Here is a 57,671-nt window from a genome sequence, read left to right on the forward strand (position 1 = left end):
TACTGCAGGGGGGACCCTGTGGGAGAGTAGGACGCCGCCGAACAATTATTCCGGGAAAGCCCCGTACCGCAAGGTACGGGGCTTTTCTGCGTTCACCTGCTGTTTTCAGCAGTTCCTTTCTGCTGGGTGCCAGGGAGGGGATAGTGCGGCGGGCTCTAGAGCTGGCCTGCGGCCTTGAGCGCGAGGTAGGCGTCGGCCAGTGCGGGTGCAAGCTTCTCGGGGGTGGCATCGACGACCACCACGCCGTGACGCTTCAGCTGATCCGCCGTGCGGCGCCGCTGAGCCTGCGCCTGGGTGCCGGCTGCCGCCTCGTACACCGCGTCCACTGTGCCCCTTGAACGTGTCATCGAAGCGATCCTGGGATCGGCGACCGAGGCCAACAGAACCGTGTGGCGCTTGGTGAGCTGAGGAAGAACCGGGAGCAGGCCGTCCTCGATGGGGGCGGCGTCCAGACCGGTGAGAAGGACGATCAGGGAACGGCGGGGGGCACTCGCCAGTGCGGCTGTGCTGAGCCCGTGGGCGTCCGTCTCCACGAGCTCCGCCTCCAGCGGAGCCATGGCTCTGACGATCGACGACAGGACGTCGCCCGAGGCTGTGCCGCCCTGAACCTGTGCGCGGACACGCCGGTCGTAGGCGAGGAAGTTGACCCGGTCACCGGCACGTGTCGCAAGGGCGGTGAGGAGCAGGGTGGCGTCCATCGCCGCGTCGAGGCGGGGCACGTCACCGACCCGGCCCGCCGATGTGCGGCCGGTGTCCAGCACGATGAGGATGTGGCGGTCCCGCTCGGGACGCCAGGTGCGAACGGCGACGGCCGACTGGCGAGCGGTGGCCCGCCAGTCGATGGAGCGCGTGTCGTCACCTGGGACGTAGGCACGAAGACTGTCGAACTCGGTGCCTTCGCCGCGGGTCAGCACGCTGGTGCGGCCGTCGAGTTCGCGGAGCCGGGCCAGTCGGGAAGGCAGGTGCTTGCGGCTCGTGAACGGCGGAAGCACCCGGACCGTCCAGGGGACTTGATGGTTCCCCTGACGGGCAGCCAGACCGAGAGGCCCGAATGACCGCACAGTCACCTGCTCGGCCAGGCGGTCCCCGCGTCGGGTGGGCCGCAGGAACGTGGTGAGACGTCGGCGTTCACCCGCCGGTACCGTCACCTCGTGCCTCGACGCCGCTTGGTCGGTGCCGGCCGGCCAGCTGCTGGGGGGCCAGGCGTCGCGCAAGTGGGCCCGAAGGCGCCGACGCGAAGGGTTTGTTACGGTCAGTTGCACTTCTGCCGCGTCACCGAGTCGAACAGACGTGTCACCGGATCGGGTGAACTGGAGCGTCCGCACTGGCGCGGCCAGGGCGTAGTCGCACAGAATCGCTAGTGAGAGCGGGGCGTTCACCGCGAGCATTCCTGTCCAGCTCGGGGCCAGGATGCCTACGGGGAGTGACCCCAGGGCAGCCAGAAGTGCGGTTCGTCCGGTGAGGGCCATGGTCACCGCCTCATCGGGGAACAGGGACGTGGGCGAGCACGGCGGTGATGACGGAGTCAGGGGTGACTCCTTCCATCTCCGCCTCGGGCCGCAGTTGGACGCGATGACGGAGTGTGGGAAGCGCCAGGGCTTTTACGTCGTCCGGTATGACGTAATCCCGGCCGGTCAGCCAGGCCCAGGCGCGTGCGGTCGAAAGCAGAGCTGTGGCGCCTCGGGGGGAGGCACCGAGGGCGAGAGAGGGGGACTCGCGTGTGGCACGACAGATGTCGACGACGTAACCGGCGATCTCCGGAGAGACCTTGGTCTTCGCCACGGCCTGTCGGGCGGCTTCCAGATCGGCGGGTGTGGCGACGGGGCGGATGCCCGCTGCTCGCAGGTCCCGGGGATTGAAGCCGTCCGCGTGGCGGGTCAGGACGCTGATCTCGTCCTCACGTGACGGAAGCGGGACCGTCAGTTTCAGCAGGAAACGGTCCAGTTGGGCTTCTGGGAGGGGGTAGGTGCCCTCGTACTCGACCGGGTTCTGGGTCGCTGCGACCAGGAACGGGTCGGGCAGGGGACGCGGGGTTCCGTCGACGGTGACCTGACGTTCTTCCATCGCTTCAAGGAGGGAGGACTGCGTCTTGGGAGGCGTGCGGTTGATCTCGTCGGCGAGCAGCAGGTTCGTGAAGACCGGGCCGGGCTGAAAGGAGAACTCCGCTGTTCGGGCGTCGTAGACGAGGGAGCCCGTGACATCGCTCGGCATGAGGTCCGGGGTGAACTGGACTCGCTTCGTGTCTAGTTCGAGTGACGCGGCCAGTGCGCGGACCAGAAGGGTCTTGGCCACGCCTGGGACGCCTTCCAGGAGGACGTGGCCCCGGCAGAGCAGTGCGACGACGAGCCCGGTGACTGCCGGGTCCTGGCCGACGACGGCCTTGGCGATCTCCGAGCGCAGGGCTTCCAAGGAGGCGCGAGCGCTGTCGGAGTCCATGGGGGCCGCAGGGGTCCAGGCGGCCGCCTCGGGCTCCGTGGACTCGGGGGTCGGGGCGCTCATGAAGTGCGTACCTCTCTTTCGAGGGCGTCGAGTTGGTCGGTCAGCAGGACAAGGGCCGCGTTGTCGGTCGGGGCGGGTCCGAAGAGGAGCGGGTTGAGGTCGCCGCCCCTGCCGGGGACGCGTGCCGAGATCGCGGGGAGAAGGACTTCCGGGGAGTGCGCGTCGCGGGGGGAGACGCCGGCCAAGGGCGCGAGGCGGATACGGGTGGAGGCACGCAGGGAGTCCGCGGCGCGGTCGCGGGCATTGGTCTTGCGGTACAGGCGGGCGCGGCCCTCAGTGGTCTCGGAGGCCTGGATGGCTACGGGCAGCCGTTCGGTGACGAGGGGGCCCAGGCGCCGTGATCGCCAGATGGCGACCAGAACGGCTGCGAAGGCGAGTTGGAGTGTGCCCCACAGCCAGCCGGAGGGGATCAGGTCCATGAAGCTCGCCGAGTCATCAGCGGCGCTGTCCTCCTCGGTGGCCTCGTCTCCACTTCCCCTCTCGCCCTCGTGGGCGGAGGGATCGGACAGCGAAGGGAGGTACCAGACGAGATGCGGTCGGGAACCGAGGAGTTGCAGGGCCAGCGAGGCGTTGCCCTGCTGGGCGAGGCGGTTGTTGTGGAGAAGGGTGGAAGAGCCGAGCAGCACGGTGTCGCCGGCCCGCTGTTCCTGGATGACGAGGAGGGTGGCGAGGCCGTCGCTCGGGTAGCAGGAGGCGGTGGCGAGTGCCCCGGCCGTGTAGCGGATGCCGCCGATCTCCACCGCGCCTGCGTTCCGGGCGGCGGGGAGGTCGCAGCGTGGGGGCCTCGGCCGGACAGGACTGATGGGCTGGGCCCGTACACCGGGAGCCAGTTGATGGAGGGCCAGGTGGCCGGGGGCGAGGAGGACCGTCCGTCCCGCGGCGTCGGCCGCGGCGGTACTGAGCCGGCGCTGTTGATAGGAGGTGAGCAGATTGGGTGCGGTGACCAGGAGCGTCGTGTCCGGGCCGGCTGCGGTGGTGGCCTCGTCGAGTGTGGTGACGACATCGACGGAGACACCGCTCCGCTTGAGGAGTTCCGCGACGGCGCGGCTGCCCTGCGGGTCTGCGGAACGGGGATCGAGGCGGCCGTGGTGGTCGCCGGAGCGCACGGCGGCGAGGGTGATACCCGCGACGATCAGGATCAGCAGGGCGAGCATGAGCCCGCGGGTGCGGTTCCAGACCTGGAGCGGGGTGGGGGAAGCCGAGGTCGGGGAGGTGGCGAGGGCCTTGGTCATGCGTGGGCTCCCGGGACCGGGCTGGTCAGCAAGGGCTTGGCGTCGGCGAGTTCCAGGTCCAGGGCGAGCAGGGTGGCGTATGCCTGCTCGCTGCCTGTTCGGCCGCCGTATGTGACGTCGTCGAAGGTTCGGGCGGCGGCGCGGAGGCGGCCGGCGTACGGAGGAAGGTGGCGGCCTGCTTCGGCGGCGGCCTCGTCCGCGGTGCGGCCGGGGCGCGGGTCGAGCAGGGCGCGTTCCTCCAGGGCCCGGACCACGGCGCGCATCCGCTCCTGGATCGCCTCGGTCCAGCGGCCTGCGGCCGCGTGCGTCTCGGCGGCCGTGCGGTATGCGTCCGCGGTGTGGGCGCCGCTGCCGAAGAGGGGATCGGCCGAGCGGACGGTGCGCTGGGGAGTGCCCAGCCGCCACCAGAGGGCGACGGCCAGGCCGATGACGATCAGTACGACCAGGACGATTCCGAGCGGTCCGCCGGGTGCGCCGCCCGCGACGGTGTCGAAGAGGTTGCCGAGCCATTCCCAGAAGCTGTCGAGGCCGCGCTGGAGAAGGTTCGGATCGTTCTCGTGGTACATCGGCTTGGACAGTTCGTCCTCCGCCGCCTCACGGGCAGGTACCCGTGAGGTGTCCACAGGTATGCCGTCCGCCCCGATGACTCGCCGTACCGATGTGGTGCCCCCCGCCCCCGACACTGCATCAGCTCCTGGGGTTCTCGTAGCCCGGCACGTTCGCGGCACGCGCCAGGTCGAGGTCGAGGGCTTCGCGGCGGATGCGCTGGTCGATGTAGAGCAGTGCCATCACTCCCGCGGTGAAGGGGTAGGTCAGCATCGAGACGATCACCTCGCCGATGCCGGAGACGATGAGGAAGGGCCAGCCGAACTCGGAGGCGCTGCCGTTCATCAGGTCGCCGATCCCGCCACTGTCCATCGCGAGGGCGATGATGGCGAAGGGGACGCCGATGACCAGTGCCACGACGATGACCAGCAGGTAGGTGAGCGCCAGGATGCCGAAGGTGCGCCACCAAGCACCCCTGACCAGCTTCGCGGAGCGGCGCATCGAGGTCAGGATCGACTGCCGTTCCAGCATCAGCGCCGGGGCGGCGAGGGTGAAGCGGACCATCAGCCAGAGGACGACGACCACAGCGGCGGCGAAGCCGAGCAGGGCCAGCATGACTCCGGCGGTGGAGCCGATCAGCAGGCCGGGGAGAAGTCCGACGGCCATGATCGCGGCGCTCATGAGACTGAGAAGGAGTGTCAGTCCGAGCAGCTGAGGGAGCCTGGGACGGGCCTCGGTCCAGGCGTCGGAGAGCGTCGCGCCGCGACCGAGCACCGAGCGGCTGATCACCACGGTGAGCACCGCTGTGGTGATCAGCGTGGCGATCATCGAGATGAGCGTGGACGGGGCGGTGCTGATCAGGGTGGACTGCATGGAGTCCGCGGCCTGGCGCAGAGCCTCGGCGCCGACGGCGTTCGGGTCGACCGATACGGGATCGGGCAGCAGATAGCGCTGGATGAGAATGATCGCCGTCTGCGCGATCACGGCGACGGTGAGACTGACGCCCAGCACGGTGCGCCAGTGGGCGCGCATCGTGGACACCGCGCCGTCGAGGATCTCGCCGATGCTCAGCGGGCGGAGCGGGATGACACCGGGCTTCGCCGCCATGGGCCGGCTGCCCCATCCGGAACCCTGGGGAGCGCCGCCCCAGCCGGGTGCCGGCGGGGGCGCTCCGGGGCCGGCGCCGGTGTTGCCCGGTGGGGACCACTGCCCGGGGGGCGGCTGCGCGGGAGACCACTGGGGTGCAGGGCTGCCGGCGTCCACGGGCTCGGAGGGGCGGGGGATGCCCGTCTCCTGGCCGTCGGAGGGGGCAGATCCGGGCGAGGCCCAGCCCGGAGAGTCGTTCATTCTCGCTCCTTCATGGTCCTGTCCGCTCATCGGGGCGGCAGGTTGGCAGCCATCGTGCCACGCGCCGCTGCGGTGCGGGCCGGGCGCTCTATCTCCTTTGCGCCTTCATTTGTGGACGCCTCACCGGGCAGACTGGGCGGATGGCTGATCAGGACGCGCAATCACCGATGGGCATCGAGCCTCCCGCGCTCTCCGTACTCCGCTGGGACGAGCCTCCGGAAGGTCCCGTGCTGGTCCTTCTCGACCAGACCCGGCTGCCGGTCGAGGAAGTCGAGCTGGTGTGTACGGACGTACCCGCGCTGGTGCGGGCCATCCGGACCCTGGCGGTCCGGGGGGCTCCACTACTGGGTATCGCCGGGGGGTACGGGGTCGCGCTGGCCGCGGCTCGCGGATACGACGTGGCCGAGGCGGCGGAGCTGCTGGAGGGGGCGCGGCCCACCGCCGTGAACCTCGGGTACGGGGTCCGGCGCGTGGCCCAGGAGTACTGGGCTGCCGTCGAGAAGGGCCTGACCGCGGAGCAGGCGGCCGGGGCGGCGCTCGCCGAGGCGCGGGCACTGCACCGGGAGGACGCGGCGGCCAGCGGGCGTATGGCGCGGTTCGGCATGACGCTCCTGGACGAGCTGCTTCCCGGCGGAGGTCACCGCCTCCTCACCCACTGCAACACGGGCGCCCTCGTGTCGGGTGGTGAGGGCACGGCGTTCGCGGTCGCCCTCCACGCGCATCGGGCGGGCCGGCTGAGGCGGCTGTGGGTGGACGAGACACGTCCACTGCTTCAGGGGGCGCGGCTCACGGCTTATGAGGCGGCGCGGAACGGAATGGCGTACAGCTTGCTGACGGACAACGCGGCGGGTTCGCTGTTTGCCGCCGGTGAGGTGGATGCCGTACTCATCGGTGCGGACCGAATCGCCGCGGACGGCTCGGTGGCGAACAAGGTGGGGAGTTACCCGTTGGCGGTGCTCGCCAAGTACCACCACGTTCCGTTCATCGTCGTCGCGCCGATCACGACCGTCGATCTGGACACCGCGGACGGGGAAGCGATCATGGTGGAACAGCGCCCCGGCCGCGAAGTGACGGAGCTCACATCTCCGCACCTGGTGTCACCGGACGGTGAGGCGGGCGGTCTGTCCGTCGCACCGGTGGGGGCCATGGCGTACAACCCCGCTTTCGACATCACGCCGCCGGAACTGGTCACGGCGATCGTCACTGAGGAGGGCGTAATCTCCCCGGTCACAGGGGTCGGACTGGCAGAGCTGTGTGCCAGGTCATCGCAGATAACGATTAGCTAATGGGATGATGTCGTTTATGAAGGGACGCGTCCTTGTCGTCGACGACGACACCGCACTGGCCGAGATGCTCGGGATTGTGCTGCGTGGAGAAGGTTTCGAGCCGTCGTTCGTAGCGGACGGTGACAAGGCACTTGCTGCATTTCGTGAGGCGAAGCCGGACCTGGTTCTGCTGGATCTCATGCTGCCCGGTAGGGACGGCATCGAGGTCTGCAGGCTGATCAGGGCCGAGTCAGGTGTGCCGATCGTCATGCTCACTGCCAAGAGCGACACGGTCGATGTAGTGGTGGGCCTGGAGTCCGGGGCCGACGACTACATCGTCAAGCCGTTCAAACCGAAGGAGTTGGTTGCCCGGATCAGGGCGCGTTTGCGGAGGTCCGAAGAGCCTGCGCCGGAACAGCTTGCCATCGGTGACCTGGTCATCGACGTGGCCGGCCACTCGGTGAAGCGGGAGGGGCAGTCCATCGCGCTGACCCCGCTGGAGTTCGACCTGCTGGTCGCGCTCGCCCGTAAGCCGTGGCAGGTCTTCACCCGCGAGGTGCTGCTCGAGCAGGTGTGGGGATACCGCCACGCCGCCGACACCCGTCTCGTGAACGTTCATGTCCAGCGGCTCCGCTCCAAGGTCGAGAAGGACCCGGAGCGGCCGGAAATCGTGGTGACCGTCCGAGGTGTCGGTTACAAGGCCGGACCGAGCTGACATGACCCTGGGCAGCACTGCTCCGAAGCCCGGGGAGCCGGGAGTCCGTACGGAGCGGGCTGCCGGCCAGGGACGGAAGTTCTCTCGTATGGGCCGTGTACTGCAGGGCGGCCCTGTACCCCGTCTGCTGATGCGGTGGGTGCGGCGTCCGCTGCTCCCCGCCGTGCGGCTGTGGCGACGCAATCTGCAGCTGCGGGTCGTCGCCGGCACGCTGCTGATGTCCATCGGCGTGGTGCTGCTGCTGGGCTTCGTCGTGATGGGCCAGGTCCGCAACGGCCTGCTCGACGCGAAGAGCGGGGCTGCCCAGACGCAGGCCGCCGGTGGCTTCGCCGCCGCCCAGGAGAAGGCGAACGAGCCGCTCGCCCCGGGCGACCGGGGCCAGGACGGTGCCGACGGCGTCACTGCCAACACGTCCTGGCGCACCGAGCTCGTCGACCAGCTCGCCAGCGGCGGCACCAACGCCTTCAACGTGGTCGCCCTCAGCGCCGAATCCGGCGCGGGAGGCGTGACCAGCCGTGCCCCGCGCGGCTCGGGCAGCGTCGACGCGGCGAGCGTTCCGCAACGGCTGCGGGACGACGTGAACAAGGGGCCCGGCGCCTTCCAGACCTACTCCCTGATCCGCTACTCGTACGGCAAGGAGTCGCAGTCCGGGCTGGTCGTGGGCAAGCGGCTCTACGACATCGACCACAATCCGTACGAGCTGTACTACCTCTTCCCGCTGACGCAGGAGGAGAAGTCCCTGAGCCTGGTCATGACGACCCTGGCGACTGCCGGGCTGTTCGTCGTGGTGCTCCTCGGGGCGATCGCCTGGTTCGTGGTGCGGCAGGTCGTCACGCCCGTACGCATGGCGGCCGGCATCGCCGAGCGGCTCTCCGCCGGCAGACTCCAGGAACGCATGAAGGTCACCGGCGAGGACGACATCGCCAGGCTCGGTGAAGCCTTCAACAAGATGGCTCAGAGCCTCCAGCTGAAGATCCAGCAGCTGGAAGAGCTCTCCCGTATGCAGCGGCGCTTCGTCTCGGACGTCTCGCACGAACTGCGTACCCCGCTCACCACTGTGCGGATGGCAGCCGATGTCATCCATGAGGCGCGCGCCGACTTCGACCCCATCACCGCGCGCTCCGCCGAACTGCTCGGGGACCAGCTCGACCGGTTCGAGTCGCTGCTCTCCGATCTGCTGGAGATCAGCCGGTTCGACGCGGGCGCAGCGGCGCTGGAAGCCGAACCGATAGATCTCCGTGCGGTCGTACGGCGGGTGATCGGCGGTGCCGAGCCGCTGGCCGAGCGCAAGGGCACCCGGATCCGGGTGGTCGGCGACGAGCAGCCGGTGATCGCGGAGGCCGACGCCCGCCGTGTCGAGCGGGTGCTGCGCAACCTCGTGGTCAACGCCGTCGAGCACGGCGAGGGCCGGGATGTCGTCGTACGGCTCGGAGTGGCCCAGGGCGCGGTCGCCGTGGCGGTCCGCGACTACGGCGTGGGGCTCAAGCCCGGCGAGGCGACCCGGGTCTTCAACCGTTTCTGGCGGGCCGACCCGGCTCGCGCCCGTACGACCGGCGGTACCGGTCTCGGTCTCTCGATCGCCGTCGAGGACGCCCGGCTGCACGGCGGCTGGCTCCAGGCATGGGGAGAGCCCGGCGGCGGTTCGCAGTTCCGGCTCACCCTGCCGCGTACGGCGGACGAGCCCCTGCGGGGTTCACCGATACCGCTGGAGCCGGAGGACTCGCGGCGCAACCGGGAGAACCGGGAGCGCGCCGAGGCCAGCCCGGTGACCGTGAGCGATCACCGGTTGATGGCCGTACCGAACCAGCCGGGTTCCACGGACCGTTCGCAGCTGGCCGTACCCGCGCGTGTCCCCATGGCACCGCGCACGGCGCCGGCATCCGTACATCCCGCCGCGCTGCCGGGCAACGGCGCTCGTGTGGTGGCGCGTCAGGCCGGGGAACGGCCTGGCGGCGGTGCCGACTATGAAGCGCAGAACCCGGACCGGGAGGACACGACTCGTGGACATTGACCGTCTGCAGGGCGGCCATGGACGCGCGGTGCGGCTGTCCGCGCTGCTCTCCTGCGGCGTGGTGGTGCTGGCCGGATGCGCCTCCATGCCGGTCACCGGGGATGTGAAGCCGGTCGATGCATCGCAGCCGGGCGACTCCCAGGTGCAGGTGTACGCGGTGCCGCCCCGGGAAGGCGCCACCCCGATCGAGGTGCTCGACGGCTTCCTGGAGTCGATGACCAGCGACGATCCCAACTTCATGACGACCCGTAAGTACCTGACCGAGGAAGCGGCCCGCACCTGGAAGCCGAGCGCGGGCACCACGGTGCTCGCCAAGGCGCCCAACCGGAACGGCCCCATGCTGAGCGGCAAGGACCGCAAGGGCACGGAGGGTGCCTACACGCTGACCGGCAAGCAGGTCGCCGCGGTGGACGCACAGAGTTCCTACCAGCCGCTGGCGCCCACCGACTACTCCCAGACCCTTCACCTGGTGCAGGAGAAGGGTGCCGACGGCAGGCGGGAGTGGCGCATCGACATCGTGCCGGACGGCCTGGTGCTCGGGCAGTCCGACTTCAGGCGGCTCTACCGGTCCGTCAACAAGTACTACTTCGCGACGGGGCGGACCAACGGCCGGTCCGCACTGGTCGCGGACCCCGTGTACGTACGGAACCGGACGGACCCCGTCACCCGGATGGACACCGCCACACAGACGGTCCGGGCCCTGCTCGGGGGACCGACGAACTGGCTGCGGCCCGTGGCCGATTCCCGCTTCCCCAGCGGTACGGCGCTGAAGAAGGGCGTCACCTCCCTGGCGCCCGACGATCAGAACGTCCTGAAGGTGCCGCTCAACGCGAAGGCGGACAAGGTCGGCCGGACGGCCTGCCGGATGATGGCCGCTCAGGTCTTCTTCACCCTGCGGGACCTGACGTCCGCGCGGGTGGAACAGGTGGAGCTGCGGAGCGACCGGGGTCAGCTGTGTTCGCTGGGTTCGGACGAGGCGGTGGAGTTCGCGGCCGACAGCGGTTCCGGCGCACCGGACAGCCAGTACTTCGTCGATGCCAAGGGGCATGTCGAGCGGATACCCGGGAACAGCAAGGGCACCGGCATTCCGGGGCCCGTGACGGGCCCGCTCGGCGGCGGGACGGTGCCGATGAGCGCGGTCGGAGTGAGCCGTGACGAGCAGGTGGCGGCAGGTGTCTCCGCGAACCGTCAGCACCTCTACGTCTCCTCCCTCGTCGCGGACGGCGAGCTCGGCGAGCCCGTGGTGACCAGTGGGGCGGGCAAGCCCCAGGACCGGCTCTCGGCTCCCAGCTGGGACGGGCGGGGTGACCTCTGGGTGGCCGACAGGGACCCGGCCGGCCCAAGGCTGCTGCGTCTGGTCGGCGGCAAGGGCACGCCTCAGGAGGTCAGCGTGCCGGGCCTGGACGGCGGACGGATCGAGGCCCTGCGGATGTCGGCCGACGGGGTGCGGATCGCGCTGCTCCTGTCGAAGGACGGGCACACCACGCTCAAGATCGGGCGGGTGGAGCGTCAGGGTTCGGAGGAGCGGCCGACAGTATCCGTCGAGGACTTGCGTCAGGCCGCGCCCCAGCTCACGGACGTGTCGGCGCTCTCCTGGTCCGGCCGCAGCCGCCTCGTCGTGGTCGGCAAGGAGGAGGGCGGTGTGCAGCAGGTGCGCTACGTGCAGGCGGACGGTTCGACCTCGTCCTCCGGCTCGGGTGTGCTGCCCGGTGTCAACCAGGTGACGGCGGTCGCGGCCGCGGATGACGAGCAGCTTCCCCTCATGGCGGAGACCGAGGACGACGGAATCGTGAAGCTGTCGCCGGGCGACAACTGGCAGACGGTGCTCAAGGCGGGTTCCTCCCTGGTCTACCCGGGCTGAGGCGCCGGAGTTTTCCACAGGGGTGGCCGGGATCCGGCCACCCCTGCAGAGTGTCGGGATGCGGGGATGGTGGCGGGAATTCACCGGACTGGTCCTGCCGGTCGCCTGCGGTGGCTGCGGCAGACCGCGTACCGAAGTCTGCGCCGGGTGCCGGGCCGCGCTGCTCGGTGCGGCGCCGCGCCGGGTGAGACCCGCCCCTGAGCCCGCCGGCCTGCCGGAGGTGCGTGCCGCGGCTCCCTACGAGAACGCGGTGCGAGCGCTTCTGCTGGCCCATAAGGAGCGAGGTGCACTAGGGCTCGTCGGGGTGCTCGGGAGCGCTCTGGCGGGTGCTGTACAGGCCGGGGCGGGGCCCGGGCGCGAGGCGGGCCCTCTTCTGCTCGTCCCGGTGCCCTCCGCACGGCGTTCCACGGCCGCGCGGGGCCACGATCCGGCGCGGCGCGTCGCCCTTGCCGCGGCGGCGGAGCTGCGGCGTACGGGGATGCCCGCAGGCGTGCTCGCGGTGCTGCGGCAGCGGCGCGTGGTGGCGGACCAGTCGGGGCTCGCGGCCGGGCAGCGGCGGGCGAATCTGGCAGGGGCGCTCGAAGTGGTGTGCGGCGCCGGTCGGCTTCTCGCCGGGGCCCGGGTGGTGCTGGTCGACGACCTCATGACGACCGGAGCTTCGTTGGCCGAGGCTGCGCGCGCCGTCAGGGCAGGCGCCCTGGCGGATGCCGGTGCAGGCTGGAAGAACACAGGGGAGCAGACCCTGCGAGCAGCGGTTGTCTCAGCCTCTCCGTCCGCTTTCGAAATAAACCGGAACTGACGCATAACTTGCATCGTTGCAGGTAGTGGGTAAGCAGTTGAACCTGAACGGAGGTACGTGCCGGTAGCGGGTGCCGATACCCGGCCGAGCAGGCTATGTTCGGTTGTGAGGAGTGGTGAATGCCAGACCTCGACGAATGCACCACCAGGTTTCGGGCAGGTAAGTCATCGGTAGTGCAGAAGCGCTGAAGCCGGTGGGGTGAAGACCGTGCCGGCGGGGGAGGAGGGGGTGAAAGCCACCGAGTCCGAGGCTCCGGCCAAGACCGGAGCTTGGTGCAAAAGGGAAATGCTCCGCCGTCGAAGCGGAGCGATCCGGGAACGGAGTTCTGCGTGGACATCGTCGTCAAGGGCCGCAAGACCGAGGTGCCCGAGCGGTTCCGCAAGCACGTGGCCGAGAAGTTGAAGCTGGACAAGATCCAGAATTTCGACGGCAAGGTGATCAGCCTGGACGTCGAGGTGTCCAAGGAGCCGAATCCCCGTCAGGCCGACCGTTCCGACCGGGTGGAGATCACGCTCCGCTCCCGCGGGCCTGTCATCAGGGCGGAAGCGGCCGCGGGTGACCCGTATGCGGCGCTGGACCTGGCCACCGGCAAGCTGGAGGCGCGGCTGCGCAAGCAGCACGACAAGCGCTACAGCCGCCGCGGTGCCGGCCGGACGTCGGCTGCCGAGGTCGGAGAGACGGTGCCGGGCGCCGCGTCGTTCAACGGGAACGGCGAACTGATCGCCGACGAGACGTCGACGAGCGGTGTGCCCACCACCAGGATCGGCTCGCTCGAGGTACAGGGCGAAGGACCGCTGGTGATGCGCGAGAAGACGCACGTCGCGGCACCCATGGCGCTCGACCAGGCGCTGTACGAGATGGAGCTGGTCGGGCACGACTTCTACTTGTTCGTCGACTCGGAGAGCAAGGAACCCAGTGTCGTCTACCGGCGGCATGCCTACGACTACGGTGTCATCCGCCTGGTGACGGACCCGCTCGCCGCTGATGAAGCAGGCGGCGCGGGCGGTGCGCTCGGCGGCTGACGTCACCGACTCGTGGTGCCCCTGGAGCGCCTGTGCGCCCCCAGGGGCACCCGCGTGCGACAACTGGATCACCGCTCCGGCGCCCAGGCATGAAAGCATGGCGTCCCAGGCCAATGGGGGCTCCGTAAGCTGCTGTTGGCGGACAGCTTGTGGACGACAGGCCGTGGCCTTCAGGGGGAGGAACGATGGCGAACACCTTCGGGCCCGTGCGCGACGCGAATGACGCCCACGACGCCACCGGCAGGTATTCCGGTGCGGACGCGGACGACGGCAGCGGTTCCCGCAAGGAGCCCATCCGGGTTCTCGTGGTCGATGATCACGCGCTCTTCCGCAGAGGTCTGGAGATCGTCCTCGCCCAGGAGGAGGACATCCAGGTGGTCGGCGAGGCCGGTGACGGGGCGGAAGCCGTGGACAAGGCCGCCGACCTGCTGCCCGACATCGTGCTGATGGATGTTCGGATGCCCAAGCGCGGTGGAATCGAGGCGTGCACCTCCATCAAGGAGGTGGCCCCCAGCGCGAAGATCATCATGTTGACGATCAGCGACGAGGAGGCCGACCTCTACGACGCGATCAAGGCGGGTGCGACCGGATATCTCCTCAAGGAGATCTCCACCGACGAGGTGGCGACGGCGATTCGCGCGGTGGCCGACGGCCAGTCCCAGATCAGCCCGTCGATGGCGTCGAAACTCCTGACCGAGTTCAAGTCGATGATCCAGCGCACCGATGAGCGCAGGCTCGTCCCCGCGCCACGGCTCACGGAACGCGAGCTGGAGGTCCTCAAACTCGTTGCAACGGGCATGAACAATCGCGATATCGCGAAGGAGCTGTTCATTTCCGAGAACACGGTGAAGAACCACGTCCGCAATATTCTGGAGAAGCTGCAGCTCCACTCCCGGATGGAAGCCGTGGTCTATGCCATGCGGGAGAAGATCCTCGAGATCCGGTAGACCCGGTACGGGGCCAAGGGCTGCCCCGTAGGGAATCGGCTCAGGCGAGAGCGCGGGCGATTTCCGCCATGAGTGGCTCGCGAAGATCCGGGGCCTCGACCCGCTCCAGCCGGACGTTCGTGCAGCCGACCCAGGACGCCGCTTCCACCAGGGCCTCCGCCATGGGTGTCACGGCCTTCCGGCCCAGGAGCGACACCTGCCGGGCGACCAGCGTGGCCCCTTCACGGGCGGGGTCCACGCGGCCCTGGAGCCTGCCCCCGGCCAGCAACGGCATCGCGAAGTACCCATGGACCCGCTTCGGCTTCGGGACGTATGCCTCCAGGCGGTGGGTGAAGCCGAAGATCCGCTCGGTGCGTGCCCGTTCCCAGATCAGTGAGTCGAAGGGCGAGAGCAGCGTCGTACGGTGCCGTCCGCGCGGCTCCGACGCCAGGGCCTCCGGGTCGGCCCATGCCTGTTTGGCCCAGCCCTCCACCGACACCGGCACCAGACCCGAGTCCGCCACCACGGCGTCGAACTGTTCGCCCTTGAGCCGGTGGTAGTCGGCGATGTCGGTCCGGGTGCCGATCCCCAGCGACCGGCCCGCCAGGGCGACCAGCCGGCGGTGGCACTCGGCGTCGTCCAGGTCGTCGTGGAGGACGGCGTCCGGGATGGCACGCTCGGCCAGGTCGTAGACGCGCTTCCAGCCGCGCCGCTCCGTGCAGACCACTTCGCCGTACATCAGCGCACGCTCGACGGCCACCTTCGATGCCGACCAGTCCCACCACTCGCCGCCGTTCTTCGCGCCGCCGAGCTCCGTGGCGGTCAGCGGGCCCTCGGTGCGCAGCTGCTTGATCACCGTCTCGTACGCCCCGTCGGGCAGTGCTTGGGGCCAGTCCGGGCGGGAGCGGTAGGCGCGGCGCCGGAAGGCGAAGTGGGGCCACTCCTCGACCGGCAGGATGCAGGCGGCGTGCGACCAGTACTCGAAGGAGCGCCCGCCCGACCAGTACGCCTCCTCGACGGTGCGACGGTCGACGGGGCCGAGGCGGGCGTACGGAACGAGCTCGTGGGATCTGGCGAGCACCGAGATGGTGTCGAGCTGGACGGCTCCCAGGTGGCGCAGCACGCCCGGCACGCCGGCCCGGCGGTCCGGGGCGCCGAGGAAACCCTGTGCCCGCAGGGCGATGCGGCGGGCCTGGTCGGCGGAGAGTTCCACGGTGGGAAGCGGCACGGGCGTCATGCACTGAACCCTAGAGCGGGGCACTGACAACCGGGCCCGGAGCGTGGAGCCTCCCGTGACCGTCGGTCAGCGGCCCGCGGGCACGTACGGGGCGCTGCCGGGCAGTCCCAGGTCGGAGGGCAGCAGGGCGCCCACCCAGACATCGCGGCGCACTCCCTTGTTGAGCAGCGCCGACCGCTGTTCGCCCTCCATCCGGAAGCCGGCCCGCTGGGCGACCGACCGCGACGGGGTGTTGCCGACCTCCGCGCGCCACTCCAGCCGGTCCGCGCCGAGCGAGGTGAACGACCAGTGGGCGGACGCGAGCACCGCCTCCGTCATGAAGCCGCGGCCCCGGTGCTCCTTGCCGGTCCAGAACCCCACTTCGTACGTGCCGGGCAGGGCGCGGTGGTTGACGCCGAGGGCGCCGACGAGTGCGCCGCCGTCCCGGCGCACCACCGCGAAGTTGTACATCGAGTCGTCCAGCCAGCCCCTGGGGGACAGCGCGGCCGTGAAGATCTCCGCATCGGCCCGCGAGTACGGGGAGGGGACCACGGTCCACCGCTGGATGTCATGGTCCTGGCATGCCGCGTGCACACCGTCCGCGTCGTCCGGTGTGAAGGGGCGCAGGATGAGGCGCTCGGTGGTGAGAGTGATCGGCTCCATGGGGAGATTGTGGTGAGGGAAGGCTTCTCGTGCGAGCACTTTTGCCGCTTCCCGGCACCTTCGAGCCCTTCCGTCCGTTGTCCTGGAAGGGTGCGGCGAGGTCCACGCGGCAGCAGCCCTCCCGACGCGGTGGGGTCCTCGCTTACGATGGCCGTTGCGGTGGGGCCCACCTGCCGTGCCCGCGCCAGAGTCCATTACACGACCCAGTGCCAGGCCCGACCGGCAAGGAGACCAGCCTCAGTGTCCGTCTTCAACAAGCTCATGCGTGCAGGCGAAGGCAAGATCCTGCGCAAACTGCACCGCATCGCGGACCAGGTCAGCTCCATCGAAGAGGACTTCGTCAACCTCTCCGACGCCGAGCTGCGGGCGCTCACCGACGAGTACAAGGAACGGTACGCGGACGGCGAGAGCCTGGACGACCTGCTTCCCGAAGCGTTCGCGACCGTCCGCGAGGCGGCCAAGCGCGTCCTCGGACAGCGCCACTACGACGTTCAGATGATGGGCGGCGCCGCCCTGCACCTCGGGTACGTCGCCGAGATGAAGACCGGTGAGGGCAAGACCCTCGTCGGCACCCTGCCCGCGTATCTCAACGCGCTCTCCGGCAAGGGCGTGCACCTGATCACGGTCAATGACTACCTGGCCGAGCGTGACTCTGAGATGATGGGCCGGGTCCACAAGTTCCTGGGCCTGTCCGTCGGCTGCATCGTCGCCAACATGACTCCGGCCCAGCGCCGTGAGCAGTACGGCTGCGACATCACGTACGGCACCAACAACGAGTTCGGCTTCGACTACCTCCGCGACAACATGGCGTGGAGCCAGGACGAGCTCGTCCAGCGCGGCCACAACTTCGCCATCGTCGACGAGGTCGACTCGATCCTGGTCGACGAGGCCCGTACGCCGCTGATCATCTCCGGCCCGGCCGACCAGGCCACCAAGTGGTACGGCGACTTCGCCAAGCTGGTGACGCGCCTCACCAAGGGTGAGGCGGGCAACCCGCTGAAGGGCATCGAGGAGACCGGCGACTACGAGGTCGACGAGAAGAAGCGCACCGTGGCGATCCATGAGCCCGGTGTCGCGAAGGTCGAGGACTGGCTCGGTATCGACAACCTCTACGAGTCGGTGAACACGCCGCTCGTCGGGTACCTCAACAACGCGATCAAGGCCAAGGAACTCTTCAAGAAGGACAAGGACTACGTCGTCGTCGACGGCGAGGTCATGATCGTCGACGAGCACACCGGCCGTATGCTCGCCGGCCGCCGTTACAACGAGGGCATGCACCAGGCCATCGAGGCGAAGGAAGGGGTGGACATCAAGGACGAGAACCAGACGCTCGCCACGATCACCCTCCAGAACTTCTTCCGCCTCTACGGCAAGCTCTCCGGCATGACCGGTACGGCGATGACCGAGGCCGCCGAGTTCCACCAGATCTACAAGCTCGGCGTCGTGCCGATCCCGACGAACCGGCCGATGGTCCGGGCCGACCAGTCGGACCTGATCTACCGCACCGAGGTCGCCAAGTTCGCCGCCGTCGTCGACGACATCGCCGAGAAGCACGAGAAGGGCCAGCCGATCCTGGTCGGCACCACCTCGGTCGAGAAGTCCGAGTACCTCTCGCAGCAGCTCTCCAAGCGCGGGGTCCAGCACGAGGTGCTCAACGCCAAGCAGCACGACCGTGAGGCGTCGATCGTCGCCCAGGCCGGCCGCAAGGGCGCGGTCACGGTCGCGACGAACATGGCCGGCCGAGGCACCGACATCAAGCTCGGCGGCAACCCGGACGACCTCGCCGAGGCGGAGCTGCGTCAGCGCGGGCTCGACCCGGTCGAGCACGTCGAGGAGTGGGCGGCGGCGCTGCCCGCCGCGCTGGAGAAGGCCGAGCTCGCGGTGAAGGCCGAGTTCGAAGAGGTCAAGGACCTCGGCGGGCTGTACGTGCTCGGTACGGAGCGGCACGAGTCGCGGCGTATCGACAACCAGCTGCGCGGTCGTTCCGGCCGTCAGGGCGACCCGGGCGAGTCCCGTTTCTACCTGTCGCTCGGCGACGACCTGATGCGGCTGTTCAAGGCGCAGATGGTCGAGCGTGTGATGTCGATGGCCAACGTGCCGGACGACGTGCCGATCGAGAACAAGATGGTGACGCGCGCGATCGCGTCGGCCCAGTCGCAGGTCGAGCAGCAGAACTTCGAGACGCGTAAGAACGTCCTGAAGTACGACGAGGTGCTCAACCGGCAGCGTGAGGTCATCTACGGCGAGCGCCGCCGCGTCCTGGAGGGTGAGGACCTGCAGGAGCAGATCCGTCACTTCACCGACGACACGATCGACGACTACATCCGCCAGGAGACCGCGGAGGGCTTCGCCGAGGAGTGGGACCTGGACCGGCTGTGGGGCGCTTTCAAGCAGCTCTACCCCGTGAAGGTCACGGTCGAGGAGCTCGAGGAGGCCGCCGGCGATCTGGCCGGGGTCACCGCGGAGTTCATCGCCCAGTCCGTCAAGGACGACATCCACGAGCAGTACGAGGAGCGGGAGAAGTCCCTCGGCTCCGACATCATGCGCGAGCTCGAGCGTCGCGTGGTGCTGTCCGTCCTGGACCGCAAGTGGCGTGAGCACCTCTACGAGATGGACTATCTCCAGGAGGGCATCGGCCTGCGGGCCATGGCGCAGAAGGACCCGCTGGTCGAGTACCAGCGCGAGGGTTTCGACATGTTCAACGCCATGATGGAGGGCATCAAGGAGGAGTCCGTCGGCTACCTGTTCAACCTGGAGGTCCAGGTCGAGCAGCAGGTCGAGGAGGTCCCGGTGCGGGACGCTGCCGAGCGGCCCTCGCTCGCCAAGGAGGGCGCGCCCGCCGCGGCGGTCTCCCGTCCGGAGATCCGTGCCAAGGGCCTGGACGCGCCGCAGCGGCCCGACCGTCTGCACTTCTCCGCCCCCACGGTGGACGGGGAGGGCGGTGTCGTCGAGGGCGACTTCACCAATGGCGACAGTGCTCGCTCGGAGTCGGACGGTATGACGCGTGCCGAGCGCCGCAAGGCGCAGAAGGGCGGCAGCACCAGTGGTGGTGGTGGCGGCCGTCGTCGCAAGAAGTAGTACGTGGCGTTGAGGGCGCGGCGGTACTGACGTATCGCCGCCGCCCGCCGGACGGCCGGGGACGGGCACCTTCTGGGTGTCCGGCCCCGGCCGTTCGCGTGTGGCCGTGTTCCCGCTCATGGGCGTCCAGTTCCGGTTCAGCGGCCGTGGGGAGCGGGCCTCGCGTGCGGGACGTGCTCGCCGCCCAGTTCCACCGCCGCGCACCGCCAGCGGAGGTCGGTGCCGCGTTCCAGGCGGAAGGCCATGGCGCGGACCCGGTCGCCCGCGGTGATGCTCGCGAAGGCCTCGACGACCCCGGTGGCCGGCTGGGCTCCGTGGCAGTGCCGCAGTACGGGCCGGACGCCCTCCGCGCCGAACGGGCTGCTGGGCGCGAGTTCGGCGAGCTGGTCGTAGGCCTCGCCGATGGTGTGCCCGAGCATCCAGTGCACCGGGCGCCGGCCGCTGAGGACGGCGAGCAGACGCTCGGCGAACCACTGGTGCGGGCGGGGATGCCGTGCGGTCCGTTGCCGGATCTGTTGCGGGGGTACGGTGCCGGGCCTCCGCTGGTCGCGTCGTGCGGCGGGCCTGGTCTTGTCCATGCTCATGCTCATCGCCCCCGTGCTGTTCCGTGCCCGGAGGAATACCGGGCAGTAACTTCTGCTGCGGATCTTCTACGGGGGAGTCGGGGGGTGCCGCAAGCCGGGAAAAGGGCCTCTCCGGGGTGCCCGGAGATCACCTATCCGGGTGTCGGAGCCTGTGCCGTAAGGGCGCGGCGGGGGTGAGGGGCCGCTGCGGGGTGGACGAACGGGGACTGTTCAAGGACCCCAACGAGGGACCTCGCACGTATCCTGAGGACGTTTCCGACTACGAAAGCGGCCAGCCATGCGCGTGTACGTCCCCCTGACCCTCTCCGGTCTCGCCGCGGCGCACGGGGCGGGCGAAGTGGGCCCCGGACCGCTGACCGCCTATGCGGTGACGCCCGCGCTGCGCGAGTGGTACGTCTCGGACGACATCGAGGAGCTGGAGTACGCGGCGCTCAACCGGGCCGCGTCCGCCTCGCTGCGCATGATCGCCGGGAACCCCGTCGAGCCCCGGCGCAGGGTCGTCGTCGCGGTCGACGTACCGGACGGGGCGGCGGTCGCCGACCCCGATCACAGTCTGGACGGGGCGTCGCTCGGCGAGGTCCGGATCGAGGCCGCCGTGGCGCTGTCGAAGGCCGCGGCCGTGCATGTGGACGCCGACGACGCGGAGAAGGACGTGGCGGCCGCCGCGGCGGCGCTGGGAGCGGCTGACCTCGGCGACGACGACGCGCAGTTCACGGTGGACGGGGCCGAGGACCACGAGCTCCTGTGGTTCGGCGTCCAGGAGATCCCGAACCTGATCGGCTGACTGTCGGACCCGACGGGTACGTTCTCCGCATGGGGACGCGAGGGAATCACCGAACGCATCTGGTCTGGGACTGGAACGGCACACTGCTCGACGACATCGAGGCCATCATCGGTGCGACGAACGCGGCGTTCGCCGAGGTCGACCTCGCGCCGCTCACGCTGGAGCAGTACCGCGAGATGTACTGCGTGCCGATTCCCCTCTTCTACGAGAGGCTGCTCGGGCGGCTGCCCACCGACGCGGAGTGGGAGCGGATGGACGGCATCTTCCACCGCCACTACACCGAGCGGCGGGTCGGCTGCGGACTCACCCAGGGCGTCGAGGAACTGCTCTCGCAGTGGAGCCTGGCGGGGCGTAGTCAGTCCCTGCTGAGCATGTACGGGCACGAGGATCTGGTTCCCGTGGTCCGGGGGTACGGCATCGAGCGGCACTTCGTGCGGGTCGACGGGCGTACGGGACCGTCGGGCGGCAGCAAGGCGCTGCACATGGAGCGGCACTTCGCGGCGCTGGACGGGATCTCCCCGCTGCGGTCGGTGATCATCGGGGACGCGGTGGACGACGCGGTGGCGGCGGCGCACGTGGGAGCGCGGGCGGTGCTCTACACCGGCGGGTCGCACAGCAGGGCCAGCCTGGAGGCGGCCGGCGTGCCGGTGGTGGACAGCCTGGCCGAGGCGGTGTCGCTCGCCGAGCGCATGGCGGGCTGAACGGGGACGGTGCGGGGGTTGGGCGGCTGCGCGGCCTGCGGCCTCGCTTTGTCCTCAAACGCCGGACGGGCTTGATGCGGCCCGGTGTGCTGTCGGCCGACGGTTTGGTTCTGGGCAGGCGGATCTGGCGCCTTGCAGGTGGGTGCTGAGCGCGGGTGACGTGGCCTTTGGCCTTGCCCGCTTGTGCTTGCCCTCAAGCGCCGGACGGCTTGGTTTTGGTCCGGGGTGTTGTCGGCCGACGGTTTGGCTGTGGGTGGGGCGGACTTGCGGGCCGGGCGGGATAGCGGCTGAGTGCGGCCGCAGGCGGCTGGGCGGCCTGCGGCCTTGCTTTGTCCTCAAGCGCCGGACGGGCTCGGGTTGGGTTTTGGTCCTGTCTTCGGCCGCCGTTTGACGGTGCGCGGGCGGATCTGCCGACTTGTGGGTGGGTGCTGAGAGTGCGGCCTTGCACGCCCTGTGCTCGTCCTCAAGCGCAGGGTGGGCCTGGTTTGGCCCGGGGTGGTGTCTGCGTGTGGTGTGGCTGTGGGCGGGGCGGATCTGTGCCGGGTGGGACGGCGGCTGAGTGGGGCGGGGCGGCCGCAGGCGGCTGCGCGGCCTGCGGCCTTGCCTTGTTCTCGGGCGCCCGGACGTGCTCGCTGTGTCAGGGGAGCGGCGCCGCCGTGCGGAGTACCTTCAGGAACTCGCGCATCCAGGCCGGGTGGTCCGGCCAGGCACGGGAGGAGATCAGGGTGCCGTCCACGACCGCTTCGACGTCGTGGAAGACCGCGCCGACCGTCCGCATGTCCGGTTCGAGCGCCGGGTAGGCGGTGACCCTGCGGCCGGACAGGGCGCCGGTGGCCGCGGTGATCAGCGGGCCGTGGCAGATCTGGGCGACGGGCCGGTCGGAGTCGAAGAACGCCTGGACGATCTTGCGGAGCTCGGCGTTGTTGCGCAGGTACTCCGGGGCCCGGCCGCCGGGGATCACCAGCGCCACGTAGGAGCCCGGGTCGACGTCCGCGAAGGCGAGGTCGGCGGGCCAGGTGTAGCCGGGCTTCTCGGTGTACGTATCGAAGCCGGGTTCGAAATCGTGGACCACGAAGCGGAGCGTCTTGCGCTCGGGGGCGGCGATGTCGACCTCGTAGCCCTCCTCCAGCAGCCGTTGGTACGGGTAGAGGACTTCGAGGGACTCGGCCGCATCACCGGTGATGATCAGGATCTTCGCTGCCATGACTGGGCTCCCCACACGTCGAAGGGTGTCGAAGACCGGCCCGGACACGGGGTTCGGACGCCGGCTGACGCAGGGCGGGTGCCGTAAGGCGGATGCCGTGCGACCCGGACAGCCTGCCGGTCCTGGCGCGGTTCGCCAAGACGACGCGGCGCACTGTCCAAAGTGTCAAAGTTAGGACCCATCTTTTGTACACATACAGCTCATGACGGTGACGGGGGCAAGGGCGATAGCCTGGTGCCGTGATCAGCGCGATACGCCTCGGGGGCAGCGAAGCCCCCGTCCTGCGCCCGGAGTGCCTCAGTGCCCGGGCGATCCGCGCTCTCCGTATCCCGGACCGCCTGCCAAAAATGGCCAATATGGTCCTGGGTATCTCTCATTGCGGCATAGCGTCGACTCAGACCGGATACCCCGTGTCGTGGCGGTACGTCGTCTTTTTCACCTACGTCACGCAACGGCGCGCGACAGGAGCCAGAGGACATGCAGACCAAGCTGGACGAAGCCAAGGCCGAGCTGCTCGCACGGGCCGCCGAGGTAGCTGACAACAGCCCGGGCGGTGGTATCGGCGGGCCGGGGCACACGCCCCGGGTGCACGTTGCCGGGACGGGTGCCGGGACCGGACAGGGGGAGCGCCCGGGCCAGGGCGCTCTGCTCGCCTACCTCCAGCGCTACTACCTGCACACCGCTCCGGAGGACGTCAGCGGCCGGGACCCGGTCGACGTCTTCGGTGCTGCTTCCTCCCACTACCGGCTCGCCGAGAACCGGCCCCAGGGCACGGCGAACGTCCGGGTGCACACCCCGACCGTCGAGGAGAACGGCTGGACTTCCAGCCACTCCGTGGTCGAGGTCGTCACGGACGACATGCCGTTCCTCGTCGACTCCGTCACCAATGAGCTGTCACGGCAGGGTCGTGGCATCCACGTCGTGATCCACCCCCAGATCATCGTCCGCCGCGATGTCACCGGAAAGCTCATCGAGGTCCTCACCGACGTCAACGGCACCGGCCCGGCCCCCAAGGGCCGCAAGAACGCCAAGGGCGCCAAGGACGACAAGGCCGAGCTGCCGCACGACGCGCTCGTCGAGTCCTGGATCCACGTCGAGATCGACCGCGAGACCGACCGCGCCGACCTGAAGCAGATCACCGCCGACCTGCTGCGGGTCCTGTCCGACGTACGGGAGACCGTCGAGGACTGGGAGAAGATGCGCGACGCCGCTCTGCGCATCGCCGACGACCTGCCTGGCGAGCCGCTGGACGACCTGGCCGACGAGGAGGTCGACGAGGCCCGCGAGCTGCTGCGCTGGCTCGCCGCCGACCACTTCACCTTCCTCGGCTACCGGGAGTACGAGCTCCAGGACAGCGACGCACTCACCGCTGTCCCCGGTACCGGTCTCGGCATTCTGCGCGCCGACCCGCACCACACCGGCGAGGAGGCCCACCCGGTCTCCCCGTCCTTCGACCGGCTGCCCGCCGACGTCCGCGCCAAGGCCCGCGAGCACAAGCTGCTCATCCTGACGAAGGCCAACAGCCGGGCGACCGTGCACCGGCCCAGCTACCTCGACTACGTCGGAGTGAAGAAGTTCGACGCCGACGGCAACGTCATCGGCGAGCGCCGATTCCTCGGGCTGTTCTCCTCCGCCGCCTACACCGAGTCCGTGCGCCGGGTGCCCGTCGTCCGCCGCAAGGTCGCCGAGGTGCTCGAGGGCGCGGGCTTCTCGTACAACAGCCACGACGGCCGCGACCTGCTCCAGATCCTGGAGACGTACCCGCGCGACGAGCTGTTCCAGACGCCGCCCGACCAGCTCCGCTCCATCGTCACCTCCGTGCTCTACCTCCAGGAGCGCCGCCGGCTGCGGCTGTACCTGCGCCAGGACGAGTACGGGCGCTACTACTCCGCGATCGTCTACCTGCCGCGCGACCGCTACACCACCGGTGTGCGCCTGCGGCTCATCGACATCCTCAAGGAGGAACTGGGCGGCACCAGCGTCGACTTCACCGCCTGGAACACCGAGTCGATCCTCTCCCGGCTGCACTTCGTCATCCGGGTCCCGCCGGGCACGGAGCTGCCGCACCTCACGGACGCCGACACCGACCGCATCGAGGGACGGCTCGTCGAGGCCGCCCGCTCCTGGGCCGACGGCTTCCAGGAGGCGCTGAACGCCGAGTGCGGCGAGGAGCGCGCCGCCGAGCTGATGCGCCGCTACGGCCACTCCTTCCCCGAGGGTTACAAGGCCGACCACTCGCCGCGCGCGGCCGTCGCCGACCTGGGACACCTCGAGGCGCTCCAGCGGGGCGAGAAGGACTTCGCGCTCAGCCTGTACGAGCCCATCGGCGCCGTGTCCCGCGAGCGCCGCTTCAAGATCTACCGGACCGGCGAGCAGGTCTCCCTGTCGGCGGTCCTCCCGGTCCTCCAGCGACTCGGCGTCGAGGTCGTCGACGAGCGCCCGTACGAGCTGCGCTGCGCTGACCGTACGAGCGCGTGGGTCTACGACTTCGGACTGCGTCTGCCGCAGACCGACGGCGGCGACTACCTCGCCGACGACGCCCGGGACCGCTTCCAGGAAGCCTTCTCGGCCTCATGGACGGGCCTGGCCGAGAACGACGGCTTCAACTCCCTCGTGCTGGGCGCCGGACTCAACTGGCGCCAGGCCATGGTGCTGCGCGCGTACGCGAAGTACCTGCGCCAGGCTGGCTCGACCTTCAGCCAGGACTACATGGAGGACACCCTCCGCAACAACGTCCACACCACCCGGCTGCTGGTCTCCCTCTTCGAGGCGCGGATGTCGCCCGAGCGGCAGCGGGCCGGCACGGAGCTGACCGACGGGCTCCTGGAGGAGCTCGACGGTGCGCTCGACCAGGTCGCCTCGCTCGACGAGGACCGCATCCTGCGGTCCTTCCTCACCGTCATCAAGGCCACGCTGCGCACCAACTTCTTCCAGAAGGCGGAGGACGGCAAGCCGCACGGCTACGTGTCGATGAAGTTCGACCCGCAGGCCATCCCGGACCTTCCCGCGCCGCGGCCGGCGTTCGAGATCTGGGTGTACTCGCCGCGCGTCGAGGGTGTCCACCTGCGCTTCGGCAAGGTCGCCCGCGGCGGTCTGCGCTGGTCGGACCGGCGGGAGGACTTCCGTACGGAGATCCTCGGACTGGTCAAGGCGCAGATGGTGAAGAACACCGTCATCGTGCCGGTCGGCGCCAAGGGCGGCTTCGTCGCCAAGCAGCTCCCGGACCCGGCCGTCGACCGTGACGCCTGGCTGGCCGAGGGCATCGCCGCGTACAAGATGTTCATCTCGGCGCTGCTCGACATCACCGACAACATGGTGACCGGCGAAGTCGTGCCGCCCGCCGACGTCGTCCGCCACGACGAGGACGACACGTACCTGGTCGTCGCCGCCGACAAGGGAACCGCGAGCTTCTCCGACATCGCCAACGAGGTCGCCGTCGCCTACGGCTTCTGGCTCGGCGACGCGTTCGCCTCCGGCGGCTCCGCCGGTTACGACCACAAGGGCATGGGCATCACGGCCCGCGGCGCGTGGGAGTCCGTCAAGCGTCACTTCCGCGAGCTCGGCCACGACACCCAGACGCAGGACTTCACCGTCGTCGGTGTCGGCGACATGTCCGGTGACGTGTTCGGCAACGGCATGCTGCTCTCCGAGCACATCCGTCTCGTCGCGGCCTTCGACCACCGGCACATCTTCATCGACCCGAAGCCGGACGCCGCCACCTCGTACGCCGAGCGGCGCCGCCTCTTCGACCTGCCGCGCAGCTCCTGGGCCGACTACAACAAGGAACTGCTCTCCACGGGCGGCGGCATCCACCCGCGCAGCGCCAAGTCGATCCCGATCAACGCGCATGTCCGTGAGGCGCTCGGCATCGAGTCGGGGGTCACGAAGATGACTCCCGCCGACCTGATGCAGAACATCCTCAAGGCCGACGTCGACCTCCTGTGGAACGGCGGCATCGGTACGTACATCAAGTCGTCGCACGAGTCGAACGCGGACGTCGGCGACAAGGCCAACGACGCGATCCGCGTCGACGGCGAGGTCCTGCGGGCCAAGGTCGTGGGCGAGGGCGGCAACCTCGGCGCGACCCAGCTCGGCCGCATCGAATTCGCCCGCAGCGGTGGCCGTATCAACACCGACGCGATCGACAACAGCGCCGGTGTGGACACCTCCGACCACGAGGTGAACATCAAGATCCTGCTCAACGGGCTCGTCCGCGACGGTGACATGACCGTCAAGCAGCGCAACAAGCTGCTCGCCGAGATGACCGACGAGGTCGGCCGGCTGGTGCTGCGCAACAACTACGCGCAGAACACCGCGCTCGCCAACGCCTGCGCCCAGGCACCGTCGCTGCTCCACGCCCACCAGCGCTTCATGCGCCGGCTGGGTCGTGACGGGCACCTGGACCGGGCGCTGGAGTTCCTGCCCAACGACCGGCAGATCCGCGAACTGCTGAACGCCGGGAAGGGGCTCAGCCAGCCCGAACTGGCCGTGCTGCTCGCGTACACGAAGATCACGGTGGCCGACGAGCTGATCTCCACGAGCCTGCCGGACGACCCGCATCTGCAGAAGCTGGTGCACGCGTACTTCCCCAAGCAGCTGTGGGAACGCTTCCCCGAGGCCGTCGACGGGCACGCGCTGCGGCGCGAGATCATCACGACCGTGCTGGTCAACGACACGGTGAACACCGGTGGTTCGACCTTCCTGCACCGTCTGCGGGAAGAGACCGGGGCGTCGATCGAGGAGATCGTGCGGGCGCAGGCAGCGGCCCGCGAGATCTTCGGCCTGGCCCAGGTGTGGGACGCCGTCGAGGCGCTCGACAACCAGGTCGACGCGGACGTCCTCACCCGGGTGCGGCTGCACTCGCGCCGCCTCGTCGAGCGCGGCTCGCGCTGGCTGCTGGGCAACCGGCCGCAGCCCGTCCAGATCGCCGAGACGATCGAGTTCTTCCGGGACGGGGTGGAGCAGGTCTGGGGCCAGCTGCCCAAGATGCTCATGGGTGCGGACCAGGAGTGGTACCAGTCGATCCGGGACGAGCTCACCTCGGTGGGTGTCCCGGACGAGCTGGCGACGCGGGTCGCCGGATTCTCCTCCGCGTTCCCGGCGCTGGACATCGTGGCGATCGCGGAGCGCACGAGCAAGGACCCGCTGGCGGTCGCGGAGGTCTACTACGACCTGGCCGACCGGCTGCGGATCACTCAGCTGATGGACCGGATCATCGAGCTGCCGCGGGCCGACCGCTGGCAGTCCATGGCCCGTGCGTCCATCCGCGAGGACCTGTACGCGGCGCACGCCGCGCTCACGGCGGATGTGCTGGCCGTGGGGAACGGGTCGTCGACGCCGCAGGAGCGCTTCGCGGCGTGGGAGGAGAAGAACGCGGCGATCCTGGCGCGGTCGAGGTCCACGTTGGATGAGATCCAGAGCTCGGACGCGTTCGATCTGGCGAATCTGTCGGTGGCCATGCGGACAATGCGGACGTTGCTGCGGACGCGCACGTAGTCGGTGGGCGGTGGTGGACGCCCTGGTCCACCTTGTCCTCAAGCGCCGGACGGGCTTGGTTTTGCCGTCCGGCGGTTGGGGGCGCGGGTTGGTGATGTCCTCAAGCGCCGGACGGGCTGGGGGGTGCTGGGCGGTGTGGTTTGCCGTCCGGCGGTGAAGGGGCTCGGGTTGCTTGTCCTCGAGCGCCGGACGGACGGGCTGTGGCTGGGGCGCTGGTGCGGGGGTCAGCGTTTCTTGGGGGGCTTCGTGAAGCGTTCGTAGGCCGCTACCACTTCCTGGGCCGGGCCGTCCATGCGTAGCGTGCCTGATTCCAGCCACAGTGCCCGGTCGCACGTCTCGGTGATCGACTTGTTGCTGTGGCTGACCAGGAACACCGTGCCCGCCTCCTGGCGCAGTTCCTTGATCCGGTCCTTGCTGCGGCGCTGGAATCTGGCGTCGCCCGTGGACAGGGCCTCGTCGATCAGCAGGACGTCATGGCTCTTCGCGGCGGCGATGGAGAAGCGCAGTCTGGCTCCCATGCCGGACGAGTACGTCCGCATCGGCAGCGTGATGAAGTCGCCCTTCTCGTTGATGCCGGAGAAGTCGACGATGTCCTGGTAGCGCTCGCGGATCTGCCGGCGCGTCATGCCCATCGCGAGTCCGCCCAGGACGACGTTGCGCTCGCCGGTCAGATCGCTCATCAGCGCGGCGTTCACACCGAGCAGCGAGGGCTGGCCCTGGGTGTGGACCCGGCCGCGGGTCGGTGGGAGCAGGCCCGCGACGGCCTTCAGGAGCGTCGACTTCCCGGAGCCGTTGGAGCCGATCAGGCCGATGGCCTCGCCCCGGTACGCGGCGAAGCTGACGCCCTTCACGGCGTGCACCTCCCGCGCTCCCGGGCTCTTCCCGCGCGACACGAGCCGGCTCAGCGCCGAGGTGGCGCTGCCCCTGCCGGTACGGGCGCCGTGCACGGTGTACGTGATGTGGACGTCGTCCACGACCACGGTCGGAACTCGCATGTCGGGTGTCTCAGCCACGTCCGTACCGCTCCTCGGCCTTCCAGAAGTACACGAAACCGCCGACCGCGCAGACGAGCGCCCAGCCCGTCGCGATCGCCCACACGTGGTCGGGCAGCTGACCGGCGGTGAAACTGTCGATGAGGGCGAACCGCATCAGGTCGATGTAGACGGCCGCCGGATTGCACTCCAGCGCCACCACCACCGCGTGCGGGACCCGGTCGCTCGACAGGTGCGTGTCCAGGCTCCACATCACGCCCGACGCGTACATCCACGTGCGCAGGACGAACGGCATGAGCTGGGCGATGTCCGGGGTCTGGGCGGCGAGCCGCGCCACGACCATGGAGACCCCCGTGTTGAACAGGGCCTGGAGGGTCAGTGCCGGGACGGCCAGCAGCCAGGACGGCTGGGGGAACTGGCCGAACGCGAGCAGGATGAGGAACAGGACCCCGAGGGAGTACAGGAGCTGCTGGAGCTGCTGCAGGGCGAGCGCGATCGGCAGCGAGGCCCTCGGGAAGTGCAGGGCCCGTACGAGACCGGTGTTGCCGCTGATCGCCCGGGTGCCCGCGGTGATCGTGCTGCTGGTGAAGGTCCAGATGAAGACGCCGGTGACCAGGAACGGTACGAAGTCGGCGACCCCGTTCCTGGTGTCCATCAGGACGCCGAAGATGAAGTAGTAGACCGTCGCGTTGAGCAGCGGCGTCATGATCTGCCAGATCTGGCCGAGCTTCGCCTGGCTGTACTGGGCGCTGAGCTTGGCCCCGGCGAACGCGGTGATGAAGTGCCGGCGCCCCCACAGTTGCCCGATGTACGACCTCAGCGAGGGCCTGGCCCCGCTGACGGTCAGCCCGTGCCGGGCCGCGAGTGCGGCCAGCTCGCCCGGTGCGTGGGCCGGGGGTGGGGTGGGGGCGGCTGATTCCACGGGCGCCGGAGGCGCTGCTGTCTGGCTCACCACGATCGCTTTCGATGGGGGGCTGTGACGGGCTGGCGACGGGACGGAACCGTATCGTCGCAACGCTGACAGTAGGACGCTTCTACGTCGCAACGCAACCGTTTCGTCGTTACGGACTATCATTTCGCCCATGGCCACCGATCCAGGAACCCGACGCCGCACCCCGGCGGGCGCAGCCGTGCTGCGCGAGGACGTGACCGACGCGATCCGCGCCGCGGTCTTCGAGGAGCTGGCCTCGGTCGGATTCGCCCGGATGTCGATCGAGGGCATCGCCCGGCGCGCGGGCGTCGGCAAGGCGGCCGTCTACCGACGCTGGAAGTCCAAGCTCTCGCTCGTCCTGGACCTGGTCTCGGCGGTCGCCTCGCAGGGGATGCCCGCACCGGCCACCGGCTCGCTGTACGGGGATGTCCGCGCCGTACTGGAACTGGCCGCGTACGCGCTGCGCCACCCGGTCGCCTCGCAGGTCATCCCCGATCTGCTGGTCGAGGCGGCACGCAATCCGGAGATCTCCGACGCGATCAAGGCCGCCCTGCTCGACCAGCAGCAGGGCGTGGCCGCCGTCGTCGTACGCGAGGCCGTGGCCCGGGGAGAGCTCCCCGAGGGCAGCGATCCGGACCGCGCCCTCGACCTCATCGTCGGCCCGCTGTACTGGCGCCTGGCCGTGGTCCGCGGCGACCTGCCCAAGGGTTACCTGGACGACCTCGCGGCCTCCGCGGTCGCCGCGCTGCGCGCGAGCTGACCGCGGAGCGCCCGGTTCCGGCGCCCGGGTGTCACGACTCCCGCGCCAGCAGCCGGTCGGCGACCCGGGCAGCCGCGCCGCCGTCGTCCAGGTCGCAGTAGTCCGTGCGGAAGCTCTCGTACGCGTCCGCGTGCCGTGCCGCCACCTCGTCCGTGGTGTGCAGCGCCTGCGCCACCTCGCCGGTCGTGACGAGCAGCGGGCCCGGCGCCCGAGTCTCGAAGTCCAGGCAGAAACCGCGCACGGTGTCCCGGTAGTGCTCCAGGTCGTAGGTGTGGAAGAGCATCGGGCGGCCGGTGTGCGCGTAGTCGAACACCAGGCCCGCATAGTCCGTGACCAGGACATCGGCGATCAGGAGCAGCTCGGCGGTGTCCGGGTGCCCCGACACGTCGAGCACGCCGGGACCGGTCGGCACGCTGCCCGTGACCAGGGGGTGGCGTCGCACCAGGACCGTGTGGCCCGCGCCGAGCGACCGCGCCAGGGAGGCCGTGTCGAGCGCCGGGTCCCAGCGGTACGGCCCGGGGCGGTGTCCTGAGGAAGCCGTGCGGTCATGGGCCAGGTGGTCGCGGTACGTCGGTGCGTGGAGCACGACCCGGACGCCGTCCGGGACGCCCAGGCGGCGCCTGACCAGCTCGGCCGTCTTCTCCCGGTCGGGCGCGAACAGCAGGTCGGCGGCGGGTGAGCCCGCTTCCAGGACCTCGCCCCCGTACGCGAGCGCGCGGCGCAGGTGCGCGGTGGCGAACCGGCTCGGGGAGACGAGCACCGACCACTGGGCCGAGCGGTGGGGCAGGGAGGCGAGGACGTGGTGGTCGGCGTACAGGCTGCCGTCGAGGTCCGTGCCGAAGCGGCCGAGCGGGGTGCCGTGCCAGGTCTGCACGACCGTCTGGCCGGGGCGGCGCTCGAACCACTCGGGCAACTGGTCGTCGGTCACGATGCGCCGGGCCCGCGCCAGCGCCTCGTACCAGGCGGCGCTGTACTCGACGACGGGGACCGCCGTGGCCGGTACGTGCGCGGCCCTCCCCGCCCGCCCCGCCGTGACCCAGAGGTGCTCGACGTCGGTGCCGCGCCGCACCAGTTCCGCGTGGACGGCGCGGGGGGAGTCGCCGCCCGTGTACAGGACGGCGTCGCGCAGGGGGAGGGCGCGTCTCTCCTGGTAGGCGGTGCGCAGCAGACGCCGGCGGTACGCGCCCCGCTCGGCTACCGGCAGGGCAGGGCCTGCGTGCAGGGTCAGCCGGTCGCCGTGGCGTCGTTCCAGGGTCGGCCCGCCCTCGTCACCGGGGCGGTGAAGAGGGAGGCGGGCGGTGAGTGATGCCGTGGCCCGTGCGGGGAAGCCGTCCAGGCGCAGGTCCCAGTGGCCCTCCTGGAGTGCGGCGGCGACGAGTTCGCGGGGCACGGTCGCGGTGAAGCGGCCGTCCTGCCGCGTCACCGGGACGGTCGCCGTCTCACGAAGGGCCTCGTGGCGCAGGACCAGCTCGGCGCCCGTCCCCCGGCCCTCGATGTGCAGGGCGCCGTCGGACGTCCACCGTGCGCCGTCGATGACCGGCAGCCCGCTCACGTCCACCACCAGCTCACCCGCCGGGCAGGCCGTGGCGGGCGGTGGCAGATCGGGCGCGGCGGCGAGCGGGACCCGGCTGCCGTCGGAGAGCAGCAGCAGGGCCCGCCACCGGGCGCCGGCCTCCGGTTCCACTTCCGGGGGAGCCAGGTGGCGCGGCGGAGGTACGGCGGCGAGTTCCGTGAGCGGAATCCGCACGGTGAATCGCCCGTCGTCCCCGTACTCCACCGGGCAGGTCCGCTCCTCCGCGGTGCCTTCCAGGGCGAGCAGTAGCGTCTCCGGACGCGCACCGCCGTACCGCTGTCCCGTCAGCCTCAGAGTTCCGCTTCCACTGTCGTGCGTCTGTGCGAGTGCGGGCAGCTGGGACACGGCGATTTCCAGCCGGCCGTCCCGGTAGCCGAGGACCGCCCGCCGCCCGTCACCCAGATCCCGGACGAGCGGCTGGGCCGAGGCGGCATCCACGGCCCGTACGGCGGCGCGCCGCACGACGCCGTGGCTGGTCACCACCATGCCCACCAGCCAGCGGCCCGGCCGGAGTGTGCGCGGGTCGATGACCATCTCGAAGCCCGACCGGTCGTAACTGTGCAGCTCCTGGGCGGAGTGCACGGTCGCGCGGGGCTCGGTGACCGACCGCACGGGGACGGTCCGCAGCTGCCTGCCCTCCGCCGACCGCAGCATCCCCCACTTCAGCGAACGAACGGCCGTGTCGGACGGGAGGTTGCGGATGTACGCGTACCCGCGCAGCCCGAGCCGCCCGTCCGTGCGCCACGCGGCACCCAGCAGCCGTGCCACCGCCGGAAGATCGGACCGGCCGAGCCGCGACTCGCCGTGTGTGACGCCCGGATGGACGGCCCGGCGCCTGCCGGGCAGACCCTCGACGGTGAACGTGCCCGCCCCGTTGGTCCGTTCGAACGCGAGGAGTGCCAGCAGGTCCTCCAGCCTGCGCTCGCGTACCAGCCGCCACTTGACCCGCAGTTCCACCGGAAGCCCGTCGAGGGCGGAGCTGCCCGCCCGGTCGAGGAAGGCGCCCGCGTCGGCCATGAACGCGGCGCGGTAGGCGGCGCTGCCGAGCGTCATCCCCTCCAGGAAGTAGAGGAAGTCGTCGCGCAGGCACGACACGTCGTAGTGTCGCCGCTGCGTCGCGTCCCGGCCCGCGAGGAACGCGCTGACCTGCTCACACGCGGCGATCCTGTCCCGTACGCCCGTCACGTCCGTGCGCCGCCGGGTGATCGAGCCTTCCCGTACCCGCCAGTGGTAGACGTGCTCGCGCAGCACGTCCACCGAGCCGGCGAGGTAGTGCGCCGGGATCATCACCGGCGTGTCCTCGTACAGCTTCCCCTCGGGGAAGGCGAAGGAGTGGCGGTCCCAGAAGGAGCGCCGGAACACCTTGTTCCAGGCGACCCGGTCCGCGAGGAGGCGGGTGTCGCGCGTGATGTGGGTCCGGGTGCGGGTGGCGGTCAGCCACCGGTACTGCCATGCCTGCTGCCTGCCCCGCTCGGTCAGCCGCCAGACGTTGCCGGTCACCAGGTCCGACCCTGTGGACTCCAGGGACGCGACCATCCGTTCGTAGGCGTCGTGGACGAGGACGTCGTCGCTGTCGGCGAACGCGAGGTACGGAACGCCGGGAGTGGTGTGGCGCACCCCCGTGTTACGGGCCGCGCTGAGCCCCGCGTTGGACTGGTGGACGCACCGGAAGCGGCTGTCGTGCGCCGCGAACTCCTCCGCGATCCGACGGCTGCCGTCCGTGGAACCGTCGTCGACGAGCACCACCTCGATCGCTTCGAGGGACTGCCCGGCGAGTGACCGCAGGCACTGCTCCAGCCACTCCTCGACGTTGTGGACGGGGACGACGACGCTGAGCAGAGGCTTCATGGTCATGCTCAACCGGGGTGGGCGCCCCGAGTCACCGGCACTGACCCGAACGGGTGAAGGGAAGGGCCGGATCGCGCACCGGCGCGATTACGCTCGGCTGCCATGCTCCTCAGTGTTGTCATGGCCGTCCCCCGCGGGCCGGGATACCTGCGCGCCGCCGTGGACTCCGTACTGGACCAGCCCGTACGGGAGTTGGAACTGATCCTGCTCGGCACCGAGGCCCCGGGGCTCTCCGACGCCTTCGCCGCCGTCGCGGCCGAGTACCTGGAGCGCGACACCCGGGTGAGGGTCCTGCCCCCCGCGGGACAGCTCACGGTGGGCGGAGCCCGAAACGCCGGGGCCGGGGAGGCGCGCGGCGACCACCTGCTCTTCCTCGACGGTGACGACCTGCTCCTGCCGGGCGCACTGGCGCCGGTCGCCGCGCTGTTGGAGAAGGACCGCCCGGACGTGCTGCGGCTGGGTCACGACCGCCTCGACCGCTGGGGCGAGGTCCGGCCAGGCGCGCCGGACGCCGTCCCCGCCGCCCGCAACCAGCTCTTCCGGCGCTCCTTCTGGACCGTCCACGGGCTCCGCTTCACCGACGGCCCGCACGAGGACGTCCTCCCGGTCCGGCGCGCGCACCTGCTGGCGTCCGAGGCGGGAACACTCGCCACCCTGGACCGGATCTGCGTCCGCCACCGCCTCATCGGCGCGTGGCAGGGGAGCGGCGCGCTCATCGACGCGTACGGCCGGCTGCTCACCGAGTCCGGCGACGACCCCCGGACCGGAGCCGCCCGCACGGCCCACCTCCGCGCCCTGCTCGAAGAACCCCCGGACGTCCCCGGCGCCGTCCCCGCACACGACCGGGCCGTCCTGTTCCGCGCCGCCGGCCTCCCAGGCAGCTACGCGGCCCACCGCGCGCGGACCGCCGCCCGCACCGCCCGCGCCCGCCTCCCCGCCGCCCTGCTCCGGCGCCGGAAGGCGCTTCGCGCCCGCGTCCTGCGCACCGCCTACCGGGCCGACCTGCGGCGGCCGCTCGACCCCTGCCTCGCGGTGTACGGGGCGTACTGGAACCGTGGGGTCGCCTGCAATCCCGCCGCCATCCACGCCAAGGCCCTCGAACTCGCCCCGCACATCCAAGGCGTCTGGGTCGTCTCCTCGCGCCACCGCGACCGGGTGCCCCCGGGGGTGCCGTACGTGATCGAGGGCTCCCGCGCCTACTGGCGGACCATGGCCACCGCCACGTACCTGATCAACAACTCCAGCTTCCCCGGCGGCTTCACCAAACGCTCCGGGCAGCTCTACCTCCAGACCCACCACGGGACCCCTCTGAAGACCATGGGCCTCGACCAGCGCGACTACCCCGCCCTCACCAACGGGATCAGCTTCGAACGGATCGTCGCCCACACCGACCAGTGGGACTACAGCCTGTCCGCCAACCCCCACAGCACCGAGATCTGGGACCGCGTCTACCCGTCCTCGTACGAGCACCTGAACCTCGGATATCCGCGCAACGACGTCTTCTTCACCGCCACCGCCGAGCGGACGGCGGAGATCCGCGCCGGACTGGGCATCGCCCCCGGGCAGAAGGCGCTGCTGTACGCGCCGACCCACCGCGACTACCGCAAGGGCTTCCTGCCCCGGCTCGACGTGGACCTCCTCGCCCGCGAACTGGGGCCCGACTACGTCCTGCTGGTGCGCGCGCACTACTTCTACGGGCGCACGGCGGGACTTCCCGGCGCCGGGCACGGCCGCGTCGTCGACGTCACAGGCCACACAGGCATCGAGGAACTCTGCCTGGCGTCAGACGCGTTGATCACGGACTACTCCTCGCTGATGTTCGACTACGCCTGTCTGGACCGCCCGATCATCGGCTACGCACCCGACTGGGACGCCTACCGTGCCTCGCGCGGCACCTACTTCGACCTGCTCTCCGGGCGGCCGGGGGAGACACCCGGGGTGATCGCCACCAGCCAGGAGGAACTGCTGGAGGCACTGTGCGGCGGCGCGTGGGACTCCGGGCCGGCGAAGGTGCTGCGCAAGGCGTTCCGTGACCGGTTCTGTCCGTACGACGACGGGCGCGCGGCGGAGCGCGTGGTGCGGCGGTTCCTCCTGGGGGAAGGGTCACCCTGAGGCCCGCATCACTCGAACGGCGGATCGGCCGGGTCCGGGGCGACCCCTCCGCTTCCCGCCGTCGTTGTGCTCAACAGCTCATGCACACGGCAATGTTGGGAGAACCTCATGCACCAGTCCGCCTATGAGCAGATGGAACTCTGCATCGAGGAATATCTGCCCAGGACGCGCAGGCATCGCGTCGTCGACCTCGGGTCGCGGATCTCGGGCAAACAGTCCCGCACGCACAGGGGGCTGCTGGCGGGCCACGACATCGACTACTTCGGTGTCGACGTCCTCGACGGGCCCAACGTCGACGCCGTGATGAAGCGGCCGTACCGCATCCCGGCGAAGTCCCGCAGCGCCGACGTCGTGCTCTCCGGGCAGGCGTTCGAGCACATCCCCTTCTTCTGGGCCTCGATGCTCGAGATCGCCCGCGTCCTCAAGCCCGGCGGCTACGCCTTCATCACCGCACCCTCGCGCGGCCACGCGCACGACGCGCAGGACTGCTGGCGCTACTACCCCGACGGATTTCGCGCGATGGCGGCCCACTCGCGGCTCGAACTCTGCGAGGCGTACACCGACTTCCCGCCCCGCAAGGGCATCTGGCACGACTACCGGGGCATCGACAAGGGTGCCTACTGGGGCGACTCCGTCGGGGTGTTCCGCAGGCCGCAGCGTTATCCCCGGCTGACGATGTTCGCCGTACGGGAACTGACCGTGTGGTGGGCCAACCGCGTCGGCGGAGTGGACGCGGTCCCGGTGCCCCGCCCGCTGGACGGCCGCGAGCGGTGCGGCCGGCCGGCGGCGCCCCCGGCCGAGGTCCCCGCCCCGGCCGGAGCGCCTGCCCCCGTGGAGATCTCCGCGTCCACCGACACCGCGGGCTCCTGATCCTGTAGCCCAACGGGGGCAAATCAATGACAGGTTGACGAAAGATGACATGAGCCGCAATGCGCGCGTACTGTCCCTGGGCATGGCTTGGCGCAACGCCGTCAACGGCGTCCTTCAGCAACTCACCGGGTACCAGCTCAGGCGCGTGTCCGTGCCCGCTCCCCGTACCGCCGCGGCCCCGGCAGCCGCCGATGCCCCCGCCGCCCCGGCGCCCGCACCGAAGCCCAAGCCGAAGGCCAAGGCCGGTCCGCAGTTCCCGGCGGACTACGACGACGAGGCGAAGGACATCATCCGGGCGGTCAAGCCGTACTCGATGACCTCGCCCGAGCGGCTCAACGCGTTCATCCTCGCCACCCGCCACATCGCCCGCCACAACATCCCCGGCGACATCGTCGAGTGCGGTGTGTGGCGCGGCGGTTCCATGCAGGCGTGCGCGAAGACGCTGCTCTCGCTCGGCGAGACCGAGCGCGACCTGTACCTCTTCGACACGTACGAGGGCATGACCCCGCCCACCGAGGAGGACCTGCGGCGCGACGGCAGGTCGGCGCAGGAACTGCTCGACGCGCAGGGCAAGGACCGGCCGATCTGGGCGGTGGCCTCCCTGGAGGACGTCAAGGCCGGCTTCGAGAACGTGCCCTACCCCAAGGAGCGCGTCCACTACGTGCAGGGCAGGGTCGAGGACACCGTTCCGGACCGCGCCCCGGAGCAGATCTCCATCCTCCGCCTGGACACCGACTGGTACGCCTCCACCAAGCACGAGCTGGAGTACCTCTACTCGCGCCTGGTGAGCGGCGGAGTGCTCCTGATCGACGACTACGGCTACTGGCAGGGCTCCCGGCAGGCCGTCGACGAGTTCTTGGAGAAGACCGGCGAGCAGCTGCTGCTGCTGCGCATGGACGAAGGCCGCATCGCCGTCAAGCCCTGACGCCCGCGTGTGTCCCGTGAACTCCGTCAGCCCCGTGCCACACAGGTGCGGGGCTCGGTCGTTCTATCGACTCCCGGCCGCCGGCCGTCACCCGAACGGCTGCCATCGGGTGACCGGGACACGTGCGGGGTTGTTAGCCCCGGGGTGCGTCCGGCCCCGATGTGCCGGACCCGCCCCAGACCCCCAGGCCGTCCGACCGGAAGGATCGTGCACAGCGCATGGCACCCCGTCTCACCGTCGTCGTCCCCCTGTACAACGTCGAGGAGTACCTCGGTGCCTGCCTGGAATCGCTGGCCGGACAGACGATGCCCGACCTCGAAGTCGTCATGGTCGACGACGGCTCCACGGACGGAAGCGGACGCGTCGCCCGGGACTTCACCGCGCGAGACCCCCGCTTCCGGCTGATCACCCAGGAGAACGCCGGACTCGGCGCGGCCCGCAACGCCGGTGTCCTGGAGGCCCACCCGGACGGGGAGTTCCTGGCGTTCGTCGACAGCGACGACATCGTGCCGCCCGGCGCGTTCGAGCGGATGCTCGCCGAACTCGGCGGTTCCGGCTCCGACTTCGTCACCGGCAACGTGCTCCGGCTCCGCGCCAACGGCGCGCTCGAACAGTCGCCCATGTTCCGCAAGCCGATGGAGAAGCGCCGGTCCGCCACGCACGTCACCCGGGACTGGGTGCTCCTCGGCGACCGTATCGCCTGCAACAAGGTCTTCCGCAGGTCGTTCTGGGACCGCCATGCCTTCGCGTTCCCGACCGGTGTGCTGTACGAGGACATCGCCGTCGTGCTGCCGGCCCACTTCCTCGCGGCCTCCGTCGACGTGGTCGAAGAGCCCGTGTACCACTGGCGGGACCGCGCCGGTTCGATCACGACACGGCGCGCGGTGCCCCGCGGCATCCGCGACCGGGTCACCGCCGTCTCCACCGTCAGCGCGTTCCTGGCCGAGCGGGGCATGACCGAGGCGAAGCGCCGTTACGACGCCCACGCGCTCTCCGGGGACCTCTGGCTGTTCATCGACGCGCTCCCGGAGGGCGACGCCGCCTTCCACGATGCGTTCCTCGAACACGCCAACGCCTTCGCGGCGACCGTCGAACCGGCCGTCGTGGACGCGCTCCCCCTGCACCTGCGGGTCAAGTGGCAGCTCATCCGGGAACGGCGGATGCCGGAGCTCCTCGCCCTCCTCGCGTACGAGAAGCCCGACCGCGACACCTTCCACGTCCGCGGCCTGCTGCGGCCACGCGCCCAGTACCCGGTCCTCGAAGGCCCGCTCCCACCGCGCGTCACCGCCCTCGGGGCGTCCGACCTCCCCGTGCACGCCCACCTCACCGGTGCCGTCTGGCGTGACGGAATGCTGCACCTCAAGGGGTACGCCTACGTCCGCAACGCACCGGGACGATCGGCCGGCACCGGCTGGCTCCGGTCGGGGCGCCGCGTGCTCCCGCTGCGCCTGCGCACCTTCCCCACGGACGAGGCCGCCGCCCGGTCCGGCCGCACGCTGCACCGCTACGAACGGTCCGGCTTCGAGGCCGTCGTCAACCCCCGCGCGCTCGCCGCCAAGGGCGCGGGAAAGAGCGGCCGGAAGACCTGGAAGCTGGAATCGGTCGTCCTCGGCGGCGGCCGGCCGCGCCGCGGTCCGATGCGGCTGCTCGGCAACCCGGCGGCCCCCGCCGTCGTGTACACCGGTGAGCGCACCCGGATCGTCCCCGTCCTCTCGGGCAACAAGCTGGAGCTGCGCACCGACCGGATCGATGCGGTCCTCGCCCGGCAGACGCCGACGGCGGACGGTGTACGGATCGAGGTGCGGGTCCTCGACGGCGGCGAGCCGACCGCCCTGCGCCTGCAGGAGTGGCGCACCAAGGAGACCCGGGAATTCCCCCTGGTGCTCAGCGGGCCGGACGGTGCCGCGCCCGGCACGGTCGTCGCCGAGGTACCGCTCACCGCGTTCCGCGGGGCCGACGGGGTGTGGGGCGTCCAACTCGTGGGCGGCAAGCGGCGGGTGACGGTGGCGGCCCGGCCGGAGACCGGCTCCGCGCGCTATCCGCTCGCCGGCGGCCGCGAGCTGTACGCGGCCGCCAACCCCTCCGGCGACCTCGTCCTCACCGACCGGAGCGTGCAGCCCGTCGTGGAACGGCTCTCCTGGGCGGACACCGGGGAGCTGGTGCTCGAAGGCAGCCTGCCCGGGACGTACGACGGCGGCATCGAGCTCGTCCTGCGCCACAGCGGGCACCAGGAGGAGACAGTTCTCGCGGCCGGGAGGGCGCCGGGCGACGTCGTGGCCGGCTTCCGGACCGTGCTGGACCCGGCCGCCGTCGATGGCTTCGGCGGCCCCCTCCCGCTCTCCGAGGGCCGCTGGTACCTCTTCCTGCGCGAACGCGGCGAGACCGATCCGGACGCCTACCTTCCGCTGCGGGTCGCCGCCCCGCTCCACGACGGCCTGCCGCTGCGCCACGCACGGGACGGCGGGCGGCCCTTCACCCTGGAGCGGCGCTTCCACGACCGGCTCGTCCTGGAGTCGGGCAGCGCGCTGCCGGACGCGGACCGGGGCGCGTACGGGCAGCGCCGGCTGCGTGAGCGGTACGCGGTCCTGCGCGGCGCCGGGGAGCTGCGCCCGGCCGTCCTGTACAGCAGCTTCGACGGACGCCAGTTCTCCGACTCGCCGCGCGCGATCCACGAGGAGCTGGCCCGCCGCGACAGCACGCTCGAACACCTCTGGGTGGTCCGCGACGAGCAGGCACGCGTCCCCGCCGGAGTGCGGGCGGTCGCCCTGCACGGCGCCGAGTGGCACGAGGCACTGGCCCGCAGCCGCTGGATCGTCTCCAACACCCAGCTGCCCGAGTGGTTCGAGCGCGCCCCCGGCCAGTTCGTCGTCCAGACCTGGCACGGCACCCCGCTCAAGCGCGTCGGCCGGGACCTGGCGGGCACCCCCACGGCCGACGCCGCCTACATGGCGTCGATGCCCCGGCGCGCCGCCCAGTGGAGCGTGCTCGTCTCACCGAACACCTTCTCCACCCCGGTCCTGCGGCGGGCCTTCGGCCACACCGGTGCGGTGATCGAATGCGGCTACCCGCGCAACGACGTGCTGTACGCCCCCGACCGGGAGAAGATCGCCGACTCCGTACGGGAGAGGCTCGGCATCCCGGACGGCAAGCGCGTGATCCTCTACGCGCCCACCTGGCGCGAGGATCTGCCCAAACAGGGCGGCCGCTACGGGCTCGACCTGCAACTCGACCTGGCGCAGGCCGAGAAGGAACTCGGCGAGGACAGCGTCCTGCTCGTGCGCCGCCACTACCTGGTGGGCGGCAGCATCCCGCGGAGCGCGTGCGTCCGGGACGTCTCGCGCTACCCGGACGTCGCCGAACTGATCCTGATCAGCGACGCCCTGGTCACCGACTACTCGTCGCTGATGTTCGACTTCGCCGGGACCGGGCGCCCGATGCTGTTCCACACGTACGACCTGGAGCACTACCGCGACACCCTGCGCGGCTTCTGCTTCGACTTCGCCGCACAGGCACCCGGCCCCCTGATTCCCACGTCGGCGGGCGTGGTGGAGGCCCTGCGGGACCTGGAGGCCGTCACCGAATCCCATCGCGACGCCTACGCCCGCTTCCGTGAGTCGTTCTGCGATCTCGACGACGGCACCGCGGCGGTCCGTGTCGTCGATCTGATGCTCAAGGGGGAGCAGGTATGAGCACACCGGACTTCAGCTGCGTCATCACCGGCGGGGGAGGGGCCGCCGCGCTGCGCGCGTCCGTCGACTCCGTGACCGGCCAGAGCCTGCGGGCCACCGAAGCCCTCGTCGTCCTCGCCGCCGGCACCGGCGCGGACACCAGGGCGGCGGCCGACAAGCTCGCCGGGGACCACCCCGGCCGGGTCCGCGTCCTCGTCGCGGACAGCGCGGCGGACGCCACCGCGGCCCTGCGCAACACCGGACTCGACGCGGCACGCGGCCGGCACGTCCTCGTACTGGGCGAGGGCGAACGCCTCCAGCTCCACGCCTGCCGCAACCTCTGGGAAGCCGCCGAACACACCGGCGGCGACCTCGTGGCAGGCCGCTGGAGCCGGCTCACCGGGGAGGGCGCGAAGGAGCGCGAACCCTCCTGGCAGCACCAGCTGTTCACCCGCTCCCGGACCGTCGACCGATTCGGTGACGCACCGGAACTGGCCGTCAGGGACGCCCTGGTGACGGGATTCTGTCTGCGCCGCGAAGCCGTCGAGCGCCACGGGCTGCGGTACGCGGAGGACCTCACCCGCAGCGAGATCCTGTTCGGCCCTCTCGCGGCGGCGGCGGTCGGCCGGATCGCGCTGGTCCGCAGACTCGTCGTGACCGGGCGGACGGAGAGCGCGCAGGACATCACCGGACTGATCCAGGCGCACCGGAGCGTGTGCGACACGCTGGTCGCGCAGGGGCTGCACGAACTGTGCGAACAGCGGGAACGTGCCTTCGCCCTCGACCGGCTGGTACCGCTCGTCCGGACCTTCCCCGGACTGCCGGCCGCCGACCGCGACCGGATCGCGGCCTCGGCCGCACAGGGCCTGGCCGACAGCGTCCCGGGCCCGGTCAGGGAGACCCTGCCGCCCCTCGAACGCGTCGCCGTCCACCTCCTCGCCCGGGGAGACGCGGACGGCGTACTCGCGGCGGCGTACGCCTTGAACCGGCCGGGCGCGGTGGCCGCCCCCCTCGTCACGGGCGCCGACGGCCGGGTCCACTGGCCCGCCGCGGACCCGCTCGACGCATCCCCCGCAGAGCTCGACGTCACCGAACTCGGCCACCAGTACCGCACGTTCGGCGAGCTGCGCCTCATGAACCGGCTCACCCGGTGCACCACCGAGAACGGCCGCCTGTTCCTCGAAGGCCACCTCGTCCTGCCCGCCCACGCCGCCCCGGAGCCCGGACTTCCGCTCACCGCCGAGCTCGAGTTCCGCGTACGGGACGGCTCGCGAGCCTTCCGCTTCCCGGTCGGTGAGCTGCACCGTGAGGCCACCGCCATCCGCTGGCGCACCCACGCCGACCTGACCCGTGTCCTGCGCCCCATCGGCGCGCGCGACACGCTGTGGGACGCGCGCCTGTTCGTCGACGCCGACGGCACCCGGTCCGTCAGCGACCTCTTCGCCGCCCACGACCTGCTCGACCGGCCGGACAGCCTCCCCGCCCGTCCCCGGCTCGGACGGCTCTCCGGGGACACCTGGGAGCCCTACGTCACGCTCAAGGACCACCTGGCGCTGCGGCTCGTCGCCCGCGGCCGTCCCGCCCGCGTCCTGCGCCGCCTGGTCCACTACGCCACGCACTTCCGCCCCGCCCGCAAGGCCCAGCTCCTGCTGAAGGCCCTGCGCAGGAGGCGCGACCGATGGCACTCGCGCGCGTTCAAGGCCCCCGTCTACAACCGCTGGCTCTGCCGGCTGCCCGTACGCAAGGGGTCCGTCGTCTTCGAGAGCCACATGGGCAAGTGCTACGGCGACAGCCCCCGGGCGATCCACGAGGAGGTGCGCAGACAGGGCCTCCGGCTCCACTGCGTGTGGTCGTACGAGAGCTCAGCGAACGGCTTTCCCACCGACGCGCGGCTGGTCCGGCGCTGGTCGTGGCGGTATCTGTGGGCCCTGGCCCGGGCCGAGTACTGGGTCGACAACCAGGGCTTCCCGCAGAATCTCCGCAAGCGCCCGGGCACCACGTACCTCCAGACCTGGCACGGCTCGGCGTACAAGCGGATGGGCTTCGACGAGACCCGCGTACGGATGCAGAACGCGCCGCGGCGCCACCGCCTCCAGGAGGCCGTGCGGCGCTTCGACCACTTCCTCGTCCGCTCCGAGCACGACGTGAACACCCTCGCCCGCGCCTACCGGCTCCCCGCGGAACGGCTGCTGGCGACCGGCTACCCGCGCAACGACGCCCTCCTGGCCGCGCGGGCCAGGGACGAGACCGAGGGGCGGCTGCCGCGCCCGGCGCTCGCCGACAGCCTCGGCATCCCCGACCACAAGAAGGTCGTGCTGTACGCGCCTACGTTCCGGGGCGGCCCCGGTACACGCAAGCGGCGGAGGCTCCCGCTGGACGTGGCGCGCTTCGCGGAACGGTTCGGCGACGAGTACACCCTGCTGGTGCGGGCCCACTACCTGGAGGCCGCACGGCTGCCCGTGTGCCCGCCCGGGACGGTGGTGGACGTCTCGGCGCACCACGACGTCACCGAACTGCTCACGCTCGCCGACGCGTTGATCACGGACTACTCGTCGATCATGTTCGACTACGCACTCCTGGACCGGCCCGTCGTCCTGTTCGCGCCCGACCTCGACGCGTACGCCGTCTCCCGGGGCAGCTACTTCGACCTGCGGGAGAAGGCGCCGGGCCCGGTCGTGGAGACGGAGGACGAACTGTTCGCGGTGATGGGCCGGCTGAAGGCCACCGACACCGAGTTCGAGGAGGCGCGGGCCTCGTTCGCCGAGGAGTTCGGCGGCTACGACACGGGTGAGGCGGCCCGCACCGTCGTGCGTACCGTCTTCGCCCGCTCCCTCTCACGTACCCCCCGGGAGGCCGGCGAATGAGCCGCAGCCGTGACGTGTTCATCGTTTCCAACAGCACCGACGAACTCGGCGGAGTCACCGCCTGGACGCACCGGACCGCCCGGCTGTTCCAGGAGCGCGGGCACCGGGTGAGGGTGGTCGGCATTCACGCCTCCGAGCTGAAGATGGCGCTCCCCGACCCCCACGGCTACCCGGTCACCGCCCTCTACCCGGAGCACCCGCCGACCCCCTGGGCACCGAAGAAGCCGCGGGACCGGCTCCGGATCCCTTCGCGCCGACGGGAGGCGGCCAGGGTGCGGGAGAAGCGGCTCGCGGTCCGGCGGCTCTCCGAGCTCTTCCGCACGGTGAGTCCCGGGGCCGTCGTCCTCGTCACCCAGGTCTGGGCCATGGAATGGGTCGGGGAGGCCGACACCTCCGGCCACCGCGTCATCGGGATGAGCCACGAGTCGTACGACTACTCCCGGGCGAGCCACCGCTACCGCTGGATCAGGAACCACTACAGCGCCCTGGACCGCTGGCTCGTCCTCACCGAGGAGGACGCCGACATCTGGGCGGGCGACGGCATGAACAACGTCGGCTTCATGCCGAACGCCCTGGCCGGGCTGCCCGATGTGCCCTCCCCGCGTACCGCGAAGAACGTGGCGAGCATCGGCAGGCTGAGCGACCAGAAGGGCATCGACATGCTCCTGGACACCTGGGCCCTGGTCGCCCCGCAGCGGCCGGACTGGCGGCTCGGCGTGTACGGGGCGGGCGAGGACGAGGCGGAACTGAGGGCCCGGTGCACCGAACTGGGCCTGGACGGTTCGGTCGAGTGGAAGGGGCGGACCGACGATGTGCCCGGCGCCCTCGCGGACGCCTCGGTCTTCGTCCAGTCCTCACGCGGCGAAGGCTTCCCGCTGGCGCTGATGGAGGCGATGGCGAGCGGGGTGCCGTGTGCCGCGTTCGACTGCGCGCCGGGCGTACGGGAGATCGTGCGCGACGGCGAGGACGGGCTGCTCGCCCCGGCCGGTGACATCGCCGCCCTGGCCGACCGGCTGCTGCGGCTCACCGGCAATCCCCGGATGCGGGACGGGATGGGGGAGCGGGCGCGTACGAATGTGCAGCGGTTCTCCGAGGAGGAGATCGTCCGTCGCTGGGAGGAGCTCTTCGCGTTCCTGGAGCGGTGAGGCGGGCGGTGCGGCGGCCGTGAGTCTGTCGTGAGCCGGCGGCGCGTGCGCCCCTGGGCGAAGGGCCGGGCCGGGAGACGTTCACCGGCCCGGCCCCTCAGGGCCCGCTCCCGCCGGCTCAGTCCCCGGACGGGCTCGCCGTCGCCGCCCGTACGGCCGACTGCCTGGGCAGCGTGCCCACGGGCCGGCGCTCCTTGAGCGGTACGGGCACCGGCAGCCCGGCCGTCTCGCCCAGGAAGACCCGGCGCACCACCCGCTCCGCGGCGTACCCGTCGTCGTGCGGACAGAACCGGGCGCGGAACGCCGCCCGCAGCTGCGCCGACCGGGAGCCCCGCCAGTGGTCCGTGGTGAAGATGTCCAGCAGCTCGTCCTGGCTGCGCGCGACGACCCCCGGCGGGAACGCCTGGAGGTCGAAGTAGGTCCCCCGGGCCGCTTCGTACGCCTGGCTGTCCTCCAGGTGGATGACCAGCGGGCGGTCCAGGTTGGCGTAGTCGAACATCAGCGACGAGTAGTCCGTGATCAGCGCGTCCGAGGCGAGACAGAGCGCCTCCAGCGACGGATGGTCGCTCACGTCGATGATCCGGGGGTGAGGGGTCCGGCCGGCCGGGGCCTTCGGGGCGCTGTACAGGTAGTGGGAGCGGGCCAGGACGACGAAGCGCGGGCCGAGGACCTGAAGGAGCCTCTCCAGGTCCAGGCTGTGCCGCTGGGAGCGCCGGTAGTCGCGGTGCGTCGGCGCGTACAGGATGGCGGTGCAGTCCTCGGGGACGGAGAGCGCCTCGCGCAGTCTCGCCACCTCCTGCGGGTCCGTGCGGTGGAAGACGTCGTTGCGCGGATAGCCGTACTCCAGGGTCGTGTAGGCGGACGGGTAGGTCCGCTCCCAGACGAGCGTGGAGTGCAGGTTGGCGGAGAGGGAGTAGTCCCACTTGTCGACGTTGCGCAGCAGCTGGTCGAAGTCCGTGGACCCGGCAGCCGCCGGACGGTCCACCAGGTCGGTCCCCATGGTCTTCAGCGGCGTGCCGTGGTGGGTCTGCAGCAGCACCTGCCCGCGCCGCTTCACCAGCCGCCGGTCGAAGTTGACGTTGTTCACCAGGTACTTGGAGCGGGCCAGCGCGGTCCAGTAGGCGAACGTCCCCGGGTGCAGCCGGCGGGTGGCGGCGGGCACCGTGTGCGCGTGCTCGGGGCGGCAGATCCAGGACGTCCGCAGTCCCGGCACCAGCTCACGGGCCTTCGCCTCGATCGCCGCGGGATTGCAGGCGTACCCCCGGTTCCAGTACGCGGCGAACACCGCGTCGCGGGGACGGACCGGCAGCCGCAGCTGGACCCGGTAGTGCAGCTGGAGGAGGGCCCCGCGCACCGCGTGGCGCAGTGAGGCGGCGCGGAGCCGCAGCCCGCCCCGCAGCTGCTGTGCGGCCCACAGCAGACGGTACGTACGGTGGGCGCCCAGCCGGAACAGGCCGTGGCGCATCCGCGCCCGGCGCGGGACCGGGACGCCGGGAGTGCGGTAGCGGACGCAGTAGGCGCGGGCGCGGCGGAAGAACTCGGCGCGGGTGCCCTGCGGCAGCCGGCCGTGCGAGGTGAACAGCGTCGAGAAGTGGTCGAGCATCCGCCGGAACATCACCGGTCGCCAGACGGCGAGTTCGGGCCGCGCGTCGATGAACGCGAAGACCAGGTCGTACTGGTCGAAGACGTCGAAGTGCCGGCGGCTGGTGGTGGAGAGGATGTTGCCCCGGCGCCGCTGGCGGTAGCCGACGCAGACGGTGTCGAGGACCGCGATCGATCCGGCGGCCATCAGTACCGGATAGGTCCAGGGCGTGTCCTCGTAGTAGCCGGGCGGGAAGGTGAAGCCCTCGGCCTCCACGAACTCGCGGCGGTAGGCCTTGTTCCAGACGACCATCAGCACCTTGAGCAGCTCGGGGCGGTCGGCGAGCCGGAAGGAGGGTGGGCCGGTTTCGGCGAGGTGCTGGGCGAGCTGGTTGCGTACCGTCTCGCCGGACCAGTACACCCGCGTGTAGTCGTAGACGAGGACGTCGGGGCCGCCGGTCGCCGTGATCCGGTCGGCGATGGTCCGGAGCGCGTCGGGCAGGAGGGTGTCGTCCCCGTCGAGGAAGATCAGGTAGTCCCCGCTCGCCTTGGCGATGCCGGCGTTGCGTGCCGGGCCGAGGCCGGCGTTCCGCGGCAGGTGCACCACGCTGAACCGGTGGTCGCGGCCGGCGTACTCGTCGGCGATGGCGCCGCAGGCGTCCGGTGAGCCGTCGTCGACCACGATGATTTCGAAGTCCTTGAAGGACTGGCCCGACACCGAGTCCAGGCACTCGTGCAGATACGCCTGGACCCGGTACGCGGGCACGATGACACTGAACCGGGGCACAACACATCCATGGGTCGGTCGCGGGCGGCAGGTGGCCCGCAAACGGCCGAAGGAGTGACTTGGTTACGCCAGACGTGGCATTCGGGGGACGCGGAGGGTGGAGCGGCCCGGTTATGGGTAACGGGGCCGCTCCGTGTTGACGCTCCGGGCGGGGCGCGGTGAACGGGACCTATTTGACGGCGCCCGCCATCACACCGGTGACGAACTGCCGCTGGAACGCGAAGAAGACGGCCAGCGGAATCACCATCGAGACGAACGCGCCGGGCGCCAGCACATCGATGTTGTTGCCGAACTGGCGCACCTGCTGCTGTAGCGCCACGGTGATCGGCGGGGACTCGGAGTCGGCGAAGATCAGTGCCACGAGCATGTCGTTCCACACCCAGAGGAACTGGAAGATGCCGAGCGAGGCGATCGCGGGTCCGCCCAGCGGCATCACCACACGGGTGAAGAGCCGGATCTCGCCCGCACCGTCGAGCCGTGCGGCCTCCAGCAGTTCGCGCGGGATCTCCGCGAAGAAGTTCCGCAGTAGGAAGATCGCGAACGGCAGACCGAAGGCCGTGTGGAACATGATCACGCCGAACGTCGTCTCGAAGATCCCGATGACTCCGAAGAGTTCGGAGACCGGGATCAGGGCGACCTGGACGGGCACGACCAGCAGCCCGACGACGATCAGGAACCACCAGTCGCGGCCGGGGAACTCCATCCAGGCGAAGGCGTATCCGGCGAGCGAGCCGATCACCACGACCAGGAACGTGGTCGGGACGGTGATCATCACCGTGCTGAGCAGGGAATCGGTGATGACCGAGTTGTCGAGCAGGCGCTGGTAGTTGTCGAACGTCAGCTCGGAGGGGGCGGTGAAGATCTTCCACCAGCCGGTCGCCGCGATGTCGTCGGCGTCCCGCAGCGAGGAGAGCAGCAGCCCGATCGTCGGCATCAGCCAGAACAGGCCCACCAGGATCAGGAAGACCCGCATCACCCCGCCACCGGCCCGTGCGGCGAGCCGCGCACCGAGGGACTGCTTGGCCTTCACCGTCGGCGCTGTGGTCACCGGCGCCCCTCCTTCCGTATCCGGCGGATGTTGAACAGCATCACCGGGATCACCAGCAGCAGCAGGAGGACGGCGATGGCGCTGCCGATCCCCAGGTCGGCGTCCGTACCGAACGAGGACCGGTACAGCTGGAGCGCCAGGACGTTCGCGTCGTCCTGGGAGGACCCCGGCGCGATGATGAACACCAGGTCGAAGATCTTCAGGACGTTGATCATCAGGGTGACCAGCACCACCGCGAGGACCGGTGCCAGCAGCGGCACCGTGATCCGGCGGAACACCTGCCACTCGCTGGCTCCGTCCACCCGGGCCGCCTCCAGGAGTTCACGTGGCAGACCGGCCAGGCCCGCCGCGATCAGCACCATCGCGAAGCCCGCCCACATCCAGACGTAGCTGCCGATGATCCCGGGGGTCACGAGGGACGGCCCGAGCCAGTCGACGCCGTTGTACGGCTCCGAGAAGTTGGACGCGGGCAACCGGACCAGGGCGCCGTCGGCCGAGGCGGGCAGGGTGAACGTACCGTCCGCGCCCGCCGTGGCCGACGCGATCACCTTGCCGTCCCTGACCGCCTCGACCTTGATGCCCTTGAGTCCGAGCTCCTTGGGGTCGACGACGTTGGGCGTGCCGCCGCCGCCCTTGGTGAAGTCCAGCCAGGCGGTTCCGGTGATCTTCCCGTCCCCGTCGGCGCCACCGGCCTTCGTCGCCGGTGCGGCGTCTCCCGGCATCTTCGCCGGGGCCACGCCGACCAGCGGGATCAGGACCGGCTCACCGGCCCTCACCGGCTGCTTCGTGACGAACGAGCCGCCTCCGCCCGCCTTCAGCGGATGCACGGGCAGCGGATGCGCCTTGGGGAAGCCCGACGACTCGGCGAACGTGTCGTGCACCCCCACCCATACGGCGTTGGCGACACCGCGTTCGGGTGCCTGGTCGTACACCAGCCGGAAGATGATGCCCGCGGCGAGCATCGAGATCGCCATGGGCATGAAGACGATCAGCTTGAACGCGGTGCCCCAGCGGATGCGTTCGGTCAGCACCGCGAAGATCAGCCCGAGGGCGGTGGAGACCGTCGGCGCGAGCACGACCCAGACCGCGTTGTTCTTGACCGCGGTCCGGATGGTGGCGTCGCTGAACAGGGCCTTGTAGTTGTCGATCCCGGCGAAGCCCGTACCCGCCTGATCGAAGAACGACCGGTAGACGGAGTAGATGATCGGGTAGACCACGAGGGCGCCGAGAAGCACCAGTGCGGGCAGCAGGAACACCGCCGCGACGAGCTTCCTGGTACCGGTCACGCTCCTGGCCGGACGGCGGGGTGGACGCTGGTCGGCGGGGGACACCGCGGTGGTGCCCCCCTCTGCCGCTTCACTCATCCCGTCAGCTCTTGAACGCCTTGGCCGCGTCGGACTCCAGCGTGGCTTGAGTCCCCGCGATGTCCTTCGGGTTCTTCAGGAAGTCCTGGAGCGTCTTCCACTCGCCCTTCCCGGGGGTCCCGCCGAACGACTGCGGCGCCTGGTCCGACATGTCGAACCTGACGTCGTCACCGGCCGCGACCAGTGCCTCGGCCATCGTGCGCTGGACGTCGTTCGGATACGCGGCGGCGTCCAGGCTCTTGTTCGGGGAGATGAACCCGCCCGCCTCCGCCCAGATCTTCGCCGCGTCGGTGGAGGCCAGCCAGGTCAGCAGCGCCTGCGCGCCCTTGCCGTCCTTCAGGGCCACCGCCGCGTCGCCGCCCGTCACCACGGGGGATTCGGCGCCGACCGCGGGGAACGGGAACACCTTGGCGTCCGTACCGATCTTCGCCTTGGTCTGCGCGATGTTGATGGAGACGAAGTCGCCCTCGAAGACCATGGCGCCCTTGGGCTGGTCACCGCCGGTGAACGTCTGGGTGACCGATGCGGGGAACTCCGTCTGGAGCGCGCCGTCCGCGCCGCCGGCGATCAGAGCGGGCTTGCCGAAGAGCTGCGCGAGCGTGGTCAGGGCGTCCTCAACGGACGGGTCCGTCCACTTGATCTCGTGCTGTGCGAGCTGGTCGTACTTCTCCGGACCGGCCTGGGAGAGATAGATGTTCTCGAACCAGTCGGTGAGGGTCCAGCCGTCCGCTCCGGCGACCGAGACCGGGGTGACACCGGAGGCGGAGATCGTCTCGGCCGTGGCCAGGAAGTCCTTCCAGGTCTTCGGCTCGCTCGCCCCCGCGTTCTCGAACGCCTGGGCGTTGTACCAGATCAGGGACTTGTTCGCGGCCTTGAAGTACACCCCGTACTGGGTGCCGTCCACCGCTCCGAGGTCCTGCCAGACCTGTGCGTAGTTCTTGCTCAGCTGGGCCTTCGCCTCGGGCCCCACCGGCTTGGCCCACTTCTTCGCCACGGCCTGCTGAATCGCGCCGACCTGCGGGATCATCGCGACGTCCGGCGGCTGGCCCCCCGCCACCTTCGTACCGAGGAAGTTGACGATCGGGTCCTGGGCCGGGACGAAGGTGACCGTCGCCCCGGTGCGCTTCTCGAACTCCTCCAGCACCTTGGTGAAGTTGGCCTGTTCGGGCCCGGTCCACACCGCGGCGACCGAGATCTTCTCGCCGTTCAGTTTCGGTAACGCGACACTCGACGGGCTCTGGCTCTCCTTGGCGGATCCCTTGCCCGGCTTGTCCTTGCCTTCACCGTCGCCGCCGCAGCCGCTGAGGGCGAGTGCCCCGACCGCGGTGCATACCAGTGCGGCCCTACGCATACGAAGGGTTGTGCGCATTCTTGCCCCGTCTCTCCTGCGCGCCTTTGCGCGGTTCTCCTGCGCGGCTTCCCTGCTTGGAGTCCCTGTACGCATGTCGTGCGCTGATGCGTACACGTCGTCCGTGCGCACAGTCCTACGCCCGGGGCACGGGAGCCGCAATACCGCGATCCGCCCCAACGAGTCGATCGTGATCGGCTCGTGACGTGTGGTCAGTGAGATGAGGGGCCGGCCCGGACGGTGGAGTCAGGAGGGGAAGGGGAGGAGCGGGGGCAGCCGTTCCGCGTTCACCGAACGGGCCGCTCGTTCCAGGGCGCTGGCCAGCAGGGCCAGGTCCGTCGGCCCGTTGCCCAGTTCGCGCACGGGCCGCCGGGTGGGCGGATCACCCATCCGTTCCCACTCCAGCGGGACGACGGTGGGGCGCAACGTCGCCGTACGGGGAATGCGGCCGGTGACCCGGCCGCCCTGGAACGGTGTGACCCGGCCGTCCGGATGCCCCAACCGCCCGCGCCCCGGAGCCGGTTCGTCCGGGGAGGGCGGTACGGCGGGTGCGTCGAGGATGATCCGCAGCCGGGCGCCGCGGGCCAGCTCGGTGTCCTCCGTGCGGTCAGGGCGTGCGGAGGTGGCGACCAGATGGACGCCCAGCCGTCCGCCGTCCCTGGCGACGGCTTCCAGCGCGCGGACGACGGAGCCGGCCGCCGGGCGGCCGGGGCTGCCGAGTGCGGGGGCGACCAGGGCGTCGAAGTCGTCGGCCAGGACGACGAGCCGGGGCAGCGGCGAGGGGCCGGGGTCCGCGGTCCGGGCGGAAGGCCGCAGCCGCAGGGTGCCGGTGGCGGGCGAGTCCAGGTCGCCGCGCTGTTCGCCGGCGCTCGGCGGACGCTGGCCGACGATCCGCTGTCCGACCTCGTGCCGCGCGTGCCACTCGGCGAAGTCCAGCGGGCCGAGCAGCTCGGCCCGGCGCTTGAGCTCACCGCCGAGGGCCTGGGCGAACTCCCGCATCCGCACGGGATCGGAGGCCACCAGGTGTGTGAAGACGTGCGGGAGCTCGGTGCAGGGGCCGAGACCCTCACCGCGCTCGTTGCCCGCCCCGTCGATGAGCAGGACGCCGAGCCGGTCGGGCCGGGCGGCGGCGGCCAGCGAGGCGGCGACGGCCCGCAGCAGCTCGGTGCGCCCGCTGCCCGCGGGCCCTTCGATCAGCAGGTGAGGCCCTTCGTCGGCCAGATCGACACTGAGGGCCCCCCGGGGACCCGCCCCGAGCACGACGACGGGCCGCCCGGCGTACACGGCCGCCCCGCCCGGGCCCCGGCTGTCGGCGCCGGGATACGGCGTACGGCCGGAGCCGCCGGTGTCCTGGCGGGGGTACGGGGTACGGCCGGAGTCACTGGTGCCCGTGCCCGGGTACGGGGTGCGCTCGGACTCGCGGGAGTTCGGGTACGGGGTACGGCCGGAGCCGCCGGTGTCCTGGCGGGGGTACGGCGTACGGCCCGAGTCACTGGTGCCTGTGCCCGGGTACGGGGTGCGCTCGGACTCGCGGGAGTTCGGGTACGGGGTACGGCCGGAGCCGCCGGTGTCCTGGCGGGGGTACGGCGTACGGCCCGAGCCGTGGGCCGTGTTTCCCGGGTACGGGGTCCGGCCCGAACCGGGGCTCTCCCGCTCCGGGGCCGGGCGCTGGGGGCCCACCCGGGCGCCCGTGCTGACCGTGCGGCCCGAGCCCGGGGTGTCCAGTTCCGGCGCCGAGGGGCCGGCCGGGGCGGCGGGGCGCGCTGTCGCACCCGGCTGCTCCTCCGCCGTGGACGCCCAGCGCGCCATGAGCGACGCCGGGGTGGCCCTCGCCAGCCCCAGCTCGTCCAGCAGCCGGGCCGACGGCGGCAGAGCCGCCGCCATCGGGCGGCCCGGCAGGGCCACCGAGCCCTCCTCGCGCAGCGGCGCCAGCGCCCGCCCGAACCGTTCGGCCCAGGCCACCGACACCGCGTCCACCGCCGCCACCGTGCCGTGGCCGGCCGTCTGCCCGCCCGCCGTGCGCAGCAGGCGCAGCGCGGTCGCCACGTCGCCGCTCAGCATCGCGACGGCCCCGCACTCCCGGAACGCGATCGAGGCCCGGCACGCGGCGTCATACGTCGCCGCGACCGGGGACGTGGGCGACGAGGCCGGGGTCTCGGCGAGGCAGATCAGATGGATGCCTGCCGCCGCCCCGGCAGCCGCCAGCCTGGCCGTGGTCTCGCGCAGCGCCGCCGAACCGGGGTCGCCGTCGACGATCACCACGGTGTACGGCCCCGTGTGCAGCCGGGCGGCCTCGGTGACCGTGGAGCGGTCCACGCTCGCCCAGCCCGCACCGAGCGGCCCCTCGTCCAGCCTGCGCACCAGCTCGGCCGTACGGGCCGTGGCCTGCTCCCGGTCGTAGGCCAGGAGCAGCCTGCAGTCCTGCCCGTGCATCGGCCGCAGATGCGGCAGCCACCCGAGCCACGCCCACTCCCGGCGCCGCTCGTCCGTACTGCGCGCCCGGTCCGTGCTGATCAGCACGATCTCCAGGTCGAACGGGGAGTGCAGGGCGGCGAGCTGCGCCACCGTCGACCGGGCAAGCCCGGCCAGCCGGGCCCGCGGCCCCGCGAGGCCGAGCGAACCGGCCTCCCGCAGGCCCACGGTCACCGGAACGGCGGGCAGGTCGGCCCGGTCGGTCGTCCCCAGCCGTACGACCAGCGCCTCCGGGTGCGCGGTGTCGCGCTCCCACAGACGTGGTCCGGGGCCGAGTGCGGTCAGCAGCACCGCCGCGGGGTCGGGCCAGGTGCCCGCCGGGGCGGTGGAACGCGGATGCGGCGAAGCAGAGGGGGAGGACGAGGAGAAGGGGGACGGTGTGGCGCCGGCGTGGTCCGCCTGCCCCGCCGTGTCGTGGGCCGCCTCGCCCCTGCCGCCCGCGAGCCGTCTCGCCCACGCGCCTATGCCGCCGCGCCGGGGCGCCTCGTCCGCGAGCCGGTGGGCACCGTGGCCGTGGGTGACGGCAGGACCGTAGCGCTCGTCGTCCCGGTGGCCTTCGTGGCCCGCGGCTCCGGGGCGGGAAGGCGTCGCACCGTACGCGTGCGACGGGGCGTCCCCGTGTCCGTGCCCCTCCCGCTCCGCCTCGCCGTGCTCCGCCTGCTCATGGGTGTGGGTCACGGACGCGCGGTTCACCCGGAGGTGGCCCTCGCCGTCCGGGGCCGTGGGCAGGGTGGGCGTACGGGTGCCCGAGGTGAGCCGGAGCGTCGACTCGCCCAGTCGCAGCAGCGCGCCCGGAGTCAGCCGGACCGGCCGGTCGTGGACCTCCGTACCGTCCAGGGACGTGCCGTTGGTGGAGCCCAGGTCGGTCACCGATACGCGGCCGTCCTCCGAGACCGTCACCGCGCAGTGCAGGCGGGACACGTCCGGGTCGTCGAGCGGGACGTCCGCGTCGGCGGAGCGGCCGATCCGGATCTGTCCGCCGTGCAGCAGGTGCACCCCGCCCGCGTCGGGCCCGGCGATCACATGCAGATGTGCGGGGACCGCGTCGTCCGCCGTCTCGTCCTCCCCCGGCACCTGGAGCGACAGCACCGCGCCGTCCACCAGCGGGGGCTCACCCAGCGCGACGCGCTGCGCGTCGAGCCGCTCGCGCCCGGCGAACAGCACCACCGCGCCACCGCCCATGGAGCTGTCGGGTCCGGAGACGGCCGAGGCCAGGCCGGAGGCGACGGCGGCGAGCGCGGTGCCCGCGGGTGCGGTGACGAGCACATCGCAGGCGCGCGCCGGGGTCGGGGTCTGGCCGCTGCGCGGCGCGAGGACGGTCAGCCGGATCTGCATCGCCGTCAGCGGTCCCTTCTGCGCGGGCGCCCGGCAGGGGGAGACGACCTGTGATTCCCCCCACCCGGCACGGACGCGTCGTCCGGTACAGGTCGTCACGTACCGCGAGGCTCCCGACCCCACAGTTCCGTGCTGGAGGCATCCTCGCACCTGCCACTGACAACACGCCCGGGGGCCGGTATTAAGTGATCTTGAATGGTCGGCTGTGGACCCAAAAGTGCCTGCTTGGGTCGGGCTCGAAGCTTCCGGGGGTGGTTGCCGCACTATGGGAAGTCGTTCTGTACGTCCGTTCGACAACCATTCGCGTGTGTGTCGCGTCTTCACCCCTACACACTCCGGGACACACAGGACACGGCAGGAACACGACCGGAAGACGACCGGCCGGCGGCCCGTTCGGCGGCATTAGAGTGGGCCGCACATCCGGGCAGGCCCGGCGGACGGCAAGCACCACGATCAGCAGGGAGCGCATGACGTGCGGCCTGTAGGCAGCAAGTACCTCCTGGAGGAGCCGCTCGGACGCGGCGCCACCGGCACCGTATGGCGAGCCCGTCAGCGGGAGGCCGCGGGCGCCGAGGCGGCCGTCACGGGCCAGCCCGGCGAGACCGTTGCGATCAAGGTCCTCAAGGAGGAGCTGGCCAACGACGCGGACGTCGTGATGCGGTTCCTGCGCGAGCGCTCCGTGCTGCTCCGGCTCACCCACGAGAACATCGTGCGCACCCGGGACCTGGTCGTGGAGGGGGACCTCCTCGCCCTCGTCATGGACCTGATCGACGGCCCCGACCTGCACCGTTATCTCCGCGAGAACGGCCCGCTCACCCCGGTCGCCGCCGCGCTCCTCACCGCCCAGATCGCGGACGCGCTCGCCGCCAGCCACGCCGACGGCGTCGTGCACCGCGACCTCAAGCCCGCCAACGTGCTGCTGGACGAGCGCGACGGCCGGATGCACCCGATGCTCACCGACTTCGGCATCGCGCGGCTCGCCGACTCCCCGGGGCTGACCCGGACCCACGAGTTCGTCGGGACGCCCGCCTACGTGGCACCGGAGTCCGCGGAGGGACGCCCGCAGACCTCCGCCGTCGACATCTACGGCGCGGGCATCCTGCTGTACGAGCTGGTCACCGGCCGCCCGCCGTTCGCCGGCGGCACCGCGCTCGAAGTCCTGCACCGGCACCTCAGCGAGGAGCCGCGCCGCCCCACCACGGTCCCCGAACCGCTGTGGACGGTCATAGAGCGCTGCCTGCGCAAGGATCCCGACCAGCGGCCGAGCGCCGAGAACCTGGCCCGGGCGCTGCGTACCGTCGCCGCGGGCATCGGCGTACACGCCAACTCCGCCCAGATCGCTGCTGCCGACGGCGTGGGCGCGCTGCTCGCGCCCGACCCGGCTCCCACCGCGGTGCCGGAGACCCCGGGCGCGGCCGACCCCACGCAGGTGCTGCCGAGCAACGCCGGATCGTACGACCCCGCGGCCGCCACCAGCGTCATGCGCCAGAGCCCCGGACCGAACCAGGGGTACGGCCAGGGCACGGGCGGCGCCGACCCGACGTCCGTCATGCCGCCCGTTCCTCCCCGGCCCGACGGCCCCCCGGAGCCCGACGGTCCGCACCCGTGGCAGTCGCAGCTCCAGGCGGCGCGCGACCGCAACGAGCAGACGCAGGTCCAGTACCTCGACCCGAACGACGACCCGCTGCGCCGCCGGCCCCAGCGCCAGCAGCCGCCCCAGCAGCAGCCGCAGCAGCGTCCGCAGCGCCAGCAGCGGCAGCAGCCTCCGCAGCGCCAGCAGTACCCGCCGCAGCAGCAGCCCCAGCGCTACCAGCAGCCGCAGCAGCCGCAGCGCCAGCAGTACGCGCCGCCGCCGCAACAGCAGCAGCCGCCCCAGCCGCCGGCTCCCCGCCAGCCGAGGCAGCGCAGCTCCAACCCGATGCGCATCCCGGGACTCGGCTGCCTGAAGGGCTGCCTGTTCACCGTGGTGCTGCTGATCGTCGCGAGCTGGCTGATCTGGGAACTGACGCCGCTCCAGGACTGGGTCGCCCAGGGCAAGGGCTACTGGGAGGCGATCGGCGACGCGATCACCACCGTCACGGACTGGGTCTCGGAGCTGG

Annotated in this window: 36 protein-coding genes (1 of these 36 running past the window's edge); 19 read left to right on the forward strand and 17 right to left on the reverse strand. The window is 71.0% G+C overall.

Going from position 1 to position 57,671, the window contains the following annotated elements:
- Positions 1-155 precede the first annotated feature (155 nt).
- The 5 genes from AB0C82_RS27110 to AB0C82_RS27130 are packed head-to-tail and all read right to left on the reverse strand — an operon-like array spanning position 156 to position 5,624.
- A complete protein-coding gene (locus AB0C82_RS27110) occupies positions 156-1,469 on the reverse strand; it encodes a DUF58 domain-containing protein (RefSeq protein WP_362846679.1) in 1,314 nt (437 codons plus the stop codon).
- 10 nt (positions 1,470-1,479) lie between these two features.
- Positions 1,480-2,499, reverse strand: coding sequence for a MoxR family ATPase (locus AB0C82_RS27115; protein WP_362846681.1), 1,020 nt, complete (start codon positions 2,497-2,499; stop codon positions 1,480-1,482).
- Positions 2,496-3,731: a DUF4350 domain-containing protein gene (locus AB0C82_RS27120; RefSeq protein ID WP_362846683.1), complete on the reverse strand. Its 1,236-nt coding sequence runs from the start codon at positions 3,729-3,731 to the stop codon at positions 2,496-2,498. The genes AB0C82_RS27115 and AB0C82_RS27120 overlap by 4 nt, the downstream gene beginning before the upstream one ends.
- Positions 3,728-4,414, reverse strand: coding sequence for a DUF4129 domain-containing protein (locus AB0C82_RS27125; RefSeq protein WP_362846685.1), 687 nt, complete (start codon positions 4,412-4,414; stop codon positions 3,728-3,730). The genes AB0C82_RS27120 and AB0C82_RS27125 overlap by 4 nt, the downstream gene beginning before the upstream one ends.
- Before the next feature lie 4 nt (positions 4,415-4,418).
- The gene (locus AB0C82_RS27130; RefSeq protein WP_362846687.1) at positions 4,419-5,624 is read right to left on the reverse strand and encodes a glycerophosphoryl diester phosphodiesterase membrane domain-containing protein; all 1,206 of its coding nucleotides are present in this window, start codon (positions 5,622-5,624) and stop codon (positions 4,419-4,421) included.
- Between the two features lie 140 nt (positions 5,625-5,764).
- On the opposite strand from AB0C82_RS27130, the gene mtnA reads away from it, so the two are divergent.
- From mtnA to AB0C82_RS27165, 7 genes are all read left to right on the forward strand, one after another.
- Positions 5,765-6,910 carry an S-methyl-5-thioribose-1-phosphate isomerase gene (mtnA, locus tag AB0C82_RS27135; RefSeq protein ID WP_362846689.1) on the forward strand — a complete coding sequence of 382 codons (1,146 nt, stop codon included), beginning with the start codon at positions 5,765-5,767 and terminating at the stop codon, positions 6,908-6,910.
- Between the two features lie 4 nt (positions 6,911-6,914).
- Entirely contained in the window at positions 6,915-7,604 is a 690-nt protein-coding gene (mtrA, locus tag AB0C82_RS27140; protein ID WP_187281934.1) for a two-component system response regulator MtrA, read from the forward strand.
- Between the two features lies 1 nt (position 7,605).
- The gene (gene mtrB, locus AB0C82_RS27145; RefSeq protein ID WP_362846692.1) at positions 7,606-9,615 is read left to right on the forward strand and encodes an MtrAB system histidine kinase MtrB; all 2,010 of its coding nucleotides are present in this window, start codon (positions 7,606-7,608) and stop codon (positions 9,613-9,615) included.
- A gap of 28 nt (positions 9,616-9,643) precedes the next feature.
- A complete protein-coding gene (locus AB0C82_RS27150) occupies positions 9,644-11,476 on the forward strand; it encodes an LpqB family beta-propeller domain-containing protein (protein ID WP_362847209.1) in 1,833 nt (610 codons plus the stop codon).
- A 58-nt stretch (positions 11,477-11,534) separates the two neighbouring features.
- Positions 11,535-12,275: a ComF family protein gene (locus AB0C82_RS27155; protein ID WP_362846694.1), complete on the forward strand. Its 741-nt coding sequence runs from the start codon at positions 11,535-11,537 to the stop codon at positions 12,273-12,275.
- Positions 12,276-12,604: 329 nt separating this feature from the next.
- On the forward strand, positions 12,605-13,297 hold the full coding sequence (raiA, locus tag AB0C82_RS27160; protein WP_362846696.1) for a ribosome-associated translation inhibitor RaiA: 693 nt from the start codon (positions 12,605-12,607) through the stop codon (positions 13,295-13,297).
- Positions 13,298-13,482: 185 nt separating this feature from the next.
- On the forward strand, positions 13,483-14,244 hold the full coding sequence (locus tag AB0C82_RS27165; protein WP_362846698.1) for a response regulator transcription factor: 762 nt from the start codon (positions 13,483-13,485) through the stop codon (positions 14,242-14,244).
- A gap of 40 nt (positions 14,245-14,284) precedes the next feature.
- Here AB0C82_RS27165 and AB0C82_RS27170 read toward each other — a convergent pair whose 3' ends face one another.
- On the reverse strand, positions 14,285-15,460 hold the full coding sequence (locus AB0C82_RS27170) for a crosslink repair DNA glycosylase YcaQ family protein (RefSeq protein WP_362846700.1): 1,176 nt from the start codon (positions 15,458-15,460) through the stop codon (positions 14,285-14,287).
- A 66-nt stretch (positions 15,461-15,526) separates the two neighbouring features.
- Positions 15,527-16,102, reverse strand: a complete 576-nt coding sequence (locus tag AB0C82_RS27175) for a GNAT family N-acetyltransferase (RefSeq protein WP_362846702.1) — start codon at positions 16,100-16,102, stop codon at positions 15,527-15,529.
- Between the two features lie 240 nt (positions 16,103-16,342).
- On the opposite strand from AB0C82_RS27175, the gene secA reads away from it, so the two are divergent.
- Positions 16,343-19,180, forward strand: a complete 2,838-nt coding sequence (gene secA, locus AB0C82_RS27180) for a preprotein translocase subunit SecA (RefSeq protein WP_362846704.1) — start codon at positions 16,343-16,345, stop codon at positions 19,178-19,180.
- Positions 19,181-19,317: 137 nt separating this feature from the next.
- Here secA and AB0C82_RS27185 read toward each other — a convergent pair whose 3' ends face one another.
- Positions 19,318-19,764 carry an Rv3235 family protein gene (locus AB0C82_RS27185; RefSeq protein WP_362846706.1) on the reverse strand — a complete coding sequence of 149 codons (447 nt, stop codon included), beginning with the start codon at positions 19,762-19,764 and terminating at the stop codon, positions 19,318-19,320.
- Between the two features lie 277 nt (positions 19,765-20,041).
- Here AB0C82_RS27185 and AB0C82_RS27190 point away from each other — a divergent pair, with 277 nt between their 5' ends.
- Positions 20,042-20,548 (forward strand): hypothetical protein, encoded by a 507-nt coding sequence (locus tag AB0C82_RS27190; RefSeq protein ID WP_362846708.1) that lies wholly within the window; start codon positions 20,042-20,044, stop codon positions 20,546-20,548.
- A 29-nt stretch (positions 20,549-20,577) separates the two neighbouring features.
- Positions 20,578-21,249 (forward strand): HAD hydrolase-like protein, encoded by a 672-nt coding sequence (locus AB0C82_RS27195; RefSeq protein WP_362846710.1) that lies wholly within the window; start codon positions 20,578-20,580, stop codon positions 21,247-21,249.
- A 637-nt stretch (positions 21,250-21,886) separates the two neighbouring features.
- Here AB0C82_RS27195 and AB0C82_RS27200 read toward each other — a convergent pair.
- Entirely contained in the window at positions 21,887-22,453 is a 567-nt protein-coding gene (locus AB0C82_RS27200) for a DJ-1/PfpI family protein (RefSeq protein ID WP_362846712.1), read from the reverse strand.
- 477 nt (positions 22,454-22,930) lie between these two features.
- On the opposite strand from AB0C82_RS27200, the gene AB0C82_RS27205 reads away from it, so the two are divergent.
- Positions 22,931-27,949, forward strand: a complete 5,019-nt coding sequence (locus AB0C82_RS27205) for an NAD-glutamate dehydrogenase (protein WP_362846714.1) — start codon at positions 22,931-22,933, stop codon at positions 27,947-27,949.
- A 224-nt stretch (positions 27,950-28,173) separates the two neighbouring features.
- Here AB0C82_RS27205 and AB0C82_RS27210 read toward each other — a convergent pair whose 3' ends face one another.
- Positions 28,174-28,944, reverse strand: coding sequence for an ABC transporter ATP-binding protein (locus AB0C82_RS27210; protein ID WP_362847211.1), 771 nt, complete (start codon positions 28,942-28,944; stop codon positions 28,174-28,176).
- Between the two features lie 10 nt (positions 28,945-28,954).
- On the reverse strand, positions 28,955-29,896 hold the full coding sequence (locus AB0C82_RS27215; RefSeq protein ID WP_362846716.1) for an ABC transporter permease: 942 nt from the start codon (positions 29,894-29,896) through the stop codon (positions 28,955-28,957).
- Positions 29,897-30,023: 127 nt separating this feature from the next.
- Here AB0C82_RS27215 and AB0C82_RS27220 point away from each other — a divergent pair, with 127 nt between their 5' ends.
- A complete protein-coding gene (locus AB0C82_RS27220; RefSeq protein WP_362846718.1) occupies positions 30,024-30,632 on the forward strand; it encodes a TetR/AcrR family transcriptional regulator in 609 nt (202 codons plus the stop codon).
- A 31-nt stretch (positions 30,633-30,663) separates the two neighbouring features.
- Here AB0C82_RS27220 and AB0C82_RS27225 read toward each other — a convergent pair whose 3' ends face one another.
- Positions 30,664-34,053 (reverse strand): CDP-glycerol glycerophosphotransferase family protein, encoded by a 3,390-nt coding sequence (locus AB0C82_RS27225; RefSeq protein ID WP_362847214.1) that lies wholly within the window; start codon positions 34,051-34,053, stop codon positions 30,664-30,666.
- Between the two features lie 102 nt (positions 34,054-34,155).
- On the opposite strand from AB0C82_RS27225, the gene AB0C82_RS27230 reads away from it, so the two are divergent.
- From AB0C82_RS27230 to AB0C82_RS27255, 6 genes are all read left to right on the forward strand, one after another.
- Positions 34,156-36,165, forward strand: a complete 2,010-nt coding sequence (locus AB0C82_RS27230) for a CDP-glycerol glycerophosphotransferase family protein (protein ID WP_362846720.1) — start codon at positions 34,156-34,158, stop codon at positions 36,163-36,165.
- 108 nt (positions 36,166-36,273) lie between these two features.
- Positions 36,274-37,035: a methyltransferase domain-containing protein gene (locus tag AB0C82_RS27235; protein ID WP_362846722.1), complete on the forward strand. Its 762-nt coding sequence runs from the start codon at positions 36,274-36,276 to the stop codon at positions 37,033-37,035.
- 49 nt (positions 37,036-37,084) lie between these two features.
- On the forward strand, positions 37,085-37,960 hold the full coding sequence (locus AB0C82_RS27240; protein ID WP_362846724.1) for a TylF/MycF/NovP-related O-methyltransferase: 876 nt from the start codon (positions 37,085-37,087) through the stop codon (positions 37,958-37,960).
- A gap of 218 nt (positions 37,961-38,178) precedes the next feature.
- Entirely contained in the window at positions 38,179-41,649 is a 3,471-nt protein-coding gene (locus tag AB0C82_RS27245) for a CDP-glycerol glycerophosphotransferase family protein (RefSeq protein ID WP_362846726.1), read from the forward strand.
- Entirely contained in the window at positions 41,646-44,492 is a 2,847-nt protein-coding gene (locus AB0C82_RS27250; RefSeq protein WP_362846728.1) for a CDP-glycerol glycerophosphotransferase family protein, read from the forward strand. The genes AB0C82_RS27245 and AB0C82_RS27250 overlap by 4 nt, the downstream gene beginning before the upstream one ends.
- Positions 44,489-45,637, forward strand: a complete 1,149-nt coding sequence (locus tag AB0C82_RS27255; protein ID WP_362846730.1) for a glycosyltransferase — start codon at positions 44,489-44,491, stop codon at positions 45,635-45,637. The genes AB0C82_RS27250 and AB0C82_RS27255 overlap by 4 nt, the downstream gene beginning before the upstream one ends.
- A 118-nt stretch (positions 45,638-45,755) precedes the next feature.
- Here AB0C82_RS27255 and AB0C82_RS27260 read toward each other — a convergent pair whose 3' ends face one another.
- The 5 genes from AB0C82_RS27260 to AB0C82_RS27280 form a co-directional block, all read right to left on the reverse strand.
- Positions 45,756-48,005: a bifunctional glycosyltransferase family 2 protein/CDP-glycerol:glycerophosphate glycerophosphotransferase gene (locus tag AB0C82_RS27260; protein ID WP_362846732.1), complete on the reverse strand. Its 2,250-nt coding sequence runs from the start codon at positions 48,003-48,005 to the stop codon at positions 45,756-45,758.
- 169 nt (positions 48,006-48,174) lie between these two features.
- Complete coding sequence (locus AB0C82_RS27265) at positions 48,175-49,053, reverse strand: carbohydrate ABC transporter permease (RefSeq protein WP_362846734.1); 879 nt, start codon at positions 49,051-49,053, stop codon at positions 48,175-48,177.
- Entirely contained in the window at positions 49,050-50,417 is a 1,368-nt protein-coding gene (locus tag AB0C82_RS27270; RefSeq protein WP_362846736.1) for a sugar ABC transporter permease, read from the reverse strand. Before AB0C82_RS27270 ends, AB0C82_RS27265 begins: the two co-directional genes overlap by 4 nt.
- A 4-nt stretch (positions 50,418-50,421) precedes the next feature.
- Positions 50,422-51,786: an ABC transporter substrate-binding protein gene (locus AB0C82_RS27275; RefSeq protein ID WP_362846738.1), complete on the reverse strand. Its 1,365-nt coding sequence runs from the start codon at positions 51,784-51,786 to the stop codon at positions 50,422-50,424.
- 225 nt (positions 51,787-52,011) lie between these two features.
- Complete coding sequence (locus AB0C82_RS27280; RefSeq protein ID WP_362847217.1) at positions 52,012-55,572, reverse strand: FHA domain-containing protein; 3,561 nt, start codon at positions 55,570-55,572, stop codon at positions 52,012-52,014.
- Between the two features lie 472 nt (positions 55,573-56,044).
- On the opposite strand from AB0C82_RS27280, the gene AB0C82_RS27285 reads away from it, so the two are divergent.
- Positions 56,045-57,671: the 5' portion of a serine/threonine-protein kinase gene (locus AB0C82_RS27285; RefSeq protein WP_362846740.1), read on the forward strand. 38 nt of this gene lie beyond the right edge of the window; 1,627 of the gene's 1,665 nt are visible here — the first part of the coding sequence; its start codon is at positions 56,045-56,047; its stop codon lies off the right edge, out of view.

It is taken from the genome of Streptomyces sp. NPDC048560, from assembly GCF_040650955.1.
Lineage (GTDB): Bacteria > Actinomycetota > Actinomycetes > Streptomycetales > Streptomycetaceae > Streptomyces.

What these genes read in the sequence shown, in the direction of transcription:
- AB0C82_RS27220 (WP_362846718.1), top strand. Translation starts at nt 30,024, where the DNA reads ATGGCCACCGATCCAGGAACCCGACGCCGCACCCCGGCGGGCGCAGCC.
- mtrA (WP_187281934.1), top strand. Translation starts at nt 6,915, where the DNA reads ATGATGTCGTTTATGAAGGGACGCGTCCTTGTCGTCGACGACGACACC.
- AB0C82_RS27155 (WP_362846694.1), top strand. Translation starts at nt 11,535, where the DNA reads ATGCGGGGATGGTGGCGGGAATTCACCGGACTGGTCCTGCCGGTCGCC.
- AB0C82_RS27175 (WP_362846702.1), bottom strand. Translation starts at nt 16,102, where the DNA reads ATGGAGCCGATCACTCTCACCACCGAGCGCCTCATCCTGCGCCCCTTC.
- AB0C82_RS27225 (WP_362847214.1), bottom strand. Translation starts at nt 34,053, where the DNA reads ATGAAGCCTCTGCTCAGCGTCGTCGTCCCCGTCCACAACGTCGAGGAG.
- AB0C82_RS27275 (WP_362846738.1), bottom strand. Translation starts at nt 51,786, where the DNA reads ATGCGCACAACCCTTCGTATGCGTAGGGCCGCACTGGTATGCACCGCG.
- AB0C82_RS27240 (WP_362846724.1), top strand. Translation starts at nt 37,085, where the DNA reads ATGAGCCGCAATGCGCGCGTACTGTCCCTGGGCATGGCTTGGCGCAAC.
- AB0C82_RS27270 (WP_362846736.1), bottom strand. Translation starts at nt 50,417, where the DNA reads ATGAGTGAAGCGGCAGAGGGGGGCACCACCGCGGTGTCCCCCGCCGAC.
- AB0C82_RS27210 (WP_362847211.1), bottom strand. Translation starts at nt 28,944, where the DNA reads ATGCGAGTTCCGACCGTGGTCGTGGACGACGTCCACATCACGTACACC.
- AB0C82_RS27130 (WP_362846687.1), bottom strand. Translation starts at nt 5,624, where the DNA reads ATGAACGACTCTCCGGGCTGGGCCTCGCCCGGATCTGCCCCCTCCGAC.
- AB0C82_RS27205 (WP_362846714.1), top strand. Translation starts at nt 22,931, where the DNA reads ATGCAGACCAAGCTGGACGAAGCCAAGGCCGAGCTGCTCGCACGGGCC.
- AB0C82_RS27255 (WP_362846730.1), top strand. Translation starts at nt 44,489, where the DNA reads ATGAGCCGCAGCCGTGACGTGTTCATCGTTTCCAACAGCACCGACGAA.
- AB0C82_RS27235 (WP_362846722.1), top strand. Translation starts at nt 36,274, where the DNA reads ATGCACCAGTCCGCCTATGAGCAGATGGAACTCTGCATCGAGGAATAT.
- AB0C82_RS27245 (WP_362846726.1), top strand. Translation starts at nt 38,179, where the DNA reads ATGGCACCCCGTCTCACCGTCGTCGTCCCCCTGTACAACGTCGAGGAG.
- AB0C82_RS27195 (WP_362846710.1), top strand. Translation starts at nt 20,578, where the DNA reads ATGGGGACGCGAGGGAATCACCGAACGCATCTGGTCTGGGACTGGAAC.
- mtnA (WP_362846689.1), top strand. Translation starts at nt 5,765, where the DNA reads ATGGCTGATCAGGACGCGCAATCACCGATGGGCATCGAGCCTCCCGCG.
- AB0C82_RS27170 (WP_362846700.1), bottom strand. Translation starts at nt 15,460, where the DNA reads ATGACGCCCGTGCCGCTTCCCACCGTGGAACTCTCCGCCGACCAGGCC.
- AB0C82_RS27190 (WP_362846708.1), top strand. Translation starts at nt 20,042, where the DNA reads ATGCGCGTGTACGTCCCCCTGACCCTCTCCGGTCTCGCCGCGGCGCAC.
- mtrB (WP_362846692.1), top strand. Translation starts at nt 7,606, where the DNA reads ATGACCCTGGGCAGCACTGCTCCGAAGCCCGGGGAGCCGGGAGTCCGT.
- AB0C82_RS27115 (WP_362846681.1), bottom strand. Translation starts at nt 2,499, where the DNA reads ATGAGCGCCCCGACCCCCGAGTCCACGGAGCCCGAGGCGGCCGCCTGG.
- AB0C82_RS27110 (WP_362846679.1), bottom strand. Translation starts at nt 1,469, where the DNA reads ATGGCCCTCACCGGACGAACCGCACTTCTGGCTGCCCTGGGGTCACTC.
- AB0C82_RS27280 (WP_362847217.1), bottom strand. Translation starts at nt 55,572, where the DNA reads ATGCAGATCCGGCTGACCGTCCTCGCGCCGCGCAGCGGCCAGACCCCG.
- AB0C82_RS27200 (WP_362846712.1), bottom strand. Translation starts at nt 22,453, where the DNA reads ATGGCAGCGAAGATCCTGATCATCACCGGTGATGCGGCCGAGTCCCTC.
- AB0C82_RS27165 (WP_362846698.1), top strand. Translation starts at nt 13,483, where the DNA reads ATGGCGAACACCTTCGGGCCCGTGCGCGACGCGAATGACGCCCACGAC.
- AB0C82_RS27120 (WP_362846683.1), bottom strand. Translation starts at nt 3,731, where the DNA reads ATGACCAAGGCCCTCGCCACCTCCCCGACCTCGGCTTCCCCCACCCCG.
- AB0C82_RS27250 (WP_362846728.1), top strand. Translation starts at nt 41,646, where the DNA reads ATGAGCACACCGGACTTCAGCTGCGTCATCACCGGCGGGGGAGGGGCC.
- AB0C82_RS27185 (WP_362846706.1), bottom strand. Translation starts at nt 19,764, where the DNA reads ATGAGCATGGACAAGACCAGGCCCGCCGCACGACGCGACCAGCGGAGG.
- AB0C82_RS27230 (WP_362846720.1), top strand. Translation starts at nt 34,156, where the DNA reads ATGCTCCTCAGTGTTGTCATGGCCGTCCCCCGCGGGCCGGGATACCTG.